Below are 57,671 nucleotides of genomic sequence, written 5' to 3' on the forward strand. Positions count from 1 at the left end.
TCCTGACAGATGGGAAAAGGCTAATGACTAAAAAGGGATCATTAGCCTTTTTATTTTAATACACTATATAGAATCGCGGAGACGCTTACGGATCTATATGCCCAACAAATAGGGTGTATAGACCCTTAATCTATACGATATAAGCGTCTTTTAGTCTGGTTATTTGAAAGAAAGAGAAACAATCTTGTTAATATCTGCTAAGGAGCTATATCGATAAAAAGCTATCTAAACTTGGGGGCTTACTAGTTCTTCGTTAACAATCTTAAAGCTTATAAGAAGTCTCTCTTTCGAGTGCAAAACTAAAAGACGCTTACTTTTATTTTGTGAAGGAGGTGAAGGATGATTCTTTATTATTTTATGTACCTCTTTCACCATAAACATCTGATTTATACTCATTCAACTAAAGGTGAAACCGGTGAACCTCCTAAATGAATTTTATAGTTACAAGTAGCTTTAGAAGATTTTGTCTTTTGCTGATCGCTGTAAACTTCAATTTATATTGATTTTCTTTTCTCTTTTCTGATTTTATATTCTATCTTTGCAATGCTCTTTATCAAAATCCACAGCAGGGGAACCTGCTGTATCAATGTGGCAGGCTTTTTTATGCTTGTCCTATCATTCTATATGGCGGTTTCGTACCCCCATGTAGGATGTTAATGCACCTACTGCCTGTTGTGGATGGTGAAGAGCAATGGGACAGGCGGAACCGCTTCTTTTATTTCTTAAAACTACCCTTCTGTATCGCCCCATTGAACTTAATTTATTCACCATTTAATTAAAATTCTTATGGAAGAAGTTTTAAGCAACCAGCAGGCTCGTCCGGGGGACGCGACGCAACTCATGCACGTTATCTTTTCATCCGATGATGAAATGATGTCTTTTTATCTGACTCTCAATCGTTTTATGAATCCTGAAAGCTATCTAGTGGAACGAACAGATCGAAAGAGACTGGAGGATTTAGCTAGTACGCTTTGTAGTAATGTGGCAGCCTTTGAAGCCATCCGTAATTATAAGTCGATAAGTGTGAAAGAGGTGATTAGAGGATTCGGGGCGCACATGATGAATACGCTAATCTCCAATACCAATCGTTTCCAAAGTGCCGATGCCGTGGGAACGTTAATGAATTGCATACTGAATACCACTAAAAACAGTTGGCAGTTTAAGAAAATGGATCGGAATAATGATATACATCTTCAAAATGTACGCTATTTGTTGAGTCGGCTGGATGCGGCAGAATCTAATGAAGAGAAGAACTGTGAAGAAGTAGCGATATAAACAGTTTTCTCTAAAAATTACTTAGGAAACGCAAATAGAGGGTATAAGAATCGGAGATAATGTATAGATAAAGGCAAATGTAACGTAACATAAAGCATCTGTAACCTGCCCGATAGAAAAGGAACACAAGACGTTGTGCTCCTTTTTTATATTGTTGTAACTTTGCTTTCAGATAATATGATAAAGCTGATTGTTATGAGAAACACACTTTTTGGGATTCTATTCCTTTTTATTTTGCCTCTTCAGGCACATCAGAAACTTCCGTATTTGCAGAAACAGGGAAGTACCACACAACTTATGGTAGATGGAAAGCCATTCTTGGTGATTGGCGGTGAATTGGGAAATTCTTCAGCTTCCTCTATTGAAGATATTGAACGTATATTCCCGAAATTGCAACGTATGGGGCTGAATACGGTACTGGTTCCTGCATATTGGGATTTAACAGAACCACAGGAAGGTAAATTTGATTTTACTCTGACGGATAAAGTGATTCAACAGGCTCGCGCGAATGATTTGAAGGTGGTTTTCCTTTGGTTCGGTGCGTGGAAAAACTCAATGAGTTGCTACGCTCCGATCTGGTTTAAGGAAGATTATAAGAAATACCCGCGTGCCTATACGAAAGCAGGGAAGCCCCTCGAAATAGCCAGTTCCTTTTCGGAGAATGTGTTTCAGGCGGATAGCCGTGCTTTTTCCCAATGGATGAAACACATTGCTTCTGTGGATAAGGAAGAGGGAACGGTTATCATGATTCAGATAGAAAACGAAATCGGAATGTTGGAAGATGCCCGCGATTATTCCAAAGAAGCGGATAAACTGTTTTATGCACCAGTTCCGTCTCTTTTCATCGACTATTTGCAAAAGAACAAGAGATCTCTGCATCCCGAAATGTTGGCAAAATGGGAGAGCCAGGGATTCAAGAAGAAAGGTACGTGGCAGGAAGTGTTTGGTGCAGACGTGTATACGGATGAAATTTTTATGGCCTGGTCGTATGCGCAGTATGTAGAACGAATGGCAAAGTTAGCACGTTCTATCTATAATATTCCGTTGTATGTCAATGCAGCAATGAACAGTAGGGGGCGGAAACCGGGAGAATATCCGTCGGCAGGACCATTGGCTCATTTAATAGATGTATGGCATTATGCAGCACCCAACATTGATTTTCTGGCTCCGGATTTATATGATAAAGGTTTCGTTGATTGGGTGGCAAAGTATAAACTGCACAATAATCCTCTCTTTATACCTGAAATTCGGTTGGAAGACAATGATGGAGTACGTGCTTTCTATGTGTTTGGTGAGCATGATGCGATTGGCTTTTGTCCTTTCTCTATTGAAAGCGGTTCGGATAGAGCAGATGCACCTTTGGTACAGAGCTATATTAAATTGAAAGAACTGATGCCTTTATTGACAAAATATCAGGGTAAAGGAGTGATGAACGGTCTTTTGTTTGATGAAGAGAATAAAGAACGAATACTTTCATACGATGATTTGGAGATTACCTGCCGTCATTACTTCACTCTGCCATGGGACCCACGTGCCCGGGATGGCACTGTATGGCCTGAAGGGGGAGGTGTTTTGCTGCGTCTGGCTCCAGATGAGTATATCGTTGCCGGCAGTGGCTTGGTACTTGAATTTAAGAAACAGGGGGAAAATAAAATGAAAAGTTCACCGGCATTGGGCGAGGATGGTTTTGCCAGTGTGGGCGGAAAGGCATCAAAAACGGAAAATAGCTGGCAAGGTGGTATGAGAGCCGGTATCGGTTCTGTAGATGAAGTTAATGTGAACGAAGATGGTTCACTGAAATATATCCGGCGCCTGAATGGCGATCAGGACCATCAGGGAAGGCATGTACGTATTCCTGTCGGAGAATTCAGTATTTTACACGTCAAACTGTACGAGTATAAATAATGTGACGACATGGTGCACCTTTGTTGGCTACATACGTATAGAAGAGTGGAGTCATTACTTGCCTAGTACCAACAGACTTTCCGGTCCCATATTGAACAACAGGTCTATGATACTCAAATTAGGAAGAAAACCCAGTTTGGGCTCGAAAACCTGATAGTAAGGTTGCGGAATAAACTCTGTATCCACTTCTCGGAAATCCTTTTTGGGATGAATGACTTCCCGAAAATCGAATTCTCCGGGAGCAAACTCCATCTTATATTCGCTAGTACGCTCCATAGTGGGGTGAATATCTATCAATTCACAGACCATCCGGCATAGTTCTTCGTTGAAATCGATTAAAAACTCGTATTTCTTTTCGTAGAAGGGACGGAAGTCGTCCTTGTAATATTCAAAGAAAGGAGTACTGTTGTAGGCTGATTCGATGGCGTTCCAGTGCAGATGTCTCCAGTTGCCGTGGTCGGAGATGCGGATATCTTTCATCGGACACTTCAATGTGTCGGGTTTTACGGTTGGGATAGAAAGAGCTAATTCGCCGGATGGGCCGGCAATGGTGCACCGGTTACGATAGGTTTGTTTGATATAGTGGTCGTGTTGCTCTACAAACACTTTGTCATAAGCCAGAAGTTTGGTATAATATTCGACGGGAGCGAGATAAGCTGAAGATAAATAAGCTATTTTCATTTCTTTCATTTTAATACGTTTAGGGGGCTCTATAATAAGGATATTAATTAAGGATATTATTAAGGAGTTATTTCTTTTATGTTCCGGAAGATTATTTCACCGTTCTGAAGAAACGGTTCCATCGGTATCCGTCAAACAAGCCTGTCTCTTTTTCTTTGGAGAACCAAATGATGGAGGCTTTCCCGATGATATGGTCTTGCGGGACAAACCCGAAGAGCCGTGAGTCGGAAAAGTTGACGGTATTGTTAGATCCCATCCAATAGTAATCTTTAGTGAAATAACAGTGTTGTGTAGGTTTGCCGTCTACGTAGAGAGTGTCGTTCTTTATTTCTGCCTGTTTGCCTTCGTGCATCACGAGGGTATTCCGCAGTAAGGTTATGTTCCAGGGATAGACCCGGATAAATTTCCCTTTTCCGGGAACAATCAGCGGATTCGGTTCGGCATCTTCCCTGTTTGACAAAGGTTGGACAAAACTCTCTTTCCCATTCATTGCCTGTTCCAACAAATAATATTCGTAACGGCTGAAACTACGCACATGAGTACTGTCATTACTTCCCATCAATCCGTCGTTGGTGATGGAAAGAGTATGCATGAGTGAGGTAATCAGATTTTCTTTTGACGCGGGGTACGAATAAAGCCTTTTCTTATCCGGATTGAATTGTGCCTCTGGAGAAATAACGGAGAAAAGAGAATCGACCAATAATGTATCTCCCGGAACTCCGAGGCAACGGCTGATATAGATTTCCCGGCGGTCGATGATAGGTTCCCGGATTCCAGCCGGATTATTGAACACTACAATATCTTGTTGCCGTACAGGACTTTCACACCAACGATGATAAGAAAAGAGCGACATGAAAGGAACTCGCAATCCGTAACTCCATTTGTTCACTAAGATACGTTCACCCTGGAAAATGGAGTTTTCCATACCGGTGGAAGGGATAAGGCAGGACGTAAAAGCAAATCCCCGGAGCAGAAGCACTACGACTACTGCTCCGGCAAATGCTAGTATCCATTTGAATTTACGAATGTTCATCAATATTTATCACCTTATCACTCTATTCTATCCGTACACTTATCAGTCTACCCACTTGAAGAGGCGGTTCCAGCGAATCTTACCGTCAAACCATCCACGGTCTTTGTCAAGCGACAGCCATACGACAATCGGCTTGCCCACTACGTGATCTTCGGGTACAAAACCCCAATAACGGGAGTCGGCAGAGTTGTGACGGTTGTCACCCATCATCCAGTAATAATCCATTTTGAAGGTATATTCATTGGTCTTTTCACCGTTGATGTAGATACCGTCCGGTTTCACTTCCAGCTTGTTGCCTTCGTAGGCTACGATGCAACGCTCATAGATAGGCAGGTTGTCTTCTGTGAGGGTAATGGTAGCTCCTTTGGCAGGAATCCAGATCGGACCGTAATTGTTGCGGTTCCATTTGGTATAAAGGTTCAGCGGATACATCTGTCCGGCGTATTCTTCCGGTTCCATTACTATTTTGCTGATTAGCTTTTTATTGCCAAGGAGAGTGTCATACATCTTTTTAGTCAATGGAAGATGATATACCGGATTCAGTTTGCCTTGCGCATTCCGGTTGTCCAGTCCCATATCCAATAATCCGCCTTCCCAGCCAGAGTCTTCTATCAGCATGGTGTCATCCTTGCTGATGCCTAATTCGCGGAGCATATCTTCCGGAATGTACGGGCCGGTAGTCTGTACGAAGTAGTTGAATTGCAGGTTTTCGGGGTTCTCAATCGCCTTACCGTCAATCATCACCTGTCCGTCTACAATTTGCAATGTATCACCGGGCAAGCCGACACAACGTTTCACATAATTCTCGCGACGGTCTACCGGACGCCACAGTACTTCACCGTAAGTACGCGGATTGTTTAGAATCTGTTTACGTCCGGCGTCATAGTAGAGGTCATAGATTGCACGTTGCTGTGAACGTGTCAGGCTATCCATTTCAATCTGTTTGGAGTAGATGCGTTGTCCTTCACCATAAGCCAGCGTATAGAAGTCCGTTGTCTGTTGGTAGTTCACTGCCACCGTATCTCCTGCCGGGAAGTTGAAAACCACAATGTCATTCAGCTTCACTTTGCCGAAGCCCGGTACCCGTTTGTATTTCCATTGTGGCCACTCGATATACGATTTAGTATTGAAGACAGGCAGCGTATGTTGTGCCAACGGCATAGAAAGGGGAGTGTTCGGTACGCGGGGACCGTAGCTCATCTTGCTTACATACAGGAAATCGCCTACCAGCAATGATTTTTCCAGCGAAGAGGAAGGAATCTGGTAATTCTGGAAGATGTAGATATTGACGAAGTAGACGGCAACCAACGCAAATACGATGGCATCCACCCAACTCATCACACTGCGGACAGCCGGATTCTTCGACTTCTTCCAAAAAGACCAAGGTATTTTCTTTGTGATATAAATATCGAAAATGAAAGGAACAACAATCAATCCCCACCAACTCCGTACCCAGAGGAGGAAGACGAGGTAAAGTAGAATAGCAATGGCACATTTGATCCATTGTGCGCGTGTGGCTTGTCTCATAATGTTATATTTGTTTAGAACTAGCTTCTGAAATCTTAGTCGTTCAAGAATGGGAATAAATCACTCATGCCCAAAAAACCTTCGTGTGTGGCAGTATATTCGGCTGCCAGTACGGCTCCCAATACAAATCCACCACGACTTTTGGCATCATGCGTGATAGTTATGCTGTCTACATCAGATTCATAGCGAATGGTATGAAGGCCGAACACTTCTCCTTCGCGGATAGAGGCGATAGGAAGTTCATTAGGGGCGCAATCGTTGGTTCCGCTAATGGTTCCGTCCGGTGCAAGGAAAGTGCCTTTCACCCATTTGTCCTTACGGTCCAGCTTTTCCAGAATACCTTCCGCCAATGTAATGGCTGTTCCGCTGGGAGCATCCAGTTTGTGGATATGATGTGTCTCGCTCATGGTGACATCATAAGCAGGGAACTGATTCATGATTTTAGCCAGATACTTGTTGACAGCAGAGAAAATGCTGACTCCCAGACTGAAGTTGGACGACCAGAACAGTGTTTTGCCTCCTTCAGTGCAGAGCTTTTTGATTTCTTCGCCATGCTCGGCCATCCATCCGGTACTGCCCGATACCAGTTTCACATCGGCTTTGAATGCTTTCATATAATTGCTGTAAGCTACCATCGGATTGGTAAACTCAATGGCCACATCGGCCGATTTGAATGCTTCCGATTCGAAGTCATCCTGATTATTGATGTCAATGATGCAGACGATTTCATGTCCGCGACTACGGGCAACCTTTTCTATCTCTTTGCCCATCTTTCCGTAACCGATCAGTGCTATTTTCATTGTTTTCTGACTTATATTCAAAATAATAGTCGCAAAGATAAGATTTTTATTACATTTGCAGCGCACATTAACGTCTTGTTAACATGGAACATCTTCTCCACTACGTGTGGAAGCATAAATTATTTCCCCTGAAAGTACTGCAAACCACCAACGGCTTACCGGTAGAAGTGATTGACTCCGGTCTGCAAAATCCCAACGCCGGTCCCGACTTTTTTAACGCGAAACTAAAGATTGATGGTGCCTTATGGGTAGGGAATATAGAAATACATACACATTCTTCCGACTGGTTTCGCCACGGACATCATTCTGACAAAGCATACGACTCTGTGATTCTCCATGTAGTGAGTGAAGCAGATACGGAAATAACCCGTACCAACGGTGAACAGATACCGCAACTATTACTTACCTGTCCGGACAATGTGCAATTACATTACCACGAACTTTGTGTAGCCGATCAGTATCCGGCTTGCCATCCCATCCTTGCCTCTCTTCCCAAACTTACCATTCATTCTTGGCTGACCGCTTTGCAAACGGAACGTTTGGAGCAGAAAGCGCAATTAATCACACAGCGTCTCAAACATTGTAACAGTAATTGGGAAGATGCATTCTTTATCACCCTTGCCCGTAATTTCGGTTTTGGCTTGAACGGAGATGCTTTTGAAACGTGGGCGGGACTGTTGCCGTTTCGTGCGATGGATAAGCACCGGAATGATTTGTTTCAGATAGAGGCTTTTTTCTATGGTTTGGCGGGATTGTTGGAAGAAACGTTTCTGAAAAAGGAACAGGAAGACGAGTATAGTCTCCGTCTTTGTAAGGAGTTCCGTTATTTGCAGCGGAAGTTTGAAATCAGGCAGGGGATGGACGCTACGTTATGGCGTTTTCTACGGCTTCGTCCGGAAAACTTTCCGCATATTCGCTTGGCGCAATTAGCTTATCTCTATCAGAAAGGGGATAAGTTGTTTTCACGTTTGTTGGAAGCGGAAACTCTGGTGGATGTGAGAAACTTACTGGATGCCCGTACGTCTCCCTATTGGGAAAATCATTATTTATTCGGGCGACCATCTTCACAAAAGGAGAAGACGATGGGAGAGCGTTCCAAGGATTTGATTATCATTAATACAGTGGTTCCTTTTCTTTATACATACGGTCTGCATAAGGCAGATGAACGAATGTGTGAACGTGCCGGACGTTTTCTGGAAGAATTGAAGGCGGAGAGTAATCATATTATCCGCTCGTGGAGCGATGCCGGGCTTCCGGTTGTCAGTGCGGCGGATAGTCAGGCATTGATACAGTTGCAAAAAGAGTACTGTGATAAGCGAAAGTGTCTGTACTGTCGCTTCGGTTATGAATATTTGAGGAAAAAGTAGCTTCGAAAAAAAGGCTTTGGTCGATGAAATATGTATAATTTTACCACGTTAGTGTATTTTTCTATGTATACGTTTTTTTATTTTATCACTATCTTTACATTGTGCAATAAACAAAACATCTTATAGAAAGAACAATATTATGAATAAAATTATTAGCCTTTTCATTGCTGTATTTTTTAATGTATATACTTCTGCTCAGATAAATGCAGGAAGTACCAAAGAATCTTTAATGACTCTTGACGAGATGCCATCATGGATTTTAAGTAATATTCAATTTCCTCAAGAAGCGTACAAATATGGAATAGCTGGCATTGAACAAGTTTGTATTAGTGCATCTTGGGATGGAAAAGTTTTCATAACAAGCATACTGAATACATTAAATCCTGCTTTTGAGAAAGAAATTATGGATGTCATAAGTAAAGCTCCTCGATGTCGATATAATGGAAGTCAACCTAAAGATATATATAAATATATGCTAATTGATTTTCATCAATATATTCCTGAAGATAAACGGGAACAAATACAACAAGTAACTATGCATATTCCACCGCGTTTATCGAATATTCCTACGAGTCCTTTTAATAGCAGGGACAAGTTTGTTCAATGGATACACAACAATATTCAAATACCATCAACACTGAAATGTTATTCAGATACATTACTTTTTCAGTATACAATAACTAAAAAAGGAAAGGTAAATAATATATCTATATTACAGTGTAAGAATGATATTGTAAAATGTGCGATAGAGGATTTATTAAAAAAATCTCCTAAATGGGAACCGGCCATTGCTGATAGAACAACTCCAATTGATGTTACTATATGTGATAAGATTATTATAAAAACCGATAATGATGGAATGCTTTTGCCATTAATAGTGTATCGTGATGATGTTTTTTGTAATACAAGAAGCAAACCAACTGATCCGGATATGATCGTTTTTAATCCAGAAATAAAGGCAAAATACAATGAAGAGGGTAATTTCTTGAAAAATATTATGTGTGATGTTATAGTTGATAAAAAAATGGTTCTGAATGGCTCGTTTGTTATAGAAAAGGATGGTACGACTAGTCATATAGAAATTTCAAACAGTCCGGACGCGGAAACTGATAGTATTGTAACAGAAGCTATCGCTCGAACAAAATGGATCGCTGCGATGCAAGGAGAAAGCGCAGTACGAACGATTTATTCATTTGGGGTAAATAAGCAACCGCGAAAACAAAATCAATCCAGTAAGTATTCTTATTATGATATTTTCGGTAAATATTTTATAGCCCTCCAAGCTAATCCGATGCGTACGTCATATAGATTCATTCAGGGGGATGGAACGATACAGAACTATCCATTTAATAATCAAGGACTGTTTGACTATAAGGCTTATTACCAAGGAATGTTATATTACTACAAAAATATGGCCGGAAAGAATAGTAATATTTCAAGAGATTATTTTGATAAACTCTATAAAATGTATGCGGGATATTAAAAGAAAAGATTTGTGCAAAAAGACAATTTCAAGGAAAAAAATTTAGTTCCCAATATTAGATATTGCGGTCTCTATCAAGGAAGCCAAAGTCTGCTTATAGACTTTCTTCAGTAATCTAATGGGTTACAGATGGCAGATGTGTGATAGCTGACTTGTACTGTGGTAGATACTTATTGTGTTTTCTTTATATTCTTTTCTTTATGAAGAAACTCTAAAATTTCAGCTTCCATTCGTAAAGCTTTTGTTCCTTTTTTCTTTATCGGTTGTTTTAAAAGATAATTTCCCATGTCGATGGCTGCATTTATATTTCCTTTGTCTATATAAAGCTGGAATAATTTGTACGAAGGAGTGATATGATGTGGAATCATGGCAGCAGCCGTTTGATAGCATGCTTCAGCTTGAGCGTAATCTCTTTTTTGTTTCCAAAAATCTCCCATCTTGATATATAGTTCACTATTAGGAGCAATTCGGGCAGCTGTTTGTAATATTTGTGGTTTTGTATTTAAAGGATAATCTTCCAAACTACTTTTTGAGTAGATGTACATTAACTGTGGATTATAACAAAATAATGGGTATAATGTGGATAGTTGAGAATGGGCTTCTTCGGATATTTTATTTTTATCCACTATCCTGATAATTGTGGTAAAAGTTTTATGGTAAATATGATAGGACCAGATTGATATACATATAATAGAGATGGAGGCTATACTTCTAACGATGTATTTTGCTAAAATAGATATTGTAAACACTTTTATGGTTTTGCTTTTCATCATTCCTATTATGCTGATGAATAATATTTCTAATGGAAAAACCTGGCCAGGATAAGAAAAAAAAGAGAAGACTAGGAAAGTGGTTAAGGCGGATTTCAGACAATGGTCAGTATTATTCTTTTCTTTATAACTAAATAATGCATAAAACAACCATGAAACAACAACTAATCCAACTATTCCCTGTTCTGCTGTTATATATAAAAATTCGTTGTATGTATAAAAAATGTTGTCAGCTAATAATGTGTATGGAGAATTTGTAGCTTGTAAGAAATATTCAGCTTGGTAAAGCATGTAATTAGCTTGCCATCCTCCGGTCCCAATACCGAATAGAGGATAATCTTCTATCATCTTTATTGTGTTATACCATATTAGCAATCGGCCATCTGCCGAATCTCTTCTTATAAAGTAGATTGATATGATAAAAACGGTGATGATAAGCAGAAAACCTGATTTCAAAAGAGTTGGTTTGACTTTGATTGTATGTTTTCTTTTTAACCATTGCCATAGGAATATCATGCTTCCTACCAATGCAGCTGTCCACCCGGCGCGTGAACCAGATAATAGTAAACCATATAAAATAAAACAGGCTATCATGCAAAATGATAATGTTAATATACGATGCTTGTTTTGTATGTTTTCATAAATGAAAAAAATAGATACTATCCAGCATACTGCTAATAATCCGCCTAATGGTCCTGGATTTCCAAACGTTCCTGTGATTCCGAAATCATGATGATTGCTCTCTAAATAATTCACTTTTTGAAGTGTTGAAATGATTACTTCGGTAATTCCCCAAATACAGACTATGTATAATAGGCAATAGCACTGTCGTTTTGGCATAATGCGTATACACGTATATATAAGGCATAATACAGTCACTCGCCAAATTGATGAGTAGTCAATAGGTACAGCTCTATTTAAGAACAGTAATATGCAAATTGATATAAGTAATATATCTTGTATTCTGATGTTTTCAATAGAATAGCTTTTCATACTGTTTATAAGGTACATTTAATTTAAGTGGAAATATATTTATATATGATTTATCCTAAAGATGAGCAATGTGTAATCTAAATTTTCCAGCACTCTTGGTTTTGTTTTACACAAAGAATGCTGGAAAATAATAATTTTCATAATCGATCGGCACTAATTTTTACAGAACTGTACCGTATAATAATAAAACTTCTTAATCTATATATAAATTCTTCTCATATCTTTTAGAAGTTAGTTTTCCTGTTTTTTCATCATTAGAATATGTTGAAAGAAACAAATGTGCCCTTACTACATTATTGGCTGGGATAGAATCCAAAGGATAGGAGAGTTCTATTCTTCCTTTTGGAGATAAACTCTTGTGTAATATCCATTTCCCGCTTTCAAGAGTAAATAGACAAATCGTCAAATCCGCGCTTTTCCCATTAGAAGATTCTGTTAAAACAATATAGCTTCCACTAAATTCACTTAACCGCCCTTGATTCATAACTAAAATTTCTTTGTCTGTATTATTAGTAAGTATAAGGGTTAAAGAATTATTCGGTTTATCATAAGAAAATTCAATTTTTACTTCTTGGGCGGTACAAAAAATAGAAATGCCCAAAAGTACAATACCTATAAATAAATGTTTACTTGTTATCATTTAATTTGTTTTATGGGTAAATCATTTTTATATCTTTTGCTAACTAATTTTCCTGTCTTCCTATCTCTAAAATATGTGGAGAGGAATAATCTAGCTCTTGTAACATTATTTGCAGGGATAGCTTCAAATGAATAAAAAAGTTCTAGTCTTTCGTTAGGGTTTATTGTTTTAGAACGGATCCACTGTCCATCTTCATAGTCATATAACGAGATGATTAGATCACTCTGTCCATTATCATGTTTTTCAGTTAAAATAATGCAGCTTCCAGATGATTCATTCAATAGGCTTTGATTCAATACTATTATTTCTTTATCCGTATTATTGAAAAGTTTTAGAATCAAAGCATTGTCTTGTCTATTATAAGCAAAAGTAATTTCTAAATCCTGTGTTTGTCCCTTGCTAGGAATTGACATACACAATAATATACTTATAAAAAAAGATTTAATTGTATTCATAATTTTATTTATTTGATGATTGTTCTGTAGCAATTATTAGAAGTTGTTCATAAGTCCATTCTAACCAAGTTCTTTCATTCTCATAATAATGTGATACCTCTGGAAAGTTTTCGCGTTCTGCTTTATGCGTCTCTAATTCATTTTTATAATATTCTATTGTTCCATAGCGATCAATGATTAATTCTTGCTTAAAATCAGCTTCTCTTGTTTCGGGAGTCATTATATATTTGCCATACATTATATCTAATCTTTCATTCAATATCTTTTCAATATATGGTGGAGGATTTAGGACAATTGTTTTTTCGAGAATAGTCATTTCAAGTTTTCCATAATGCTTATGGTCAATATGGTACATCTCATGCCATATTGTGGCTATTCTATCTATTTCTGTTAAATTATCTGAGCTAAAAAATAATTGACATAGTTGAAGAACTCCATCCTTGCTTGTACGTGCAGTTGAACGACAATAGTTTTGTTTTTCAATTGTGTATTTCGTTCGATCAATATTCTTAAGCTTTTCTAGTTGGATTAAAAGGCTATTTACTGCTTTTTTTTCAGCTGTAGATAAAGGAATAGATTTTTCATCAGAATTCTGGTCACCATTATTATTTTCTGTCACAGTATCATCTTCCGTACTCGTCGATTCCGGTTCTGTCGGTTCGGGGTCTATTGTTCCACTATCGGGAGGTGCTATGATTTCCCATTCATCGTTTCCGCCACTTGTTTCATTATTATTTGATTCTGGAGTAATTATGACTTCTTCAAGTGTCTCACCAATATAAGTGTAATCATCTTCATTACCATAATCATAATCGTAGTTATAGTCATCTTCTCCACGCGTTAAGACCATCTTTTTCTTTTGAATATATACAGTAGATGCTAATGCGCGAGCCTGCTCATACTTATCTGATAAATTAGTTTTCCCTGAAGCATTTAATAGAAATACCCCTCTCGTTTTTACTCCGTTCTTAAAAGTACTTATACGAGCTGTAACTTGTGAATATACACAGGAATATAATGCTACTCCTGTAAAACCACCCTTGTCTGCACAATTTATAAAGTTGTTACAAGTTTGTGCACCATTTCTACTATCATATAATTTGGAGGGTATCAAAGTTAAGATGTATTGATCCATTCTATTGCTCTTTACATCTTTTACTATCACTAGTTTCTGATATACATTGACTTTTCCTGCAGAAGGCTTGCCATTTCTTTCATCTACATAAATTGCTTTAAAGTGATAAGTCGGAGTTATAGGAATATCATAGCAAGCGAGTCCGTTGTTGGTAGAACTGACTGCTGCATCCCAGTTAGGTACGAAATCACCGGGGGAAACTGTTTTATTCCTTTTGTTATCCAATGAACGACTTAATGTTAAATTAGCATGAGCTTGAGTTTGAAAAAAGTTTTTAGCTTCTTGCAAACTAAAATCTTTCATGTCAGTCTGTAAACCTGATTCTAGCAAATCTTCATCTTTGCAATTTACTATACTAATGACAATTGCAATTACACATAAAACAGTATAAATATAAGTTGATTTTTTCATAAAATAATCATTTTAATCCTTTTCTTTTCATTTTTCTTTCAAAATCGTATTTCCACCAACCATACCATTTTTTATAATTATCAACCTTGAATAAAGGATTTACTGTCTTACAGAAGGTTTCACCTAATTGGGAGAGTTGGTCGTATTTATCGCTATCAGACAGTTTTTTCTGATTGAGAATCTTATATTCTTCAATTGCATACTTATTATAAGCTGTCTTGAATTTGTTTATTTGCTCCTGATTTAGCCCATATCTTGATTTCAAAGTATGATCTAATGCTGCATTATTTACTTTTTTCCACTTTACAGAAACAGACGGAACAGTCTTTGCTATTTTTTTTGCCATCTCATCATCAATAGCCATCAGTTCCACTTCCCTTTCGGCATTTTTTTTATTGCTATTGAGTATGTTTGCACGTTTTTGTTTATACGTATCTTCTATTTTTGCTATGGTAAAGGCATCTTTGTATGTAACTCCATATTTGTCCATATTGTCAAGTGCTCTGAAGAACAGTCTCTTATATTCGATATACCAAGTCCCATTTTCAGTTCCTAATATTTGTTTTATTTTAATATTTAGCTCGGATACCATAGTATCACTATTTTCATATTTTTCCCATGCTTCTCCAGTATCTTTATGCATTTTATCTCGTTCTTTGACCCATTCCGATTCGGCCTTATACAAAGCACGCATTTTTTCATATGGAATAAATTTGTTTTCACTTAGTATTTGGTAACGTTCCATTTCTTGGGTACAAGAGCTCCATTTTTTATGTTTTCCTCCAGAAAATGCTTGGCTGATTATTGTACCATATTTTTTATAAAGCTTTTTTTGTTCCGCTTTAAATTGAGTAGAGCTAATTTTCCGATTCTTTAGCTGGTCATTCTCTTTCTGTAAGGAGAATAGAATTTGTTCGTATTCATCTGCCTTTTGACTATTGATTTTATACGTTCTCATCATATATTCCTTGCGTTTACCGATGTTTACGCCCGGAATAATTTGTGAAAAGCCCACACTTCCTATTAAAAGTAAGGACAAAAACAAAGTAATTTTTTTCATAATTTTATTATTTAATAGTTAGAAATAATTTTACCACCATATCTGTTTCCCATTTTCATAAGTGAATGGACGTTCTTCACGGCCTTTAGTCAAATTGCGCAACCATAACAGAGCTTTTTGAGGTACGTTATCATAAACGACACTATCACCTATTGGTCGTTTCCGGCCTAAACTTATCCATTGATCCTGCCAATAAAACAGTTCATAAGTGTCTGTTGAAACTATTGCATTATCGTCATTACGTGGAGCAAATCCAATTTTTGAAATCTTCACAGGTTTATATAAATCCACACCAACCCATAAGTCTATGCCACCACTCACTTGATAATAGGTAAGTGGTTGTCCATCGAAAATATTAAGCATAGTACTGTCTTCGTATATAGCATCACAAGCTATAGGGTGGAATGGTAGAAGCTTTTCATCAGATTGATATAAACAAAATTCTGCGATACTAAAGGTCCCTTTTGGTTTTCTATAACGTATGTAACGATAGGCTTTCTCTGCAGATATTTCTATCTTTTGCATTTTGCTTTCCGGAGTTTTTGTTATTTTATAAAGTTCCGTTGCATCAGAAAAGTCTGCTTTATTTGCCCCTTCAAAAACTCCCATAATCATCAATTTTGAGAAATCAACAATTCGCATATTCAAAGGGAATTTGCGTTTACATACTACTCTTTCAAGATGTTTAGTGTCTGGTTTTATTTCCCTTACTGAATCCTCCGATACTATTATTGGGCTGCCTATTGGACTGGCCTCTTCATTTACCCAGTGAGTTGGGAGATAAACTATGCCATCACCTAAATCAATAGCTTCCTTATTACGATCAACATTGTATATATTTCCAGTCCCAATGTGATGGAATGTTTGAGAAGAGGAAAAAGCAACAGGTACCCATCTTTTTGGGGAAAATACAGATAAAAAATTTTCTTTTTCTTTATTTATATTAGTCGAGACTGTAACATCACAAGAGCCGATGTTGTGCAATTTTGTAACATCCAGTAGGTCATTGTGACGAAATAATTCGGGAATATTGTCGATGTGTTTGGCTAAATCTTGTATTGAATACATCTTACGATATATTTTAGGAGTTTTACGTGATAGGTAATAATCTCCGTTTGCTTGTTTGTCTGTGTTTTGTAATGGATATATTTTATTGTCTGGTAATATAATTGAAACAAAAGAATGTCCATTGTTATTGCTTCCCCAATAAGGTACAAATTCAAATGCGGCAGGAATTCCTACTGACCGTAAGGCCATAGTAACTAATGCTGTTCTATCATCACATTTACCATATCCTGTCTTTATTATTGATGAATATGATTTTAATGTATCTTTGTAAAATTCGGGAGATAGCTCTATTTTAATTTGAGCATTTATATTCTGTGCTGTTTGAATAATATCGTTGGTACATTGTTTCTCAAATTTTCTACTACAGTCCCATTTCCAATAATATTGTAATGATTCATCAGCGACTCTGTATGGTAAGATGTATTCGCAGAACTGTTCGAATGTATAATTTTTCAAATAAGGACTCTTTTCTTTTAAAAAGAATGAATGCTCTAGTGATTTTATGAGAGAGTCAGCTTTTACTATATCAATATCATATATTTTCTGTTCTTTGCCATTGATGGAATATTTGTTAGGCATATTTTCTATCAGAAAGCAAGCAGCTTTATATTTATCTTTGTCCTTATTTGTTTTATAATGTTCTAAAAAGCGAGTAAGTTCCTTTTTATTTGTTTGAGAATTGTTTGCTATTTCCCATGCTAGTTTTTCACTGGATGAAGTACAACTGAGTAACAAGAGAAGTAAAAATACGGTGTAAATTGTTTTCATAGTATTATAATGTTAAAGTGTATTCTTTGTTTGTATGTTGTTACAAAGGTGAGGAGAAATAAGTATTTAGGTATGAGTAAATGGTACATTAGTAGGATGAAAACGTACATTATTTGACCGTAGACGAATGGAATCGGATATTTCTTTAAAATCTTTTATTTAGAACGTAATAACGAAGTTTCTTTTGTGCCTTGATTTGAACCAATTTTAATGTATAAAAGTATTGCAAAACCAAACTTGTTACTATCTTTGCGCCGTCAATTAAACTATTAATTTATATAGTGTTATGAGAGCTAAAAAGTTTGTATGCTGCTTGCTGGCTATGATGCTGCTCGCAGGTGTTTCGTTTATCTCCTGCGGTAATAGTTCCAAGGCAAAAGCCGATAGTGAACTGACTACACAAGACGGTGAAGATTTCAAATCCTTTCTGGATAAATTTACTTCCAGTGCAGCCTTCCAGTATACTCGTATCAAGTTCCCATTAAAGACTCCGATCACTTTGTTGGCAGATGACGGAGAAACCGAGAAAACATTCCCTTTCACTCGGGAAAAGTGGCCGTTGCTGGATAGCGAAACCATGAAGGAAGAACGTATCACCCAGGAAGAGGGAGGTATTTATGTTTCCAAGTTTACGTTGAATGAACCGAAGCATAAAATCTTTGAGGCAGGCTATGAAGAATCCGAGGTTGATTTGCGTGTCGAGTTCGAGTTGCAGTCGGACGGGAAATGGTATGTGGTAGATTGCTATACAGGTTGGTATGGATATGACTTGCCGATTGGAGAGTTAAAGCAGACTATTCAGAATGTGAAAGAAGAAAATGCCGCATTCAAAGAAATACATCCTTAGAAAGGAGAAATAAGTATTAAGTATCAAGTGTTGAGTATTAGCCAGTCATTTGATGTTAATACTTAATATTTGATACTTGATACATGATATCGATTACGGTTCTCCGACATAATATCCCAGTTCAGATTCTTTTCCATCCACCATCTCTCTGACAATACCATTTTTGGTGTTGAACTCTTGATAGAGTTCTTCATAATCACGTGTATAGTCTGCATCGGGGACTACGTTAACATCAAATTTAAGTTCGGCTCTCCCGTCGGGGAGCATATTGCCGAAAATCCGGATGCGGTGAACCACTTCGCCTACATTCTTGATGCTGTTGTAGGTTGCTTTGAATTGCCTGATACCGTCTTCGGGAATGATGATATGCGAACTTTTATCCAGAATGATACAGCCACAGGAAGGTTGCATTTCTGAAATGATTAACGGAGCGTCTCCCGTGTTGGTGATGGTAAACATGATATCGAGTTGCTGACCTTGCTTGATAGGGTAATAGTGCCTGACGGAATCTTTTATCGTCATGCTGGTGGGACGTACTTCCTTTCTGCACCCTGTAAAGTAGAGCGGAAGTGCCGTCAGTAGTAAAATATAGAATATAGATTTATTCATTGTTGCCATTTATTTTTGTTATATCACTTTTTCAGCATTTAAGGGATGAATGCAATTTCATCGATACCCATTTGCGTTCCCGGCTTCTTTAAACAACTGATTTTTATGCTTAATTGTTCTGTTCCGTTCAAGTCTGCCGGAACGGTGGCTTTCATCATTTCTCCTTTTTCTGGGGAGTCTTCCGGTTTCAGGTCTATTGTTTTATAGGCTACTCCGTCTTTCAACAGTTGAACTTGCTGTGGAGCATAGATGCGATGGCGGGGAAGATTCAAAAAACTGATATAGAATGTTCCTGATGCATTGAGTCCTTTAACCGGCAGGTTGATGGTACATTCTTCTCCCGGAATGATAACCCAACCGCAATGATAGTCTCCGGGTAAACCGTGAGTGCCATCGGTCAGTTTCTTTGAATCATTTTTATTTAGTTTAGGGGTTGCGGAAGGATGCATTCCCAGAAACAAACTTTTCTTTATGTCGGAAGCAAGTATATATTGTTCCCATTCCTTTATATAATAGTCAATCTCATAAGCTGACTCATTATAATATCCCATTCCGGCAAATGCTTGATGCTCTTTGAGCTGGGTGACCCATTTACGAGCTTGGGGAAGCGGTTGAATATCCTTTCCATTCCGCTTGGCATATCCGTAAGCGTCGAAACTGTGGTCACGTGCTAATTCCATGCGCGTGAAAGACAAGGCGGTCTGGAGCTCGTGCAGCTTTTTGCGCTCTTTCCCTTTTGCTTCGGATACAAAATCTCCCATTTCATCATAGAATTTGATAAACTTCTCCGGATAGAGGAATCCTTTTTCCGATTCTCTGATACCGGCGTAAAGTCCGAGCCGCTTTCCGGATTGGGCGTTGTTTTCTAGCTCTGTGTAGTAATCGTACAGCCATTTTTTGGATACCGGGTATTCCTGATTGAAATAGCTTTTAATTAACTCATCAACCGGAAGCTCCGGGTTGATAAGAAGGGCTGATAATACAAAAGTCCTCATTTCATCGAAGGAAGAATAGCTGTAACCGCTTCCGTTGAAAAATATGCCGCTGGCTCCGTGTTGTTTGAAAAGTTGGAGTCTTTGCTGGGCTATCTTTAATATGGGGAAAGGAGTGAGGTAGTCGTCGAAGTTGTTGATATAGTCCCATATATAGATGTTGTTCGTTACTTTCTTCCAGTTGTCGAGTTGTTCCGCAAATTTCTTGTCTTGCTCGTCCTTGCCGTCTGTCCGGCGGAGCGGGTAGTCGATAGCGCTGACAATTACCCCGACGTTAGGCGGGAGCTGCTTGTCTGTGACTTGTTGCGTAGTCAGGTAGGAAGTCGTAAAGAACGTGTGTTTGGGAAAACGCTGCGACAGGCGGAGGATCAGTTCCGTAACGGCGGGAGTTGCGTTCTTCTCTGTATTTCCCAATGCGGTGCAGGTGGCACACGTACAGGCGTACGGAGTATCATCCGGTGCGATTACAAAACGGAAATTCCCCTTTTCACCGAAGTTATCTACGATGTAACTTTCTATCTGGCGATACATATCCTCGGAAGAGAAACACAGTTGTGAGTCATCTGTCTTCCCGTGAATGGTGGCATATACTTTCTCTGCATCTTTTCCCAAGACTTTTCGCAGGTTGTGTCCCCATATTCCCCAGCTGTCGTCAAAGTTGTCCAGGCCGATAACGCCTGTATGATCGGCGTTCAGGCCGTATGGAGAATAAATACTTTGATAGTCAAATGCAAAAGCTCCGCAAGTATCGTTGAGATTGATAAGGGCGGGAGGAAGATCCGAACCGTCTATACGCGGGTCTTCTTTGCTGATCTTCTTTATCAGTTGGTATTGCAGCCATAACATTTGTTTGTCGTCACTTGCGGTCAGTCTGATATCAGAGCCTTTGCAGGCTACTTTGAATCCTCTCTGCAATGTTGGGTCTATCTGTATGATGATGCGCCACATGTCCATTTCGGAAACGCCAAAAGCTACTATTTCATCGTCGTTTGCACGCTTCTTGAGATGTTCGTACAGGTATTTCGCCCACCGGGTGTCTCTGTCGGTCGGATCCTCACCAATGGTGACGAGATACCCTTCTTTAGATGGGAACATCTCCGTGCGTGCCTGCATACGGCAGCCGGATAAAAGGCAGCAAATACATATCATTCCTGCCAATACAGGGCCAAGCGTATCAGAATGAAATATAAACTTGTGCATAAATGTTATATAAGTTTTTATAGCGTGTCGATATGGATTCTATCTGGTTGGACGGACTTGTCCCTCGCACCGTATTGGTTTGGTTATAATAGGTGTTCCAGGTACCCATCAAGCCTATGGTAATGTTAGGACTGACCATATACTGGCCTCCCAATCCCACCATGGTATTGGTGTGGGAGAAAGAGCCGGGTAGTGCATAGTCCAGTACGGCCGTTTCCGGTGCCGATCCGATGCTTGCCATAGCGTTGATATTCGTCTTTCCGTCATTAGCCGGGAAGTATTTGGCGCCAATCTGAGCATTGTAATAGAAGTTGGAGTTGAAGAAATGCATGTCCAGCTTCGTGTTGAGGCGAACGACTTCGATGGTTTTGGCTAATTCTCCGCCTACAGTGAGCAGATTGGTCTTTGATTCATTCCAACCGGTAAATAGATAACCGTTATCTCCGGTGCCCCCTGCAAAGAATTCATCGTTCCATTCATAACGCTTTGTGTAAGCGGCTACGCGTCTATAACCCACATGTGCGCCTATTTCCCAATCATTCTTGAGATAATGCCGTAAAGCGACATCAGCCGTTATGTCCGGGAAGTATTTGGTCGCAAAGGCTGCATTGGCCGTGAGGCTCCACTTCGGTGAGAAGTGATGCGTCCACTCACCTTGTACCTGAATGCCGACTCCTCCCGGTGTCTGTTCTTCAGCCTCCATGCTGTCGCTTGCCGAGCCGCTTCGTCCTGCATAGTTGAGACGTCCCGTGTAGCTGTTCTTCTGGCCTTTTCGAGTGTATTCAGCGGTGGCAACGGAGGTAATGATGTCTTCTTCTCCGTAGCGTGCACGCAGGTAGGTCAAAGCAATCTCATTCTTGAGCATCATGCTTCTAAGGCCCGATAAGTGTCGTTGGAAAGAGCGATATTCCATGATGGATGGCTCGTAGTACTTTTGGTAATAATAGGCTGAATCCGCTTGACGGTTGGCTTCATATACCACTCCCTTGGTGTACTTCAATGATTTGTTCTGACTGTCGTAAAGCAAAGCTGTATCAAGAACAGCGAGAGCCTTTTCCGGTTCTTTCGCCTTTGTCAGTTGCAGGGCACGATATTCACTGCTTTGTGAGAATGCGCCTATAATCTCTTTGTTACTCGGGTATTTATTGAGTATCGGTTTCAGGAATTCCAAAGAAGCTTCGTATCTCTTGTCACGCTCAAGGACAGTAGCCCTCTTTGCCTGATAGAACGGTTCTTCAGGATAATAATTGATCCCTTGAGCCGTATATTTCTCGAATTCATCGTATTTTCCGAGTAAACCGGACGAATTGATGGCATACCGTAATCCGAGATCGCTCGATGGATTCAGGCTAATTAGCTTAACAGATTCCTCGTATGCTTTCTTCGTAGCTCCGGCTTCCATACATTTCTTGATGTACGGCACTGCTAGTTCCTCGTATCCGATAACATAGAAAATGCGCATATCCTCATCGCTCTGCTCGATGGCAGATAGATACAGTTGCAAAGCCTCTTCGGTTTTATCCATTTTATCGAGAATAAATGCCCTTTTCAACGTGCCGTTTTCGTAATCAGGGAAGTGAAGAGTGATGGTGTCCAATGTGGCAAGTGCTTCATTGTAACGTTTCATATTGATATAGCAACTCAAGGCTTTTTCCCATGCGGCACCGTTCACTTCATTGTCGTCTACATGTTTTTGAGAAACGAACAATACGTGCGGCAATGCTTCTGCGTACAGACCAAGTTCCATCAGTTTTTCAGCTTTCTTCATGTGTTGTGCGCTCATGGCAAGCGTAATATCATAATCATCAGGATACATCTCATACATCTTTTTCAGCGTTGAATAGGCAAGATCATCCTCATTCATCTGGCGATAAAGCATATATTCTTTATAAAGAATTCCTTTATCATTGTTGCCATATTGTTTTTTAGCTTCTCTGATATAGAAGAGTGCGTCATCGGTATATCCCCGGGTGACGGAAGTGTTCAGCAGGTAGTCTAATGCTTCCTTGTTCTTATTACCTCCTTCGTAGGCCATGCCATATAATACATAAGGATCCCGCTGCTTCTCTGCTCGGGCAGCTTCCATCAATAAGTCGTTGTACATACGCCGTATGGCAGGACTGTTGTTTCTTCGCATTTGCTCGCGTATAAACACCAGAGCTTCCGGATAACGTGCCAATTCACTAAGGATACTCGCCCTTTTGACGATAAGCGCACCGCTTCCCGGTATGGCAGCCAAACCGTTGGATGACCAGCCTAGAGCAGCTTCCCGGTTTCCTTCCTGTAAATGCAGGTTAATGATGTCCAGATAATATTCTTCGTTTTGAGGAGATACTTTGATGAGCTCCGTCAGCTTTTCGATAGCCTCTTTTCGGTTACCGCCTTTTTTCATTTGCTGGTAGCCTACCTCCATGCTGTAGATATAATCCTTCCTTAGAATGGTATCGTTCGGGTAAATCTGATTGATTCGTTTCAACAGACGATCTGCTTCCACATCGTTGTTCTGCTTGCGGTACAGTTCAATCTTTCTTCGCCATAAACCTCTCCAATACGGATTCACTTCCAGCAACTCATTAACGTAACAAATAGCACTGGAGTAATTTTCGGTGATATCTTCCACGTCTACCAGCAGGTGTTTGGCATTGACGTTGTTATAATTGTCGTCTATTGCTTTAACAAGATGATAACGCGACTGGTCATAATTCTTTTCGTGAAACCAGTATTTGCCCATGAGCCATTCAAGGTCAGAAACATTCGGGTATTTCTGAAGGCCCTCCTCCAACAGCTCTTTCCCTGCTTCCCATTCCTCGTTCGCAAAATGCTCCTGTACAATCTGGGCATATTGCTCCGGTGTCTGGAATCCGTTGTCGGTCCCGGAGGAAGAGGTTATCAGTAAAAACAGACAACCTAATATGGTGATCTTATGGAGAAATTCTCTGTTCATTCTATCTTGTCTTTAATCTTTCTTTCTTGTTTAAATCGTAGCAGGTTCGGGCTTCATTGCCGTTATATCAGTACCGTCTGCACTTTCTTCTTTCTGCTTGAATCCCTTACGTTCCATGTTTTTCCACTTGAAGTCTCTATTGGTCAGATAACTGAGGTATCCTCTCAATGAACAGAAAGTGATGATGGGATGATAGAAGATAGGCTCTAATATGGATGCAATGATAATCCACAGGTATTCATATCCTCTTTTATATAGCATCCCGACATAGTAGTCGTAGGTAATAACAACGATGGAAAGGAACTGGCAGAACGTATAGATCGTCAGGTAAATCATCCATGCCGTGTTCCAGTTGACTGCTCCTGTAAAGGCCAGATAGATAAATACTATCAAACCGACGAGCTCGATGATCGGCGCTAGAAACTCAAAAACGAACATATAAGGCAGAGTTAACAGTCCCATCTGTTTATACGTCTTTTTGAAAATCATCTTACGATGGATATTAAGTGTCTGGAACAATCCCCGTGCCCAACGGGTACGTTGCCGGTAAAGCATTGCCAGGTTGGGAGGTCCTTCCGTCCAACAACAAGTATCAGGAATCTGTACGATCTTATAAGGACGGGAGAAGTCGCACATATATCCTACCATGCGGGTGATGAGGTCCATGTCTTCGGCAAAAGAGGGAGCATCGTATCCTCCGGCTGCAATCGCTACCGAACGATCGAAAAGACCGAATCCACCGGAAACATTCGGCATACCATTGATAGCGGACCATCCCATCTTACCAATCAGATAAGAGCGCATATATTCCAGATTCTGGAAAAGTGGAATCGGTGTACGGGGAGTTCTAACGTCTATGATTTGTCCGTCTTTCACGACGCATCCGTTAGCCATCAACATCGTTCCGCTGACTGCAATTACTTGTTTTTCTGAAGATATAATGGGCGAGATACAACGATAAAGAGCATACTTTTCCAAAATGCAATCCACATCCGTGCAGATAAAATAAGGATGAGAAGCAACGTTGATACCCGCATTGGATGCATCCGCTTTGGTTCCTCCATTTTCTTTGTCTACAACGATGAGTCGGCTGTATTTCGGGTTGGAGGATTTGAGGAGTCTTCGGAACGGTCTGGTTTTGATTCGCTCGATATAAGCATAGGGCACTTCTACCAGTTCATAATATTCGGTCATCTTTTCCAATGTACTGTCCGTACTTCCATCATTTACAATAACCACCTCGAAAAGCGGATATTCCAATGCAAGCATGGAGTTCACATTATCAATGATTGTCTTTTCTTCATTGAAGGCAGGAGCAATTACCGAAATGCCCGGTGTATAGGGGGATTCCTTGATTGTTTTCCGCATATAGCTTTCCACATAGTAATCCTTTCTCCGTTTTAGAGAAATGAAAGAGAGGAAGGCGAATGTGACGAAGAATATCGCCAGCATGCTCGTATAAAAGAATACGAAATAATTGAAGAATGTAAATATTATATCTCTCATGTTCTCTAGTTTAACTGGTTGATTAACGGATGCTTGGTGTGGGCAAACAATATAGCTGTGTGGGAATCTGCTTTTCTTTCCAATTGATCGAATGTTTTCCTTCCCATTGCACTATACTCATAGAGGGCTTTGAGTATGACTCTCTTGGTTCCCCAGTTATCTGCTTCATCATAAGCATTGTAAAGAAATCCTAAAGCCTTATCGGTCTTTAGATCCGCAATAGCCGAAATGATTTGTCGTTTGACTTCTTCCGGTTGTACATTATACATTTCAATCAGCTTAGGTTCAACCTCTTTGTATTTTAGTTTACCTAAAGTCTTGATCGCTTCACCTCGTATTTCCACAGAACGGGCATTGAGTTGCTTCGCGAGAATTGGGGCACTTTCGGTTTCATTATATAGCCGGATTTCGTTGATAAAGAATATCTTAACGTTTTCTTCAGCTGAAGTATTCACCCATTTAATAAAGGTGGGTGTGTTATATCCCACTTTCTTACGGTGCTCCAAGATAGCGTGTAACTCCATCATGTCCCATTGCCTTAACTTCATGCCGATGTCTTCGTCGAAGAAGCGGAACGGGTCACCCTGGCTTAACCACATATAAGTATAGCGTGCCGAGTTTCTTAGTTCTAGTTCACGATGATAGAGGAAACGCACCAATACCGCTTCAGAGGCATAGCCATTGATGGACTGAATAAGTTTCAGAGCTTGTATCTTTGATCTTTTGGAACCGAATTGAAGTTCGCGTTCAAGGAAACGTGTGATTTGGAATACGGTTTGAATCGTTTGATAGTTTAGTTCATTGATCTCATCTTCATGCACACTCTTGATTTCTGTTAATAGTTGAGTGATAATGCGTAACTCGTTAGGTTTCGGGCGCTTTTTCGTATCATATTCTAATCTGTCAGCTATCTCTTCTTCACTCAATGTGTTGGAATCTAGTGAGATAGATTTCATTTCTTCATAATACTTATCAAATGCTTTATTGTATTTCCGCTTCTCTTTTCGCCTTTTAAATATACCATATATAATATGGAATAGGAGAAATAAGTACGCAATAATACAAAACATTACAGCAATTGAGCATATTCTTATGATTAAAGGATAGCCAATAAACTTGTAATATATCCAATAGAAATAATATTCTATGTAATCTATACCATACAGTACTTGATCCATTTCCCTTGATATATTTATATATAGAACTTGTATATTCGGAATAAAAGCTCTATATTTGTTGTATTGAATGTTCTGTCTAATGCAAATATACGAAATAACTTGTATATATTATCCAGTGTTCATGAACAGGCCTTTTGAGCCCTATTTTAGCTCTTGTGATTATTCTCGATGGAAAGGATTGAAATTACAAATAAAGGCAAGCAAAAAGCTATTAGGAGTTAAATATATTTTTGATAAGTTAACAAATGGAGCCTGAAAATAAGTGTGATAAGCCAGGTTCTCATGCGAAACAAAAACAAACAATAAATTTAAAAATTAAATTAAGATGAAAATTAAAAGTTTGATGTATGTCCTTATGGGGACAATGTTGGTTACTACTTCCTGCTCTGATAATGAGTTGGAAAAAGGTAACGATGGTTCGGGAACTGTTGACCCGGTAAATGCTTCTGCACTTGTGAATGTATATTCCGATAAAAGTGGTTCTGAAGCGAGTCTGCTTGTGGGAGATGTATTAGTGAAAGATTCCCATACTCTTACGTTGAATGTTCCTGCTGCTTGCGAGAAAGTGTATATGAAATACAATACAGTTTCGGGAACAGAAGCTACAAAAGAATTTGCTTTGTCTCCTGTTAGTCGTGGTGTAGATCAGAGTACTGGTTTCAATTTTGAAACAAACCGTCTGGCATCGGTAACTCTTGCGCTTCCTGAAGATGCAGTGCAGCCGACAAATGAAACGGACCAAGGCTATCTTTTCTATCATAACACAGGTGTGGTGATGTTCGAAGATGGTTGGCCTATTCAACTGGATTCATGGTATGATGAAGATTTCAACGATGTTGTATTCGAGTATGACTTGAAGGTGACTGAATGTCATAGTCAACAGATGATGGAGACTGTAGGAGGTAAAGAAGAATTGTTGTTGACTTTGGATGTTCGTGCTGTAGGTGGTATATACCCGACTGTGTTAGGTGTTGTACTGGATGGTTTGAAAAGCGAGTATGTTGATCGGATTACTGCAAGCCTTGTACTAAAAGGTGGTCAGGGAACAATGACAGACTTAGCTAAAGAGGAACTTTCTACAAAAAATATAGTGAAAGTTGAAAATAAAAATTGGAATTGGAGTAATGATACTCGCAAAGAACCGCGTTTCGCAATATTGACAGTGGATAAAGCACAAGCGGAAGGAACTGTTATTACACTGGATGGTTTAACTTCTTTGATGGATAATAATCAGGATATGTTTCAGGTAACACAAGGAAAAGTAAGAGAAGGACTACCTATGTTGCGTGCTGAAGTTAGACTGATTGGTAAAGAAGGATTAACTGGAGCTGAAAGAGATGCTCAGCTTGCAGCATTTAGAGAGTTGATTTTAGATACTAATAGACAGAATTTCTTTATTAAGGTGAACGGTGGTAAAGAAATACACATGAGGGGTTATGCACCGACTTCTGCTTACAAAGCAGAATATGAAGCATTGGTTGCGGGTGACACTACACTGGATGCAAATGTTTATTATTCAAATACCAAAGGTTCCACTTGGGGAGTTAAACTTCCGGTTGGCACACGTCATGCTTATGAACGTGTACCATTTAGAGAAGCATATCCTGATTTTACTAAATGGGTAGATAGTAAGGGTGCTTCAAACCAGAAATGGTATGAGAATTTTGTTGATGAAAAAACTATAAGATATTGGTAATGCAAATTATCAGTCAATACGTTATTTGAGTTATTTTGTACAATTTGAACCCCTCTTTTTTCGAAAAGAGGGGTTTCTTTGTATTCGGAAGAATAATCTTTAAACTAATACCGTAATGACGAAGCGATTTTTTATAGGCTACAGTTTGATTACTTTTTTTCTCTTAAATAGTGTGGTGCTTTTGGCACAGCACAAAGCTTCTTTTGTGCAGCAATGGAAAATAGAAGATGCATCCCATGCTTTGCAAATAATAGAACGTGCAGATACATTAGAATTGATAGTTCCGGACGGACTGACTATGTGGTATCGGCAACGATTGACGGGCGATTATGAAATAAGTTATCGTATTTGTATGGTGATGCAAGGTGGAAAGTATGACCGCTTGAGTGATCTGAACTGCTTCTGGGCTGCCAATGATCCTAAATACCCTGATGATCTTTTTGCCCGTAGTCAGTGGCGTGACGGCATCTTTAAAAACTATAACACATTAAACCTTTTCTACGTTGGATACGGAGGAAATGATAACTCAACGACCCGTTTCCGTCGATACAAAGGAGAATATTATGGAGTGGCAGATGACAAGGTGAAACCTTTATTGAAAGAATATACCGATGCCTCTCATTTACTCGTCCCCAATCAATGGTATGAGATTCGGATTCGAGTGGAAAAGGGAATCACAACTTATTCTGTGAATGATGAAGAGTTGTTTCGCTATACCCTTGCGGGTAGTGAAGGTGACGGACACTTCGGTTTACGTCTTTTGCAGAATCACGTACTCTTTACAGATTTTAGAGCGACTATACTTTGACTTATATACTGAAAACCTAATAAGACTATATTTCCATGATGAAACAACCTTTTACTAAATTTGGAGTGACAACTCTGTTTTCTCTTTTGTGTTCAGCATTCCTTCATGCGCAAGTTGTAACAGATGAACGGATGTTTTCTTTTGAAGAACCGCAAATACCGGATTGTATCACCGCTACCCATTCCCGCCTGTCGGTATCTGATCTGCATTATAAAGATGGAAAACATTCGTTGGAATGGACATTTGAACCGGGTGGTATATTGGAACTCAAGAAAGACCTGAAGTTTGAGAAGAAAGATCCGACCGGCAAGGATTTATATCTTTCGGCTTTTATTGTGTGGGTTTATAATGAAGTTCCCCAAGATGCGACCATTGAGTTTCAGTTTCTGAAAGACGGCAAACGATGCACATCTTTCCCTTTTGGTATTAATTTCAGTGGTTGGCGTGCCGCATGGGTTTGCTATGAACGTGATATGCAAGGCACACCGGAAGAAGGCATGAATGAACTCCGGATTATTGCTCCAAATTCAAAAGGAAGCCTTTTCATCGATCATTTGATTACGGCTACTAAAGTTGATGCACGTCAACAGACGGCCGATCTGCAAGTTCCTTTTGTCAATGCCGGGACCACCAACCATTGGCTGGTTGTCTATCAACACTCGCTTTTGAAACCGGATATTGAATTGACTCCTGTAGACGATAAGCAAAGAGCAGAAATGCAACTGTTGGAAAAGCGTTTTCGTGATATGATCTACACGAAAGGAAAAACGACTGATAAAGAAGTAGAAACCATCCGCAAGAAATATGATTTCTATCAGATAACTTACAAGAACGGCCAAGTATCGGGAGTACCTATTTACATGGTACGTGCTTCAGAAGCTTATGAACGGATCATACCAAACTGGGATAAAGATATGCTGACTAAAATGGGAGTGGAAATGCGTGCTTATTTCGACCTGATGAAAAGAATTGCCGTTGCATATAATAATGCGGCAAATCCGGTGATTCGGGAAGAAATGAAGAAGAAGTTCTTAGCAATGTACGATCATATAACCGATCAGGGAGTAGCTTATGGTAGTTGTTGGGGAAACATCCATCATTATGGCTATAGTGTTCGCGGTCTGTACCTGGCATATTTTCTGATGAAAGATGTGCTTAGGGAAACCGGGAAACTTCAGGAAGCCGAACGGACATTACGCTGGTATGCGATTACTAACGAAGTATACCCTAAACCGGAAGTCAATGGAATTGATATGGACTCTTTCAATACACAGACCACCGGACGCATTGCCAGCATTTTAATGATGGAAGATACACCGGAAAAACTACAATATCTCCGGTCTTTCTCCCGTTGGATTGATTTTGGTTGCCGTCCTGCATTGGGATTATCCGGTTCGTTTAAAGTAGACGGAGGTGCTTTCCATCATCGAAATAACTATCCGGCTTATGCTGTGGGCGGACTCGATGGAGCAACCAATATGATTTATCTTTTCAGCCGGACGGAATTTGCTGTTTCCGAGTTAGCTCATGAAACAGTGAAAAATGTACTGTTGACCATGCGTTTCTATTGCAATAAGCTGAACTTCCCTCTTTCCATGTCCGGTCGTCATCCGGATGGAAAAGGTAAACTGGTTCCTATGCATTTTGCTATGATGGCTCTAGCTGGTTCTCCCGATGGAAAGGAGGAATATGATAGTGAAATGGCTTCTTCTTACCTCCGTCTGATTTCAGACCCAAGTATTGCAAATGACTCTCCCGAATATATGCCTAAGGTTTCAAATGCTGAAGAACGTAAGGTGGCAAAACTTCTTATAGAGAAAGGTTTCCGTCTGGAACCGGACCCGCAGGGAAATATAGCGATGGGATATGGTTGCGTCTCTGTTCAACGTCGTAGCAATTGGTCGGCTGTGGCACGTGGACATTCCCGTTATCTATGGGCGGCAGAACATTATCTGGGAGCAAATCTATACGGTCGCTACCTGGCACACGGCAGTTTGCAAATATTGACTGCTGCACCGGGACAGACAGTAACTCCCGCCACTAGCGGCTGGCAGCAGGAAGGTTTTGACTGGAACCGTATTCCGGGAGTGACATCTATTCATTTGCCATTGGAGCAATTGCAGGCTAAGGTGCTCAATGTGGATAGTTACTCTGGAATGGAAGAGATGCTTTACTCCGACGAGGCTTTTGCCGGTGGTTTGTCTCAACAGAAGATGAATGGTAATTTCGGAATGAAGTTACATGAGCATGATAAGTATAACGGATCACATCGGGCACGTAAATCTTACCATTTCATCGATGGAATGATTGTCTGTCTTGGTTCGGATATTGAAAATACAAATACGGAGTTCCCGACAGAAACGACTATCTTCCAATTGGCAGTTACTGATAAAGCAGGGCATGATTATTGGAAAAATTATCAAGGAGATAAGAAAGTATGGGTGGACCATTTGGGAACGGGTTATTATGTTCCAACTCCCATCCGGTTTGAGAAGAACTTTCCTCAATACTCGCGAATGCAAAATACAGGAAAGGAAACAAAGGGTGATTGGGTTTCTTTGGTTGTAGATTATGGAAAGGCACCGAAAAACGGAAGTTATGAATACGCTGTTCTGCCTCAGACGAATGAAACTCTGATGAAGAAATTTGCAAAGAAGCCCACTTATAAGGTATTACAGCAAGACCGGAATGCACATATTGTAGAGTCCGTTTCCGAACAGATCATTTCTTATGTGTTGTTTGAAACTCCTGAAACGACATTGCCGGGTGGTTTATTACAACGTGTGGATACTTCCTGTCTGGTTATGATTCATAAAGGATCTGCTGATAAGATTAAGTTGACGGTGGCACAACCGGATTTAGCTTTGTATCGCGGTCCAAGCGATGAAGCGTTTGATAAAGATGGGAAACGCATCGAACGTAGTATCTATTCACGACCATGGATTGAAAATGCCAGTAGTGAAATACCTGTGACTGTAACGATAAAAGGGCAATGGAATGTAGAAGAAACTCCGTTTTGCAAGGTGATTTCTTCTGATAAGAAGCAAACAGTTTTGCAGTTCAGTTGTAAAGATGGTGCTAGCTTTGAAGTGGAGTTAAGGAGATAAAAGTCAGACAATAGGAGATCATTTGCTTTTCCTGATAGGGGAACACTAGTTTCTCTTGGAGAAACCATAGTTTCCATGCCGTTGAAACTATTGTTTCTCGGTGCTGAAACTACAGTTTCCCAATGCTGAAACTTTAGTTTCCCGGTACGAAACCTTTGGTTTCAAGCCTTGAAACTAAAAGTTTCCCCACGAGAAACAAAGGTAATGCATTCATGAAATAAATAGGATTGCCTGGAGCTTCCAGAGTGAATACCTCCGCGTTGTGAAATGTAGTTTATCTGTTTCTGGTGACAGCATTATTGTTGTCACACTGCTGTCACCTATTGCTGTCACGGTGTTAATTGTTAATAATCAAACCGTTAAGCAGCAATCGGTGACAGGTGACAGATATATAATTAAAATAATTGTATAGAGAGGTTAGAACATAAACATGGCAACGGCAACAATACGGTTGTTACATACGGCATGGGTATCTTGAATTTTCCCATTGGACGTATTGAGCGAACCATACCATGCAGAGCTTAATGTATATTCCAACCCGAATTTCCAGTGGGGGACATTGTAGGTCAGTTCTGCTCCTGCCGTAACTAATTGGTTAAGGTCTGTTCCTGTTCCATAAAGTTTTGCATCATTTCCTTTGGGAGCATATAGTGCATCACTTGTTCCCAGATTCTTGGCATAGCCTACGAAGATTCCCGGCTTCCATTTCTGTCCGTAGACAACGTTGAACCAAGAGCTGGAGAAACGTATCGGAGTATATTCTTGTTCTCCCGTTTGTTCGTTGACAGACTTGATCCCGAATCCACCCAAACCGGAAGCTTGTGTCAGATTGGATCCTAATACACTCTTCGCAGCGATGAACCAGTCTTTGTTGGTGTATTTTACATGAGCTTCGTATGAAAGAGTTGTGATGCGTTCGTCTACCTTGTATTTATCTGTATTTACTATAGACTCCGTACGTGGTTTCAATGATAACAACTCAATGCCTACGCCGGCCAGCAAACCGCCATTCTTATAATCAGCTCCGACATAAAATTCGGGAATACAGCTTTGCTTCAGATACTTATGTGTTTTCCCTTCCGGTCCTTGTGAAGTATATTGTGATTGCCACACTGCGGCTCCGGTAAGTTGGACATTCTTGTTTGTATAGCGATAACGAATTTGTGGCGCACGGCTGAAGGGCTGAAACGGTGCTCCTACGGAGAGATTAAGAATCTGCGGAGACACATCTCCGAATAAGGGATGCCAGTTCTGTCCGAGTAATAAAGCTGATTTTCCCCAATCCAGATTCAAATAAGCATGACGAAGGCGAATGACCGAATAAGAAGTGCCTGTGCCGCGGAAGTCGACCTCTACTTTGGCAGAAGTCTTGGCCGTCCCCAGCTTCGGACCGGCAACGTCTACTCCGAGACGTGAATACAAGGTATAGAAATTGCTGTTAGGCGTTGAGTTCAAATCATTCCCATCCGGATCACGTACCTTATCTTTCGGATACATATAAAACAATCCGTCTACGGTCTCTTCATTAGCACGACTATTATAATAAAAGTCAGTACGGATTTGTCCGTAGAATTTGAACTTGAAATCCTGCATTTGTGCAAAACTGCCCGATACGATTATCAGGCAAAGAAATAAGAGAATGTACTTTTTCATAATGTGCATGTTTGTAAACGGGTGCAAAATTACGTAAAATTACTGGTTATTAGTTTATCGTTGATTAAAAAAGGCAAGTATTGCCTGATTGTATTTGTTGAGGCTTGTGCTTTTATGAATTGCTTTCAGTAATTTTCTGTCTGCTTGCGGCATTAAATATTCCCAGAAAGTTTTCATTTTGTTCAGAAGCTGTTCGTCTCCTCCTTCTAACTGTTCTGCATATTGATTGTATATACATTTATGCATAGATTGCAATTTTTCTCTTATTTCATCAAGCTCAAGTGTACGGTTTTGTCTATATTCCAATGCCAATGCCGGGTTGGCAAGTAATCCTCGTCCTATCATTATTCCGGCTAATCCGGGAAACTGTTCCTGAATGTGGTGAATATCTTCCACACTATTGATATCCCCATTATAGATGAGCGGATGTTTGCAGACTCCCTGAAAGGCTTCAAACGCTTTAAGGTCGACTTCTCCTTTATATTGCTGTTTTCCCAAGCGGGGATGCATAACCACTTGTCGTAGGGGGAGCTCATTGATAATCGGAGCCAGTTTCAGACATTCCTCCGGATCTTCCCAACCCAACCTCATTTTGATAGAAAAACTAATTTGCGGATATTCCGTAATCAGCCGGCTAAGTAACGCTTGCACTTCTTCGGGATAAGGAAGAATACCGGAACCATTGTGGCGTTTAGCCAGCATGGGAAAAGGGCACCCCATATTGATATCGACTTCCTTATATCCCTTTTCAATGAATAGGGATAAGATTTTTTCTGCTTTCTCAAAAGAGGGAGCTATCAGTTGTGGAATCAGATGGGGTACTTGATTATTCCCGGGTTCGATTCCTCGGACATCTCTATGGCGAAATCCGCCTTTTTCGAGTCGTACAAATGGGGTATAATAAGTATCTATACCTCCGAAGCAGGCAGCATGAGCATTACGGTAAATCACGTCGGTATAACCTTGTAATGGGGCAAAATGAATAGGAAGAGTCTTTTGCATTGTTTTTATTTTTGTGCAAACTTATATATAAATGTTGATTTATACGCTAGTTGAGTAAAGAAAAATGCTTTTTCGGAGGAGAAGAAAGGGAAGAGGGTGGAAAGATATGGTAAAAGTAAAAGAGAGGAACCTCGCGGTCCCTCTCTTTCTGATGTTAAATTGATTAAAGTCTGATTTTTATAAACGTTTTCTATGATTGAAGGTTAGAAAAATTGGGGGATATGCTTTTATTCTACAACGTTTATAGTCAGTTCACGTATTACTTGACCACCTTGATGGACGTAGTTTGCATTGTTGGCTACGAAGGTAGCGGTGTATGTTCCGGCCTCCTCGTAGGTATGTGAGTATATCTCTAATGTTTGCGAGATATTTTTGATGGCTACACCAGCGTCAGGATCGCAGGAACCATTGAGGAGGATTGGATTGGAAATAAGCCAAGTATCTCCTTTGGTATAATCTTTTTTACCTCCACTCGTTACGAAATCATTCGGTTGGCTAGTTCTCCAAAAATATGGGATATTACCGTCCACTGTGGTATATGCTATCTTGTCTGCATATTCTGCGCTTTTCATTTCTTCAAGTGTCAGATTTTTGTTTCCTAATGCTTCCTTCAGTTTGTTGAAATGTCCTCCGTCTTTTGCAAGATCATCTAAATTATAGGTTACATTCAATGCCGAGAATTCGAAGTTCTTTGCATTAATTGTGGTTGATTTCCCATTGTTGAATTCTAGATTAAGTTGTAATCCTTTAATATGTATAACAGGCATTGTAGCGCTGTTGTCAAGGGGATTCAGGCGGAAAGCAATGCTGATTTCCTTGCCCAAGTAAGAAGTCAAAGGGCAGGAATAGTCTTTAGTAACTTTGGTTGCTTTAGGAAGCTCATCTTGGCTGACAAGTTCTGTCCATTCGCAATTAGTAACTGCTTCTTTGTCTTTTTCCACATTGTTGCCACTAATTCCTTCGAATTGATCGGATATTAATATGTGAGTAGAACCTTCGATGGTTTTCGCACTACCATAGTCATATACTACGGAGAAGTTGATTTCACATTTTTCTACGTCTTCCGGTTGCATTTCAATTCTGTTCCGGTGTTTGTATTCGTGCCCTATCTCACCGCTGAAGAAACTGATAAAATCAGGGTCACCATCGAAGCTGAACGTTACAGGGTTTCCTTTCTTTACAGTCACAGTTTTGCCATCGAAGCTGACATTGCTGTCTGTCACCACACCCACTTCCATTGCTGTTTCTTCTTTTAATTCCTTGTCGCATGAAGCCAGGGATAGTCCGGCAAAAGCGATAGTCATCAAACTTTTATATATTATTTTCATGTCCTTTTCTTTTTAAAGTTATTAAGAGAATTACCAACCCGGATTATTCGTCTTGATAGCACCGTTTGATCCTATTTCATTGGCAGGAATCGGGAAATAATTGTAAGACTTCGGAATATTGAAGTAAGTATATACATTGATTCCGAATTTCCAGGATTCGTCAGCCTGTGCCTTGTCCACTTGTTCCTGCATCAGTTTGTAATAGTCTCCCCAACGGATCAGGTCGAAACGGCGTGTGTACTCGAAACAGAGTTCCATTGCACGTTCGTCTTTGATAGCTTTGCGGAAGCTCTCTTCATCCAGATTTGCTGCAAGTTTTTTGATTCCTGCACGTTCTCTTACTGCATTGATACATTCATACGCCAAATCATTAGGGCCATGGTTGACTTCATTTTCTGCCTCTGCAATCATTAGCAGAATGTCAGAGTAACGGAGAAGAGGGAAGTTGATGGAAGTATCGTTTTTACTCTTCTTGTCTGCTTCATATTCTCTACGATATTTGGCGGCAGCCCTGTTGCGGTTCTTATTGGCATCGTTCTTCGATTCACGATCACCGTAAGTAGACCCCGGCTCTGTTTTACCATAGCTGAAGGATTTATCCCAGTATTGTTGTTCCACTTCATCTCTTTTTCCCTTTACAAATTCACGACCGTCCACCGGAGTACCTTCTCCTGCTGACTGGGTGTAAGTGAATGGAGCAATATTCCAGTTGCAACGGTCAATGTCATCGTTTGCTTCATACAATTCCAGCAGTTTAGGAGTATTCCAGATAAAAGCGTATGCATAGCCCGGATCACCTTTACCAGTAATGGATGCTTTGGAAGAAAGGTCCTTACCCTGAATGCCGATAATATTACCGATTCTACCTTCTGCACGTACATCCGTCGAACGGTTACCTGCAAATTCTACTTCCCAAATACTTTCATTAGCCTTGGCACCATCCTTATTGAGAGCAGTGTTATACTTATCAGAACAAATGTCGATAAAGAAGTCCCAATATTTGGCAGTTAGTGAATGACCCTCATTCTTGACTAACTGTGCATAGTAACTTGCTTTTTTGAAATATTCTGTAATCTCGGCACTAGTCGTGTTGTTAGCCAAACCCACTTCCTTGTCACGTTTAGGTTCACCGGCCCGGAACATATATACACGCGCCAACATTCCCCAAGCAGCCGATTTGGAAACACGTCCCGGTAAATAGTTCAAATCTTGAGCAGATTTGAGATCCTCGGCAGAACCATACATCTCTTTGATGATAAAATCATAAATCGTCTGTTTGTCCGTACGTGGAATGGAGAGGTTATAGGCATCTTCTGTAGAAGTAGTCTTGAAAGGTACATCTCCCCAACATTCTACCAAAGTAAAATAATAGAATGCGCGTAAGAAACGGGCTTCGGCTTTGTACTGCTTGCGGGTATCGTCGTTCATATCGGGCACTGCATCAATATTTTCCAGGAAAATATTGGCTCTGTTGATGCCGGAGTATAATGTGTACCACAATGCTGCAACGGCCGGATCACTTGTGTTGGCATTGTTACAGATCAACCCACTTTTGTTAGGTCCGCGGTTGGCACCACCATAGTGTCCCAGATCGTCACCTCCTACAAGGTATAAGAACTCATTTCCGTAGAAGGAACTTTGTCCCAGAATGGCATAGGTTCCTGTCAGCCAAGAGGTAGCGTCCGCTTCATTTTTGAAGAAGTTTTCAGGAGTGGTGTATGTCGGGTCTTTTTCCAAGAAATCGCAGGAAGTCAGGTTAAGTCCGACAAGAAGTGATATGATGATTATTTTTATTGTTTTCATATACGTAATTGTTTGAAGGATGATTGATTAGAAACCTAAGTTTATACCAAAACTGATAGAGTAGGCTCTCGGATAAGCGGAGAAGTCCAGTCCCGGAGTCAGTGCGCCTTCACGGATAGATACTTCCGGGTCGTAACCGGAATACCCTGTACATGTCCATAGATTCTGACCGGCAACGAATACGCGTGCATTGTCTATCTTCCATTTCTTGGTCAGTTGTTTCGGCAGTGTATATCCTAAAGACACGGTCTTCAGACGAAGGAACGAACCATCTTCGATAATACGTGTAGAGAACACTTTGTTAGAACCGGAGTCGGTAGCTCTCGGAATATTACTTTCCGGATTTTCCGGTGTCCAGCGGTCTGCGTAACTTGCGTATTGGTTCAAGTCACGTGTTTTATTGCTGTTCTCGAAGAACAGGCGGTTGGCATTCAATACATCGTTTCCATACGACCATTGGAAGAAGATGCTCAAGTCAAATCCTTTGTATTCGAAATTGTTGGTAAATCCGCCCGTATGTTTCGGCATACCGTTACCGATCATAGTGCGGTCGTTATCGTCGATGATACCGTCACCATTCAGGTCTGCGTATTTCGGCATACCCGGTTGTGTATTACTTTCGGAAGAGAAATACGGAACATTGCGTTTCAGTGTATATGTATCACCTACTTTGTCGAAATCTTCGTATTTGTATGTACCTTCGTAGATGAATCCGTACATCATTCCCATCGGATAACCCACTTTGGCAATGTAGCTGTATTGAGAGTTATAGTTCTGGTCAAATTTGGCTGCACTCAACAGAGAAGATTGGTTTTCGGCCAATTCTAATACTTTGTTCTTGTTGAATGCGATATTAAAGTTAGTAGTCCATGAGAAATGACGGTTCTTGATATTGGTTGTGTTCAATGTGAGCTCGATACCTTGGTTGCGTACCTTTCCTACATTCTTCATGGCACTGAAATAACCGGAAGAGGTGGGAAGTGCAGTATTCAGCAACAAATCACGAGTCGTTTTACGATACCAGTCTACGGTTAATCCGATGCGTTCGTCCAGGAAGCCTAAGTCCAGGCCTAGGTTCCACTGTTCGGTAGTCTCCCATTTCAGTTTTCTGTTTCTTAAGGAAGTGGGCACTGTACCTACACTTGTCAGGCTGTTTTCGAACGGATATACACCACTCGGTAGGCTACCGATCGAAATAAAATCTCCAACTTTATCTTTTAATATCTGATATAAAGCATACGTATCATACTCGCCTACACGGTTGTTACCGGTCAATCCCCAGCTTGCTCTTAATTTACCGGAAGAAACAACAGACTTCAATGGTTTCATAAAATCTTCCTCCATGAATCCCCATGCCAATGAACCGGAAGGGAAATAGCCGAAACGGTTATCACCACGGAATTTGGAAGAACCGTCGGAACGGAAAGAAACCGTTGCATAATACAATGATTTGTAGTTATAGTTCAAACGTCCCAGGAAAGAGAGCATAGACCAGGAACTCTTTAATGATTTGGTCGTACTGGGAGTTCCTTCACTCATTCCTGCCATCCCGAGTGCTTCGTTTGGAATTTGCACTGTCTTGTATGAATAGTATTCATAGTCAGAATTTTGCAGAGTTACACCTACCATACTATTAAAGAAATGCTTCCGTTTGATATTGGTCTGATAGGTTAGAATATTTTCGTTCAACCACGTTGCACGTTGAGAATGGTAGATTTCTGCATTCACCTTATCGGATGATTTCGGATTACCATAACGAGTTTTCGAGTTGTTGAATGTTTCCCCTTTGCGGGTATCGAATGTGTAACCGCCGGAAACTTTCAACTTCAATCCTTTGATAAATTCATATTCTGCAAATCCGTTGAACTGGATATAGTTCGCGTACGTCTTGCGATATTCATTTTTCAAAGACATGATAGGGTTGAAACGATAGTCGTTGGTATTGTTTATCGCGTCGTCCATGATGTTATCCATCAACGAGTTTAATGGTCTGTCCGGTTCGGTCACAGGGCGATATCCCCATACACTATAGAACAGGTTATTCATACCACTGTATGAGTTCTGGGAAGGAGAACCACCGGTAGTTGTAGTACTGGAATAGTTGGTCGTCAGATAGATTTTCAGTTTCTTCTTTTGGATGGTAGTACCCATACGGCCTTGTACACGTTTGTAGTTTGATTCCAACAAGATACCGTCCTGGTCATAATAAGATAAAGAAGCATTGTAGCGAACTCCTTCCGAACCACCGGTCAGGCTGACATTGTGGCTTTGCATCCATGCGCTGCGGAAGATTTCATCCTGCCAGTTATATTGCGGGATATTTCTATAATCTTCCAGTCCCCATTTCTTACCGTCATAATTCATGAAGTAGGTAGTTTCCATATCTTTGGGACTACGTTCTGCCTGTAGTTTGACGAATTCATAGGCATCCATCATCGGGATCGTTTTGGTGATATGCTGAATACCGAAACTTCCGTCGTATTTAATTTTAGGTTGGCCGATTGTTCCTTTCTTGGTTGTAATCATCACGACACCGTTGGCACCACGGGCACCGTAGATAGCGGTAGCAGAGGCATCCTTCAGGAAGTCGAGTGACTCGATATCGTTCTGATTAATGGCTGCGGCTATGGAGGGGTCTTCCACCGGGAAACCGTCAATGACATAAAGAGGAGAGTTGTCCTGTGTCAAAGAGTTGTTACCACGGATGACGATGTTCATCTGTCCGCCCGGCATACCTTCGCCCGAACTTACGTTGACACCGGCAATACGTCCGCCCAATGTCTCGCCGAAAGAAGCAGTCGGAGTGCTAAGCAGTTCCGCCATACTGGCTTTGGCAACAGAGCCAGTCAGATCCTTCTTGCGTATCTCCTGATAGCCGACTACTACCACTTCGTCCAATGTCTTTGTGTCTTCCTTTAATGTGATAACCATTGGCTTTTGAGTGTCCACCTTCATTTCTACTGTGACATAACCAATGAAAGAAATAACCAATATCGAATTTTTATTGGGCACGTTAAAAGCAAATTTACCGTCAAGGTCAGTGATTGTTCCTTGCGAAGTACCTTTTACCTGGACACTGGCTCCCGGCACTCCTTCTCCTAAGTTATCCTTCACTGTACCTTTAACAAGTACCTGTGCAAGTACAAAAGAAACAGAAAACAGGATCAGTCCGATGGAGGAGAGCATCCTTTTTCTAGTTTGAGTGGATAAATGTTTTTTCATATATTAAAAATTAAGTGATTTTATTGAATCTACGCTTGCAAAGATAGATGGATTGAATATTCTAATATGGATAGAATTATTCAAGATTGGTGCAAAATCATACAATTTTCCTGTTCTCATAAACTATTTTTCTTTTACGGATTCTAGTAATTCAGATAATTCTTTCACTATGTCGGGGTATTGTTTTGATACATTCGTTTTCTCCGATGGATCGGAGGATAAATCGTAAAGTTGAGGCTGTTTGTCGTTGCCTAACTCCATTTTCGTCCAATACTCGATAGCGGGGCCGTCGCTCGGTTCGATGTATTTCCATTGACCTTTTATGATGGCAAGTGTGTTATTGAGATTCTGTTGAACGACATACTCACGGTTTGTATTATTTTTGCCGAGGAGTACGTTCAGATGTTCTTGACTATCGGGAGCAGCTCCTTTACGTAAAGGTTGGTCCAAAAGGGAGGCGAGCGATGCATACACATCTATTTGAGAGAAAAGAGCTTGTTGCTTGTTCGGCTTTACTCGGGCAGGCCAGCGGACGATAAATGGAACGCGTGTCCCCGCTTCGTAAGCACTGTATTTCCCACCACGGTAGATCCCCATCGGAGTATGCCCGTTGAGAAGTTCGTAAGCTTGGTCTTGATAGCCGTCGTCGATAACAGGACCGTTATCGCTGGTAAAGATCAGGATGGTGTTGTCTGCGATGTGGAGGCTGTCCAGTGTGTGCATGATTTCACCGATGGTCCAGTCCAGTTGCAGGATGACGTCGCCACGAGTGCCGAGTCCGCTTTTGCCTGCGAAACGTGGGTGGGGGATGCGCGGTACATGTACGTCTTGCGTACCCATATATAAAAAGAAGGGTTCTTCCTGATGGGATGCAATGAAATTCTTGGCCTTGTTGGTGATGATATCGGCTATGTCTTCATCTTTCCAAAGGGCGGATTTTCCTCCGGTCATCCAGCCGATACGGGGAATGCCGTTGATAATTGTATTGTTGTGTCCCTGGCTGGGTTTTAAAGTGACGAGCTCTGGGTTCTCTTCTCCCGTAGGCCAGTCGCCTACTTTGTGGTCGTAGTTTACGGTGATAGGATCATTGGGGTCAAGTCCTACGACATGTCCGTTTTCTACAAATACACAAGGTACACGGTCTACGGTAGCCGGAATAATAAATTCGTAGTCGAACCCGATGCTTTGTGCGTTAGGGGTAATCCGGTTGTTAAAGTCGGTTCCACCTTTCGGACCGAGTCCCAGATGCCATTTGCCTACTGCACCGGTTGCGTATCCTGCATCTTTCAGCATATCTGCCATGGTGATGCAGGTAGTGTCGATAATGAGTTCAGAGTTGCCGGGAGCGATTCCTGTGTTTTCCTGTCTCCAAGGATACATACCTGTCAGGAGTCCGAAACGGGAAGGGGTGCTGGTGGCAGAAGTTGCATAAGCATTGGTGAATTGTACTCCTTGTCCTGCCAACCGGTCGATGTTGGGAGTGCTCACTTTTGTTGCTCCATAACAACTTAAATCACCAATGCCGAGATCATCTGCAAATATATAAATAATGTTAGGCTTTTGGCTATTCTGCCCATTGTTCTTTTGGGGTGCATGATTGCATCCTGACAGCGTGACGATGCCGGACAATAGGGGAAGTAGACGCGAAACGTTTTTCATAATGCTGAATGTTTTAGGAAATAATGTAATGAACACAAAGATAAGCGAATGGAAGAAAAAGAATGAGTAGGAATGTACAAGTGAAGTACAAAATAGTACACTTAAGAGGTTACCTTCTTTATTCGGGCGAAGATGTCCGGACTAAGAAACCGTTTATATCATAAATTTAGGCACGGATTACACGGATTAACGCTGTTGTTTTCATACTCATCGTTTTTTAATCCGTGAAGTCCGTGTGATCCGTGCCTAATAATATAAGATTATTTTGCAAGAGTGCTTGTATAGTTGCATGCTAATCTGTTTCTTCTCCGTCCCCTTCTTCTTCGCTCTCTTCTCCTTTACGATAAGCCAGCGGACTGACGTGATAAATCTCCTTGAAACATTTACTGAAATAGCGGGAGGAGGAGAACCCAATCCGGTCAGAGATCTCCGTGATATTCAGCTCCGGGTTATTCCTTAACATGACAGCGCCTTTTTTGAGACGTATGCTTAGGATGAAATCATTCGGGGTCTGGCCTGTAACTGCTTTCAGTTTAGTGAATAGGTTCGTACGTGCCATACCCATTTCGCGGGCGAAGATATTAACGTTGAAATCCGTATTGTCCAGATGACGTTCGATAATGGCCATCGCGCGGTCGAGCATCTCCTTATCCATCGGGTTGGTAGCCAACATTTGGGCAAAAGCCTGTGGTTGTTTGCTGAACTTCTCTTGCAATAGCCGGCGGGAATTAACTAGGTTATTGCAGCGGGAAATCAGAAGATTGGTATTAAACGGTTTCGTGATATAATCATCCGCACCAATCTTCAAACCTTCGATATTGTGCTCTATAGCAGTACGTGCGGTTAATAATACCACCGGAATATGGCAAGTGTTAAAGTCCGTCTTGATCTGTTTGCAAAGTTCCGTACCCGACATGCGTGGCATTACGACATCACTTAAAATGATGCTCGGCATATCCTTCTGTATCATCTCTAATGCTTCTACTCCGTCGGAAGCCGTACTGACTTGATAGAATGTTTCGAAAATACCGACTAACATCTGTTTGATAGATTCATTGTCTTCCACTATCAGCATTTTGGCGTCTTCGATGCGCTTGTTATCTTCTTCTTTCCATTCCGAATCAGGGATTATTTCTACTGAAGGAACAATAGTCTCTGTTTGCTGGATGGTTTCCGTATCATCTTTCGCTATTTGCTCTTCTGTGAAGTGTTCCTTGCCTAGTTTGAGGGTGATAATGAAACTGCTTCCTTTGCCCGGTTCGCTTTCTACCCGGATTGTGCCGTGATGAAGTTCCACAATACCTTTCGTCAGTGCCAGTCCGATGCCTGTACCGGCTCCGGTATTCAGCGAGTTGAGATGCTCGGTCTGATAGAAACGGTCGAATATCTTATCAATTTCGGCAGCGGCGATACCTGTACCTGTATCTTTTATTTCAATGATGACATGGTCTTTCTCCTGCGATACATTAATCGAAATTGTATCTTCGGCCTTGGTATGCTTCACTGCATTAGACAGCAGGTTGTTTATCACTTTCTGCATCTGCTTTTGGTCATACCATACTTCAATGTCATCCTTCTGTTTGTTGAACTTGAAGTTGATTTGTTTACTGCTCGCATATTCGAGGAAGAGCAAATAATTCTCATACAGGAAGTTAACCAGATTGTGCTGGCTAACTTTGATCTTCATGTGACCCTGTTCCTGTTTACGGAAATCAAGTAGTTCCGTAATCAGTTCCCGTAATTGGAGACTGTTCTTGTAGATTCCCAATACCTTATTATATATATTAGGCGTAAATGTCTGCACCTGCAACAAAGTTTCCACTTGTCCCACGATCAGCGTTAACGGTGTGCGGAATTCGTGCGAGATGTTAGTGAAGAAACGGAGTTTCGACTGGTTCAATGCTTCGAGGTCTTCAATATGCTTCTTTTCGTACTTCAAAGACTCACGGAGTTTGATGCGCGAATTATAGTTCTGAATAAGATACCATAACAGGCTGATAGTGACAATGGTATAAATCAGGTAAGCCCACCATGTCTCATACCATGAAGGGAGTACGATAATCAGCAGTCTGGCCTCTTTTATTCCTTCCCTCTGTGATTTGATGACAAGGGTATATTTACCCGGATTCAGGTTTGTATAAGTAATCAGCGTTTGCTTCCGGTAAGTATGGTTCCATTCGTCTGAGAAACCCTCCAGGCGATAGAGAATTTCATCTCTGTTGGCAGGGATGAAGTTGGAAGTGGCATATTCGATGCTAAACATCGATTGATTCGCTTTCAGACTGATTTCCGGAGTATGACAGATCGACTGTTCCAGGATGCCGCTTTCATCTCCCGGAACTACTTCTTTTCCGTTGACAAACAGGCGGGAAAGAATGATATTATATGATTTGGGAGTGAAATGTAATTTTTTCTCCCAGAAAGAAATCATTCCCTGAATACCGCCAAGGAATACTTCTCCGTCATGTGTCACAAATAGTGCGTTTTCATTGACGGCAGTCAACGGGAATCCATTCTCCGTACCGTAATTATAGAATTTCTTGCTTGGATAGTTGAACTGTGAGAATCCCTGATTGGTAATCAGCAATAAGTCTCCTTTCTGTATGGACGATTCGCATACTTCGTAGATACAGTCGCTGGATAAACCATCTGTCTGTACATCGAAGTTTTCAAAGTCATCACTTGCCTTACGGTAACGGTCGAGACCGCTTCCGGAGGTGCAGAACCACAGATTACCGTTACTGTCCTGCATGATACTGTTGATATTATTGTTGCTAAGACTGTTCGGATTAGCGGGATTGTGTGGATAATTAGTAAGTTTACCGCTGTCGAACCGGTAAGAATAAACACCCTCCCCGGTAGCCGCAATCCACAATGTACCGTCTTTATCAATGCAAAGACTGGCTACCATGCCAATACCTCTTCCTTCTTTAGTCTCTTTGAAGAGCTGTTGGCAAGCGCCTGTTGCCGGATTGAAAAGACAAACACCGTTTTGTGTGGCGACAACCAGCTTGTCCTTATAAGGTACAATGTCTCGGACGATATCCGAAGGTAGTGAGGTTGGGTCTCCGGCTTTCATTCGGTAGACTGTGAAACGGTTAGTACGCAGGTCGAGTTTGTTCAATCCTCCCAAGTGTGTACCTATCCACATGATTTCATTAGTCCGGTCGTAGTAGATTGCTTTGACATTGTTATGGGAAATGCTATTTTTGCCCTCTTCGTGGCGATACCACCGATAGGTGTTATCCTTCCGGTTATACACATTCACGCCGCCGCCTTCGGTACAAATCCACAGGTTTCCGTCCTTATCTTCAGTCATTCTACCGACGATCGGACTACTTAGACCTTCTTTCTCTGTATCTCCGGTTTTGTAACGGGTATAGATTTCATATTCTGGATTGAAATAGTTGACACCTCCGAAATAAGTACCCAGCCAAATTGTTCCTTGTTCATCTTTGACGATGCACCAGATGGAGGAGTGGGTAAGTCCGTCGGGTTTGTTCGCGTTGGCAGTGTAAAGTTGGAATTTACCTGTGCTCTTTTCATAGCGATTTAACCCGTGAAAGGTTCCTATCCACAGATTTCCTGCATTATCTTCACAGCAACTCCTTACGAAATCGGTGCAAATACTGTTTGGATTTTTAGGATCATGACGGAAGTTCTCAATGGTACTATCTGTTTTTATCCGGTAGAGTCCTTCTTCCCAGGTACAGATCCATAATTCTTTAGACGAATCTTCGTAAATACTCGCGATATTACCTCTTGTGACAGGTTGGGAAATCTTTTTGTCTCCCGATAAACAGTAAAGTCCGTTACTGGTAGTTCCCATCCACAGATTTTTCTTTTCGTCCAGGTGGAGGCAGGAGAGGGTGATATCTTTTCCGGCAAGATGATAGTAGAGATCGAAGTTTCCGGTACTTTCATTATATACAAACACTTCTTCTCTTTTCCCGATATATAATTTCTCGTTGAAATAAATAGCATCCACATTGCCTTGCAGCAACGTTTTGAATCTTTGTGTGGTCAGATCGAACTCTGCTACCCCGTCCGTACAGAGCAGGTATACCTTCCCGTTTTTGTTTCCGGTGATACGCAGCACTGTATTGCTGAACAAACTGTTCGGATCGTTTTTATTAAGTTTGAAACTTTTGATATCGTTACCGTTATACCGGTTCAGTCCTTCACGCGTGCCAATCCATATAATCCCCCGTTCATCAATATAAAGGCTATTGACAGAAAATTGGGAGAGTCCGTCGTCCGTGGTCAAGTGGCTAAAAGTGATGTTTTGACCTTGTGTGCGGACTCCAGCTACGCTTAAAAATAGCAGAAATAAAAGAATTACTTTTCTCACTAATTTATTTTTTAAGGTGTTTACATCTATGCAAATATATTGTTTTTATTCGATTTCAGTGAATCTTATTAGAAGAAAGTAACTATAAAACACCGGAAGAGAATTCTATTTAACAGAATTACTCTTCCGGTTTCTAACCTAACTAACCTCTTGTTATAGTGTTTGTGCCTGTTTCGTTTTTATCAGTTCAGATTATTACCACACTACATACTGATTGAAAAAACGAGTACTTTCAGCAATCCATGAGTCCATGTTCTCATAAGCTGCAAAGTGTCCTGATGTAGGGTAACATATCCAGCGTTTAGGTGTACGGATGTGATTGTATGCTGCAAAATTTGTATGTGGTGGTGTAATGTTGTCCTGAAGTCCGAATCCCATTAATACTGGGCATTTGATCCATCCGGTCAGATTCTTCAAGTCAAAGTAAGTTAGTAATGAGAATATTTTATCTTTGTCAATATTCTGCCGGGCAGCTCCTTCGAATACCAAGTTGGCAGGCCTGTGAACCAAACGGAAATAATCGGGATAGTCTGACAGAAAGGGTACGATAGGCGCAGCTGCGGAAATACGATGGTCGAGTGACGCTGCTGCTAATGTGAGCGCTCCACCTTGCGAAATACCTGTAGCAAAAAGGTTTTGTCCGTCAAAGCATGGCTGAGCAAAAATAAAATCAATACTGCGGACTGTATCAGCAAAAGCACCTCTGTAATAGTAATGTTTGGGTGAATCCAGTCCGAAAGCAATCCACTCACCAAAGCGGTTATAAGGTTTGTTGAGGCCTTGTCCACGGGGTGGAATGACCAAGATACACCAACCGGGATAGTCGTCGGGACTGGGAATCCAGGTGACGGCATCATAACCTTGATAAACCACTACGGCCGGATGACTCTGACCATCTGTAGGGACTGCCCAATACCCCCGTAAGATTTCTCCTTCAAGCGAGCGCATTTCTACTTCGTAAACATCACGCTCTGGCTTCGAAGATTCAGGTAGACGTGTCATTTTATAGGCAGGGTGTACACGTTTAAGTTCGGTGATGGTTTTATTCCAAAATCTTTTTAAGTTAGGGGGACCATCCGGTTTGGATAAAATCTGTTCGGCTTCGTATCCAAAGAAGAAATGTTTCAGAGTATCGGTGCCGGCAATGAAACAAACCTGGTAAAATCCGGGAGTGAGATTCGTGAGAGTGACTGATGCACGACTGCGAAAGCCTCCACCGGGAGCTATCGAATCTGTTCCGAAAGAGTAGGTTATAAAGGTAGACGATACAGCATTGCCGAAATCTGTTGCAATGTCCATGCGTATCCTATCCGAAAAACCTGACTGTGCAGATGTCAATTCCAGCATGAAGCGTACTGGATGTTCGTTATCGAACATCCAGTTTTGCTCAACAGGAATATTGAGATTTATGGTCTTCTGTGTATAACTTCTTATTGAGTATCCGGTCAGGAGTATAATGACGTATATCCACTTTTGCATCCTGTTAATCATTGTAATTACTCTTTGATATAAAACGTAATCAGCACTCCTTTATGATCGCTTGGCCACTGATTGTTTACGGGCGGAATGATTGGATCTTTGGTTTGTTCTTCTATTCTTTGTCCGCGTACAATAGAGCCTGTTGGACCTACTATCTGGGCACTTTTTATTTGTAGATTTTTATTTGGATAATAGTAAACGAAATCAATTCGTTCGCGTTCATCTGCCTCCGGTGCCCATGAGAGATTCTCTGGAATGACTGATTTATTGTCTGCTGGAAAAGTGAATCCCGGACATTTCACCGGATCGGGATGAATTACCCGGTAGGCATCTTTATATCCCCGTTGAACCAACAATTTGGAAGTTCCCCAATTGACGATACATCCGCGATGATCGAATAGATCTTTTGTATCGGCCTGCCAATCCAGATAAGAAGGCTCATTCAGATCTCCGGCAAAAAATACGAGTGCTCCTTGCTCTAGCTCTTTGGCAGCGTTGTTGATAAAAGCTTGGGCGGATTCTATACGGTCTGATTCTTCGCAGACAGCAAGTATCTTGTTTACATCAGTGATAGGAGCCGGAAGTTTATCCCAATTAACGCTACCGTCATTGTATCCCCGGGGATAGTAACAGGTGTAGTAACGATACTCTGAATGTGCCGGGTAAACGGCCACTCGTTTCCCATTGACATCCAGAATCGCTTTGAACATCCATTTGTTGATGCGTTCTGTCTCTTTGATCGGATATTTTGATATGACCGCTCTTCCGTCTATTCGTGCATCGTAATAGATGAGTCCCTTATCTTTAAGCCCTTGCATTAGTTTAGGCATCACGGGATCGTCTTGTGGACCTTTATATAATTCGCAAAATGTAGCAATGTCTGGCTGTAGGGTAGCAATCTGTTCTATCAGATATTCCGGAGCATGCTCCACCTTGGTACACTCCACCCATAAGTTGAGTTGAAGGAACTTAATCTCTGTTTTCTTTCCTGTTTCTTCTTCCGGTACAGATACTTCCGTATCGGTTTTAGAACATGCAGTGATAACAGGAAGTATGGCAATAATAATAGTTAATAACCACTTTTGCATAATCTGTATTTTTTAGATTTGATTACCAGCCCGGATTCTGACAGTTAGTTCCTGAAGCATTCTGTAACCGGATCGCTTCGTCACCCGGTATTGGATATAATAGGAATTTTTCACTATATGCTTTTCGGTTATTATCTACTACAAAACGGGAGTAACTTCCATCTGAGTTTGCCTTCATTCCGGTAATTACTTTATCTGTTTGATCCAGCATCTTCCAACGGCGTACATCAAAGAAACGGTGTTCTTCAAAAGCAAGTTCTACGCGTCTTTCGTTCCTGATTCGCAGACGAAATTGATCACAGGATAATCCGTAAGGAATGCCTGGCATACCTACTCTGGAACGTACTGCATTGACTGCGTCTACGGCATCATTGGGTACAGTTCCGGTAGTAGATGCTTCATTAGCTGCCTCTGCATAATTCAAATATAATTCAGCCAGGCGGAACTCTTTGAAGTAACCATCCAGATTGCCGGAACGTCCGGATTTATAATGTGAGAACTTACGCGTATAATAGCCGGTACAGGTGTAACGTGCGTTACTGGGATCAAGTGCACAGTTTCCTCCTGTCTTGGTTGAGAGTAGTGCACCGGTTTCCAGGTTTAGTTTAGAACCATCGTAATAAATAGAAGCTTTAAGACGCGGATCACGGTTCTCATACGGTTTGGCTCGATTGTAGAGACCTTCAACAGCCGAATTCAAGTTAGGCTGCAGATGATTGGCATCTAGATAAGGGCTCTCTAAATTGAGCAGAGGATAAGATTCTGTCATGTCACCGTTCACAACTTCATAGGCATCAAGTAGCTCTTGCGACGGACACGCACCGGCATCTGTCTGGCCGTCGGTAGTTGGCAGGCCAGCATAATTCCACATATACATTTGTCCAACTTCCATAATGGTTTCTTTGTCATTAACTACCGGCAAGTCAGTGCGCGAATAGAAATACACATCATAAGGAGAATAACCAGCTGTAGCATTCGGCTGTTTCTTATAAAGTTCATAATTGTTCGCCAGACAGTCATCCAGAGACTTTTTAGTAATTTCTGCGGCTTCTGTCCAAGTGATTGTTCCGTCATTGTACAGAGGACTGGCTGCATAGAGTGATATCTGTGAACGGATGGCTGCACAGATGGCTTTTGTCATAACGTGACGGTAGTTCTCCTTATCTAAGGAACGCCATCCCCATTCTTCAACAGTGGGAATATCAATAGCAGCCTGACAATCAGCTAATATTTGGCGGGCACACTCGCCAAATGTACCTCTTTTAACCTTGGTATAATCGTAGTCGGGAGTTGTTATGATGGGAACACCTCCATAACGTTTCACCAATTGAAGATAATAGAAAGCGCGTAATGTAAGTACCTGTGCCTTGAAACTGTTACGTATATCTTCCGAGTAGACACTGGCAGTAGGGATATTGGCAAGAAAGATGTTGCAGGCACGAATCCCTTGATAATAATAATTGTAGTTTTCCGGATTTCCTTCGATGCCCTCCAGCGGATTGCTGAAGGGAGATAATTGTCCTTCATTCCATTTGCGGGTAACTCCGTTCTGTAGTTCCCAGGAATCTTTGGCTTCATCCGTACAACCAGCTAGCATGGTATAGTTATAGTTCATTCCGTAATTCAGAATCCATCCATAACATTGATTCATATAAGTATACGTTTTACGGTTCGTGGTAAACAAATCGCTGTAATCCGTACGGCCGTCCGGATGATCTTCAATTTCAGTACATCCTATGAATGAGGATAATATGAGCAAGGAGAATACTCCTGATATGATTTTATTTATTTTCATAACTTCAGTCTTTAGAAATTCAGGTTAAGTCCTATGTTAAATGTTCTGTAAATGGGGTATACAGAGTAGGAATATTGTTCCGGGTCCAGATTATCGAACTTGAGAGATGAGGTGGTCAACAAATTGGCTCCGCTGATATAGAATCTCATTTTCTCCAGTTTCAGCTTACTGCTCCAACGTTTAGGAAGTGTATAACCTAATACTACATTCTTCAATCTCATATAGTTATTTTTGGAATAGAAGAATTCATTCGATTGGAGACTTGAAGAGCTTCCTGTGGTCAAAGCCGGATAGCTGATTTTTTCATTTGCCGCATAGCGATCTGCTGTCCAGGCATTACGGTGCAGGTCTGTGTACACTCCTTGGTAAGCATTATCGAAGATACCGCATCCACTGTAATAGGCTGCTGTACCTGATACACCTTGTAACTGAACATACAAGTCAAAGTTTTTGTATTCCAGTTGAATAGAACCACCATAAGAAAGTGTAGGTAGTGTCTGGGCTTTGTCCATCGGTGCCTGGTCACGCTCATCTATATTTCCGTCGTTATTTAAGTCTTTGTAAATGAAATCACCTGGGCGCGGAGAAGCACCAGAGAATCGCAGACCGCTTTTATCTATTTCCTCCTGGCTATTATAGTAGCCGTTTCCGTTGGAATAGTCAATCAGATATCCGAACTGTTGTCCTGCAGAATAGCCGGTTTTACGATATGGATAGTAATATCCGCTGGCGGTACGGTTCAACTCTTTTATGTCAGTTACTTCATTTTTATTGTATCCCATATTCCCTCTGATAGTCATTCTTAATCCACATTTCAGATTCTTGATATAAGATAGTTCAAGATCAAATCCTTTGTTGTTCATCTTACCCAGATTTTCAAATGGCAGATTTTCACTGGCGATACCTTGTGCAGAAGATACACTGTTATTTTGGATAGCCATTTGGGTCTGTTTCACGTTCCAATAATCAAATGTGATACCTAGTGAGTTGAATAAGGTAACATCTATTCCGTAATTTTGCTGGAAAGATTCTTCATAATGGATATACGGATTACCTTGCATACCTTCTACAGTATGAAAGCCATAGTAGTTGCTTAGTAAGTAACCTGCATCTTTATAACGTACATCTGTAGCATACAGGAAACGGGTGTCAGATATCTGGTCATTACCCAGCCAGCCGGCAGATGCGCGTATTTTGAGGAAGGACAACCAATCTGTGTCTTTCAGGAAACTTTCGTTGGATACCACCCAAGCGGCAGATACTGTCGGGAAGAATTTAAAACGGTTACCTGGTTTGAACTGTTCTGTGCCATCATAGGTAAAGTCTCCCTGTATATAGTACCGTGAATCATAGCCGTATTTCACATGTCCCATTAATGACAAACGATCGTATGGGAGATCACCGTTTTTCATCATATTCTCATTGAAATAGCTGACAAATGCATCTACTTCATGTTTGCCTCCAAAAATACGATTATAGTTGATGAATCCTTGGAAGTTGATAAAGTAGCGCATATTAGCGGTCTTACTTAAACTTAGAGGAAGAGTGGTGTGAGTACCGAAAAGTCCGCTGCCATTGGCTGCATAACGTGCGTAGTCAGTAGAACCATAGATTGTTCCGTCATAGTTTGCTTCATAACCTACTATTCCTTTTACGCTCAATCCTTTAGTCAGGAATCCCAGATCCAGATTCATTCCATAAGCGACGTTCAGATTGATACCTGTTTGATGGCTATATCCGGAGCGGTTGATAAGTCCGTAAGTAGGATATTCATTGTATTCTGCAGTAATCACTTTTCCGTCTTCGGTGATAGGTCCAGGTACGGTGGGGGCCATCTGATAGATCGAATTCATGATATCTCCTGTCCCGTTGTATCCTTGATTCATCCGGTCGATAGTGACATTTGTGTTAAGGAAACAGTTTAGATAACGATGCAGAGTGACGTCCACATTAGCTAAAATGTTGAAGCGATGCAATTTGAGTGCAGGATTATAATTATCATTCTTCTCTGCATCAATCAGGCTGTTTTGGTGAAGATAACCGGCATTAACAAGGTATTTAACCCGGTTGTTACCTCCGCTGATATTTACGTTGTAACGTTGCATACTGGCTGCATCATTCATAAAAGTGTCATACCAGTCGTGTCCCGGCATAGTTCCATCTGTAAACCCGGCTATTTCATATAAAGAATAGAGTGGAGTGCCACCGTCATTGAGTAAGGCCTGGTTACGCATTTGTGCGTATTCACCGGTACTTACTATTTTAGGACGCTGGGTAGCCTGTTGTATGGAGAAGTCCATGTTCACATTTACTTTAGTACGTCCTATTTCGCCTCTTTTTGTAGTAATAAGAATTACTCCGGAAGAAGCTCGCGGACCATATAATGCTTTAGCTGCGGCATCTTTCAGAATACTGACAGATTCTACAGTGTTGGCATCGAGTGTATTCATATCGAATAATGGAGCCGGAATTCCATCGAGTACAACCAAAGGTGAATTACCGTTTATGGAATTCAGACCACGTATATACATCGTTGTTGCATCATCGGCTGGTGTGCTGGTGGATTGGATAGAAGTCAATCCTGCCAAGCGTCCGGTCAGCGTAGCTGAAAATCCGCTATTAGGTGTTTTAACTAACTCTTCTCCCTGAACGGTAGAGATTGCTCCTGTATAACCTCCTTTTCTCTCTTTCTGCAGCATGGCTACTTCGAGAGATGTATCCTGACCGGCGATGTCTGATATCAGACAAAACTCTACCGGTTTATTCAGAGTGAATTTCATTGTCTGGTTCCGATATCCCGGAATCTTACAAATGACCATACTGGCTCCCGACGGAATCTCCATGATGAATTTTCCGTCTTTATCACTGCTTGTGGTGTATTCGGGATTGTCCGGGACAGAAATGATTGCGCCGTCTAAAGGTTCGTTGCTCTCATTCCGCACCACACCGGATATAACTTCTTGCACTTGTGCCCGGCATACTTCATTGCCTGTGAACAGGCATACGATGCACAAAAGTGTGATTATTCTGTTTTTCATATACATTCTGTTTTATGATTACCATCCTGCATTTTGCCACGTCTGTCCTGTCGTGCCTTCCAATACGGCTGCTTCATTGGCAGGGATAGGATATACGTGCCATTTCTTTTCATAACTCATTTTGCTCGGTTTGCTGCCGTCTGTTCCTAGATTGATTCTTTCATAAGAGAATGAGTTTCCATTTTTGGTGATTCTCATACCTGTGGTAAACTTCTCATTTTCCATATTCTCATTGGCGGGTGTCCAACGGCGGATATCGAAATATCTGTCTTCTTCACAAGCCAGCTCTATCTGGCGTTCGTGGCGTACCAATAAACGAGCTTCGTTCTTGTCGTTTGTCGACAGATCAACCGAAGGATCAAAACCTGCGCGATGACGGATTTCATTGATCCATTCCAGGCCTTCGGTAAGGTGTCCGCTTTCAATAGCGGCTTCGGCGGCATTCAGATAAATTTTGCCTAATCGGTAAAAACGGAAACGGCCATCATATCCAGCCACTCCGGCTGCCTTACAGTTACCGTTTACCATTCTTTTTCTCCAATAATAACCGGTACGTGTATTCGTATTTCCACTTGTACGGATTTCGCTATTTCCTCCCACGTACGTTTCTACTACTGCCGGTTCCTTTCCTAACAGCACAGGACTGTTATTATAAAAAATTGTAGCCTGGAAACGAGGATCACGTCCCTTATAAGGGTTGGCTGGGTCATAACCGCTATTAGGGTTATAATTAGGTGACAGATGCTTCTCATCGTTATAAGGTTTCGATAAATCCAGTACAGGCTTTCCTGTTGCTAGCATATCATAGGCGTCTACTAATTCTTGGGAAGGAACAATAGTTAATTGAGCGTTTCCCAATACCGGAGCTCCGATAACGTCATACAAAGGATTGGTGTATGGGTCGGGCCAATAGCCTTCGGTACTTTGCCAGATTGTTTCTTTATCACTGGGATCTGTTCCGATATAGTTATTGAGCGTAAAGTACTCCATATAAGCATTGTTATAGTACTTTTCAGTATCCGCACATTTAGTATACAATTCATATCCATTGGCTTTCAGCTGTTCCAGACAGTCTTTGTTGATTGTGTAAGCCCATTCCCAAAGATCTTTGCCGCCATTGTTGTAAGTGCTGGCTGCGAATAGACATGCTTCGGAACGGATAGCCATTGCGATACCTTTGGTCATTCTGATCTTCTCGTTGAGTGTTGTCAGTCGCCAAGGGAGGTTGCTGGATTGCAAAGCTATTTCGCAATCATCTACAATGAATCGGGCACAGTCTTCGAAAGTAGGACGTGATAGAGTTGAATAATCATAGTCTAAACCGTATGGCTCTTTCTCAATAGGCACAGGACCATACCATTTCAGTAACTCCATATAGAAATAAGCACGGAGTACATGAGCCTCTGCTACCCAACGGTCACGGTCGCTTTCTCTTGGTATGGCGGCGGTGGCTGCCCGTTGGAGGAATGTGTTGATAATACGGATTTGCCCCCAGTATAACTGCCAGTATCCTCCTTCTGAGTAGGTGTCACCCATATCTCTGCGAACGTCGAGATAGAAGTCGGTGGTGGTACAGTTGCCGGATGCGGCATGTGCAAAGCCGGCACCGGAACCATCCGTGCAATCCCACGCTTCATCACTAAGTGCTACGGGATAGTTGCTCCAGAAATGATATCGTAAACTCTTTTTAGGCAGATAGTCAAAGCAAGTACTGAAATAAGCTTTAGTCAGATCGGGATCTTGGAATACTTCGTCCAGTGATAATCTTCCGTCGGGAGCTACATCCAACGCTTCATTACAAGAACTGAATGTGAGCAAGGAAGCAAACATGCATATATAAATCAATCTTTTTTTCATATCGGTTTTGTTTTAGCCGTTAAAATGTAATATTTAAACCTACATTGTACGTACGCATTGTTGGATAGGCTGCCGGACTGTTTTGTTCGGGATCGAAGCTGTCAGTCTTCAGGTGAGTCCATGTATACAAGTTGTTACCACTTAAATAGAAACGTACATTGGAAGCACCGATTTTCTTGCTGATGCTTTCCGGTAATGTATATCCTACTTCTGCATTTTTCAGACGTATATATGAGGCATCCATGATAAAGAAGTCGTTGGGCTGCAAGCTCGGGCCGCCACTGCTGGACAGACGAGGATACGTAATCTTTTCGTGATTATTATAGCGTTCTTCGCTCCAACGTTCCATGTGCATCTTGTAAAAGTTGCCGCTGCTTTCATAAATACCGGCTCCTGAATAAGTCTTGCTGTATTGGCCTACTCCCTGCAACATGATAGAAACATCGAATCCTTTCCAGTTGGCAGATAAAGAGAAACCGTAGTTGATGCGAGGCAATAGGGAGGAATAGCCAATGGGAGCCTTGTCACGGTCATTGATGACACCGTCTCCGTTGAGATCTTTATAAATAAAGTCTCCGGGTTCCGGTGTTCCTACACCTTCATAAGTCAGTCCGCTCTTGGCAATACTCTCGTCGCTATAGAAGAATCCTGTGCCGTCACGCCCTTTTTCAGGATCATAGCTGTGGTCGATGATATATCCCCAGTTTTGTCCTAATGAGAAGCCGGTGGTGCGGGTGCGATAAGCATAATCCTTACCTAATAGTGGCTCGTCATATTCCAATACTTTGTTTTTGGCATAACTGAAGTTTGCATTAGCAGAAACAGATAGCCCGTTTTTGAATTGTTTCTGATATCCGAGGACCATTTCGAATCCCTGATTCTTTACTTCACCATCGTTCATCAGTGGAAGAGCGGATGAGGGAAGACCTTGAATCATAGGAGTAGTCTGCGGGATAATCAGAATATTTTTTCTTTTTTCAACAAAGTAGTCAAATGAGAAGGAAAGATCATGATACAAGGATATGTCTATACCATAATTCTGTTTTTCAGCTGTTTCCCATGTGATGCTTTTGTTTCCTATGTAGTTTTCGGCTATCTTGTAACCTTGTCCCCAACCGGAACCATTGGAAGCATATCC

Annotated in this window: 36 protein-coding genes (1 of these 36 running past the window's edge); 8 read left to right on the forward strand and 28 right to left on the reverse strand. The window is 41.0% G+C overall.

Annotated elements, in window-relative coordinates; genetic code table 11:
* The first annotated feature begins 786 nt into the window (after positions 1–786).
* Together KQP79_RS11825 and KQP79_RS11830 are read left to right on the forward strand one after the other, a co-directional pair.
* On the forward strand, positions 787–1,275 hold the full coding sequence (locus KQP79_RS11825; protein WP_061447857.1) for a hypothetical protein: 489 nt from the start codon (positions 787–789) through the stop codon (positions 1,273–1,275).
* Positions 1,276–1,470: 195 nt separating this feature from the next.
* The gene (locus KQP79_RS11830) at positions 1,471–3,180 is read left to right on the forward strand and encodes a DUF5597 domain-containing protein (protein ID WP_004324264.1); all 1,710 of its coding nucleotides are present in this window, start codon (positions 1,471–1,473) and stop codon (positions 3,178–3,180) included.
* 54 nt (positions 3,181–3,234) lie between these two features.
* On the opposite strand, the gene KQP79_RS11835 is transcribed toward KQP79_RS11830, so the two are convergent.
* The 4 genes from KQP79_RS11835 to dapB form a co-directional block, all read right to left on the reverse strand.
* Positions 3,235–3,870, reverse strand: coding sequence for a WbqC family protein (locus tag KQP79_RS11835; RefSeq protein ID WP_004310330.1), 636 nt, complete (start codon positions 3,868–3,870; stop codon positions 3,235–3,237).
* Positions 3,871–3,952: 82 nt separating this feature from the next.
* A complete protein-coding gene (gene lepB, locus KQP79_RS11840; RefSeq protein ID WP_004313835.1) occupies positions 3,953–4,894 on the reverse strand; it encodes a signal peptidase I in 942 nt (313 codons plus the stop codon).
* 42 nt (positions 4,895–4,936) lie between these two features.
* Entirely contained in the window at positions 4,937–6,421 is a 1,485-nt protein-coding gene (gene lepB / locus KQP79_RS11845) for a signal peptidase I (protein ID WP_004307501.1), read from the reverse strand.
* Between the two features lie 35 nt (positions 6,422–6,456).
* A complete protein-coding gene (gene dapB, locus KQP79_RS11850; protein WP_004313836.1) occupies positions 6,457–7,221 on the reverse strand; it encodes a 4-hydroxy-tetrahydrodipicolinate reductase in 765 nt (254 codons plus the stop codon).
* Between the two features lie 83 nt (positions 7,222–7,304).
* On the opposite strand from dapB, the gene KQP79_RS11855 reads away from it, so the two are divergent.
* Together KQP79_RS11855 and KQP79_RS11860 are read left to right on the forward strand one after the other, a co-directional pair.
* Positions 7,305–8,588 (forward strand): DUF2851 family protein, encoded by a 1,284-nt coding sequence (locus tag KQP79_RS11855; RefSeq protein ID WP_004310333.1) that lies wholly within the window; start codon positions 7,305–7,307, stop codon positions 8,586–8,588.
* Positions 8,589–8,727: 139 nt separating this feature from the next.
* Positions 8,728–10,071 (forward strand): energy transducer TonB, encoded by a 1,344-nt coding sequence (locus tag KQP79_RS11860; protein ID WP_004310334.1) that lies wholly within the window; start codon positions 8,728–8,730, stop codon positions 10,069–10,071.
* Between the two features lie 170 nt (positions 10,072–10,241).
* On the opposite strand, the gene KQP79_RS11865 is transcribed toward KQP79_RS11860, so the two are convergent.
* From KQP79_RS11865 to KQP79_RS11890, 6 genes are all read right to left on the reverse strand, one after another.
* On the reverse strand, positions 10,242–11,597 hold the full coding sequence (locus KQP79_RS11865) for an O-antigen ligase family protein (protein WP_225483861.1): 1,356 nt from the start codon (positions 11,595–11,597) through the stop codon (positions 10,242–10,244).
* Positions 11,598–12,027: 430 nt separating this feature from the next.
* Positions 12,028–12,474, reverse strand: coding sequence for a hypothetical protein (locus KQP79_RS11870; protein WP_008641713.1), 447 nt, complete (start codon positions 12,472–12,474; stop codon positions 12,028–12,030).
* On the reverse strand, positions 12,471–12,929 hold the full coding sequence (locus tag KQP79_RS11875) for a hypothetical protein (protein WP_008776122.1): 459 nt from the start codon (positions 12,927–12,929) through the stop codon (positions 12,471–12,473). The genes KQP79_RS11870 and KQP79_RS11875 overlap by 4 nt, the downstream gene beginning before the upstream one ends.
* 4 nt (positions 12,930–12,933) lie before the next feature.
* Complete coding sequence (locus tag KQP79_RS11880; RefSeq protein WP_008641715.1) at positions 12,934–14,475, reverse strand: hypothetical protein; 1,542 nt, start codon at positions 14,473–14,475, stop codon at positions 12,934–12,936.
* Between the two features lie 7 nt (positions 14,476–14,482).
* Entirely contained in the window at positions 14,483–15,535 is a 1,053-nt protein-coding gene (locus KQP79_RS11885; protein ID WP_004313841.1) for a hypothetical protein, read from the reverse strand.
* Between the two features lie 30 nt (positions 15,536–15,565).
* Positions 15,566–17,371 carry a transglutaminase domain-containing protein gene (locus KQP79_RS11890; RefSeq protein ID WP_138343090.1) on the reverse strand — a complete coding sequence of 602 codons (1,806 nt, stop codon included), beginning with the start codon at positions 17,369–17,371 and terminating at the stop codon, positions 15,566–15,568.
* A 286-nt stretch (positions 17,372–17,657) separates the two neighbouring features.
* Here KQP79_RS11890 and KQP79_RS11895 point away from each other — a divergent pair, with 286 nt between their 5' ends.
* Positions 17,658–18,218: a hypothetical protein gene (locus KQP79_RS11895; protein WP_004313843.1), complete on the forward strand. Its 561-nt coding sequence runs from the start codon at positions 17,658–17,660 to the stop codon at positions 18,216–18,218.
* A gap of 93 nt (positions 18,219–18,311) precedes the next feature.
* Here the strand turns inward: KQP79_RS11895 and KQP79_RS11900 are convergent, their stop codons facing one another.
* The 5 genes from KQP79_RS11900 to KQP79_RS11920 are packed head-to-tail and all read right to left on the reverse strand — an operon-like array spanning position 18,312 to position 26,647.
* The gene (locus KQP79_RS11900; protein ID WP_008641720.1) at positions 18,312–18,827 is read right to left on the reverse strand and encodes a DUF1573 domain-containing protein; all 516 of its coding nucleotides are present in this window, start codon (positions 18,825–18,827) and stop codon (positions 18,312–18,314) included.
* A 38-nt stretch (positions 18,828–18,865) separates the two neighbouring features.
* The gene (locus tag KQP79_RS11905) at positions 18,866–21,019 is read right to left on the reverse strand and encodes a DUF4838 domain-containing protein (RefSeq protein WP_138343091.1); all 2,154 of its coding nucleotides are present in this window, start codon (positions 21,017–21,019) and stop codon (positions 18,866–18,868) included.
* Complete coding sequence (locus KQP79_RS11910) at positions 20,994–23,963, reverse strand: hypothetical protein (RefSeq protein WP_138343092.1); 2,970 nt, start codon at positions 23,961–23,963, stop codon at positions 20,994–20,996. The genes KQP79_RS11905 and KQP79_RS11910 overlap by 26 nt, the downstream gene beginning before the upstream one ends.
* Positions 23,964–23,993: 30 nt before the next feature.
* Positions 23,994–25,469 carry a glycosyltransferase family 2 protein gene (locus tag KQP79_RS11915; RefSeq protein ID WP_004298138.1) on the reverse strand — a complete coding sequence of 492 codons (1,476 nt, stop codon included), beginning with the start codon at positions 25,467–25,469 and terminating at the stop codon, positions 23,994–23,996.
* A gap of 5 nt (positions 25,470–25,474) precedes the next feature.
* The gene (locus tag KQP79_RS11920; RefSeq protein WP_004298140.1) at positions 25,475–26,647 is read right to left on the reverse strand and encodes a HEAT repeat domain-containing protein; all 1,173 of its coding nucleotides are present in this window, start codon (positions 26,645–26,647) and stop codon (positions 25,475–25,477) included.
* A gap of 325 nt (positions 26,648–26,972) precedes the next feature.
* Between KQP79_RS11920 and KQP79_RS11925 the strand changes: the two genes are divergently transcribed.
* The 3 genes from KQP79_RS11925 to KQP79_RS11935 all read left to right on the forward strand — a co-directional run bounded on the left by KQP79_RS11925 (position 26,973) and on the right by KQP79_RS11935 (position 32,258).
* Positions 26,973–28,343: an LruC domain-containing protein gene (locus KQP79_RS11925; RefSeq protein ID WP_138343093.1), complete on the forward strand. Its 1,371-nt coding sequence runs from the start codon at positions 26,973–26,975 to the stop codon at positions 28,341–28,343.
* Between the two features lie 115 nt (positions 28,344–28,458).
* Positions 28,459–29,151 (forward strand): DUF6250 domain-containing protein, encoded by a 693-nt coding sequence (locus tag KQP79_RS11930; RefSeq protein WP_118161190.1) that lies wholly within the window; start codon positions 28,459–28,461, stop codon positions 29,149–29,151.
* A gap of 35 nt (positions 29,152–29,186) precedes the next feature.
* Positions 29,187–32,258: a chondroitinase family polysaccharide lyase gene (locus KQP79_RS11935; RefSeq protein ID WP_138343094.1), complete on the forward strand. Its 3,072-nt coding sequence runs from the start codon at positions 29,187–29,189 to the stop codon at positions 32,256–32,258.
* 417 nt (positions 32,259–32,675) lie between these two features.
* Here KQP79_RS11935 and KQP79_RS11940 read toward each other — a convergent pair whose 3' ends face one another.
* The 13 genes from KQP79_RS11940 to KQP79_RS12000 all read right to left on the reverse strand — a co-directional run.
* Complete coding sequence (locus tag KQP79_RS11940; RefSeq protein WP_138343095.1) at positions 32,676–33,911, reverse strand: DcaP family trimeric outer membrane transporter; 1,236 nt, start codon at positions 33,909–33,911, stop codon at positions 32,676–32,678.
* Between the two features lie 54 nt (positions 33,912–33,965).
* Complete coding sequence (locus tag KQP79_RS11945) at positions 33,966–34,913, reverse strand: tRNA-dihydrouridine synthase family protein (protein ID WP_055235799.1); 948 nt, start codon at positions 34,911–34,913, stop codon at positions 33,966–33,968.
* 227 nt (positions 34,914–35,140) lie between these two features.
* Positions 35,141–36,241 (reverse strand): DUF5017 domain-containing protein, encoded by a 1,101-nt coding sequence (locus KQP79_RS11950; protein WP_055235798.1) that lies wholly within the window; start codon positions 36,239–36,241, stop codon positions 35,141–35,143.
* A gap of 30 nt (positions 36,242–36,271) precedes the next feature.
* Positions 36,272–38,044 (reverse strand): RagB/SusD family nutrient uptake outer membrane protein, encoded by a 1,773-nt coding sequence (locus tag KQP79_RS11955; protein ID WP_004324280.1) that lies wholly within the window; start codon positions 38,042–38,044, stop codon positions 36,272–36,274.
* A 27-nt stretch (positions 38,045–38,071) separates the two neighbouring features.
* Entirely contained in the window at positions 38,072–41,230 is a 3,159-nt protein-coding gene (locus KQP79_RS11960) for a SusC/RagA family TonB-linked outer membrane protein (RefSeq protein WP_008023920.1), read from the reverse strand.
* A gap of 159 nt (positions 41,231–41,389) precedes the next feature.
* Entirely contained in the window at positions 41,390–42,925 is a 1,536-nt protein-coding gene (locus tag KQP79_RS11965) for a sulfatase-like hydrolase/transferase (RefSeq protein ID WP_008776115.1), read from the reverse strand.
* Between the two features lie 292 nt (positions 42,926–43,217).
* A complete protein-coding gene (locus KQP79_RS11970) occupies positions 43,218–47,276 on the reverse strand; it encodes a two-component regulator propeller domain-containing protein (protein WP_004310358.1) in 4,059 nt (1,352 codons plus the stop codon).
* Positions 47,277–47,471: 195 nt separating this feature from the next.
* Entirely contained in the window at positions 47,472–48,767 is a 1,296-nt protein-coding gene (locus tag KQP79_RS11975; protein ID WP_138343097.1) for an acetylxylan esterase, read from the reverse strand.
* A gap of 5 nt (positions 48,768–48,772) precedes the next feature.
* Positions 48,773–49,843, reverse strand: a complete 1,071-nt coding sequence (locus KQP79_RS11980; RefSeq protein ID WP_004310360.1) for an endonuclease/exonuclease/phosphatase family protein — start codon at positions 49,841–49,843, stop codon at positions 48,773–48,775.
* Positions 49,844–49,865: 22 nt separating this feature from the next.
* On the reverse strand, positions 49,866–51,638 hold the full coding sequence (locus KQP79_RS11985; RefSeq protein WP_004310361.1) for a RagB/SusD family nutrient uptake outer membrane protein: 1,773 nt from the start codon (positions 51,636–51,638) through the stop codon (positions 49,866–49,868).
* Between the two features lie 11 nt (positions 51,639–51,649).
* Positions 51,650–54,682: a SusC/RagA family TonB-linked outer membrane protein gene (locus KQP79_RS11990; RefSeq protein WP_015532086.1), complete on the reverse strand. Its 3,033-nt coding sequence runs from the start codon at positions 54,680–54,682 to the stop codon at positions 51,650–51,652.
* Positions 54,683–54,694: 12 nt separating this feature from the next.
* Positions 54,695–56,533, reverse strand: a complete 1,839-nt coding sequence (locus KQP79_RS11995) for a RagB/SusD family nutrient uptake outer membrane protein (RefSeq protein WP_004310363.1) — start codon at positions 56,531–56,533, stop codon at positions 54,695–54,697.
* A 19-nt stretch (positions 56,534–56,552) separates the two neighbouring features.
* Positions 56,553–57,671 carry the end of a SusC/RagA family TonB-linked outer membrane protein gene (locus tag KQP79_RS12000; RefSeq protein WP_008776109.1) on the reverse strand. It continues 2,121 nt past the right edge of the window, so only the last 1,119 of its 3,240 coding nucleotides appear in the window; the start codon falls outside the window, past its right edge; the stop codon is at positions 56,553–56,555.

Source organism: Bacteroides sp. DH3716P (genome assembly GCF_025914115.1).
GTDB lineage: Bacteria > Bacteroidota > Bacteroidia > Bacteroidales > Bacteroidaceae > Bacteroides > Bacteroides ovatus.

What these genes read in the sequence shown, in the direction of transcription:
- KQP79_RS11895 (WP_004313843.1), top strand. Translation starts at nt 17,658, where the DNA reads ATGAGAGCTAAAAAGTTTGTATGCTGCTTGCTGGCTATGATGCTGCTC.
- KQP79_RS11900 (WP_008641720.1), bottom strand. Translation starts at nt 18,827, where the DNA reads ATGAATAAATCTATATTCTATATTTTACTACTGACGGCACTTCCGCTC.
- KQP79_RS11885 (WP_004313841.1), bottom strand. Translation starts at nt 15,535, where the DNA reads ATGAAAAAAATTACTTTGTTTTTGTCCTTACTTTTAATAGGAAGTGTG.
- KQP79_RS11890 (WP_138343090.1), bottom strand. Translation starts at nt 17,371, where the DNA reads ATGAAAACAATTTACACCGTATTTTTACTTCTCTTGTTACTCAGTTGT.
- KQP79_RS11930 (WP_118161190.1), top strand. Translation starts at nt 28,459, where the DNA reads ATGACGAAGCGATTTTTTATAGGCTACAGTTTGATTACTTTTTTTCTC.
- KQP79_RS11935 (WP_138343094.1), top strand. Translation starts at nt 29,187, where the DNA reads ATGATGAAACAACCTTTTACTAAATTTGGAGTGACAACTCTGTTTTCT.
- KQP79_RS11875 (WP_008776122.1), bottom strand. Translation starts at nt 12,929, where the DNA reads ATGAATACAATTAAATCTTTTTTTATAAGTATATTATTGTGTATGTCA.
- KQP79_RS11855 (WP_004310333.1), top strand. Translation starts at nt 7,305, where the DNA reads ATGGAACATCTTCTCCACTACGTGTGGAAGCATAAATTATTTCCCCTG.
- KQP79_RS11965 (WP_008776115.1), bottom strand. Translation starts at nt 42,925, where the DNA reads ATGAAAAACGTTTCGCGTCTACTTCCCCTATTGTCCGGCATCGTCACG.
- lepB (WP_004313835.1), bottom strand. Translation starts at nt 4,894, where the DNA reads ATGAACATTCGTAAATTCAAATGGATACTAGCATTTGCCGGAGCAGTA.
- KQP79_RS11910 (WP_138343092.1), bottom strand. Translation starts at nt 23,963, where the DNA reads ATGAACAGAGAATTTCTCCATAAGATCACCATATTAGGTTGTCTGTTT.
- KQP79_RS11990 (WP_015532086.1), bottom strand. Translation starts at nt 54,682, where the DNA reads ATGTATATGAAAAACAGAATAATCACACTTTTGTGCATCGTATGCCTG.
- KQP79_RS11925 (WP_138343093.1), top strand. Translation starts at nt 26,973, where the DNA reads ATGAAAATTAAAAGTTTGATGTATGTCCTTATGGGGACAATGTTGGTT.
- KQP79_RS11830 (WP_004324264.1), top strand. Translation starts at nt 1,471, where the DNA reads ATGAGAAACACACTTTTTGGGATTCTATTCCTTTTTATTTTGCCTCTT.
- KQP79_RS11835 (WP_004310330.1), bottom strand. Translation starts at nt 3,870, where the DNA reads ATGAAAGAAATGAAAATAGCTTATTTATCTTCAGCTTATCTCGCTCCC.
- KQP79_RS11880 (WP_008641715.1), bottom strand. Translation starts at nt 14,475, where the DNA reads ATGAAAAAATCAACTTATATTTATACTGTTTTATGTGTAATTGCAATT.
- KQP79_RS11870 (WP_008641713.1), bottom strand. Translation starts at nt 12,474, where the DNA reads ATGATAACAAGTAAACATTTATTTATAGGTATTGTACTTTTGGGCATT.
- KQP79_RS11915 (WP_004298138.1), bottom strand. Translation starts at nt 25,469, where the DNA reads ATGAGAGATATAATATTTACATTCTTCAATTATTTCGTATTCTTTTAT.
- KQP79_RS11920 (WP_004298140.1), bottom strand. Translation starts at nt 26,647, where the DNA reads ATGGATCAAGTACTGTATGGTATAGATTACATAGAATATTATTTCTAT.
- KQP79_RS11825 (WP_061447857.1), top strand. Translation starts at nt 787, where the DNA reads ATGGAAGAAGTTTTAAGCAACCAGCAGGCTCGTCCGGGGGACGCGACG.
- KQP79_RS11945 (WP_055235799.1), bottom strand. Translation starts at nt 34,913, where the DNA reads ATGCAAAAGACTCTTCCTATTCATTTTGCCCCATTACAAGGTTATACC.
- KQP79_RS11940 (WP_138343095.1), bottom strand. Translation starts at nt 33,911, where the DNA reads ATGAAAAAGTACATTCTCTTATTTCTTTGCCTGATAATCGTATCGGGC.
- KQP79_RS11995 (WP_004310363.1), bottom strand. Translation starts at nt 56,533, where the DNA reads ATGAAAAAAAGATTGATTTATATATGCATGTTTGCTTCCTTGCTCACA.
- KQP79_RS11985 (WP_004310361.1), bottom strand. Translation starts at nt 51,638, where the DNA reads ATGAAAATAAATAAAATCATATCAGGAGTATTCTCCTTGCTCATATTA.
- KQP79_RS11905 (WP_138343091.1), bottom strand. Translation starts at nt 21,019, where the DNA reads ATGCACAAGTTTATATTTCATTCTGATACGCTTGGCCCTGTATTGGCA.
- KQP79_RS11955 (WP_004324280.1), bottom strand. Translation starts at nt 38,044, where the DNA reads ATGAAAACAATAAAAATAATCATCATATCACTTCTTGTCGGACTTAAC.
- KQP79_RS11975 (WP_138343097.1), bottom strand. Translation starts at nt 48,767, where the DNA reads ATGATTAACAGGATGCAAAAGTGGATATACGTCATTATACTCCTGACC.
- lepB (WP_004307501.1), bottom strand. Translation starts at nt 6,421, where the DNA reads ATGAGACAAGCCACACGCGCACAATGGATCAAATGTGCCATTGCTATT.
- dapB (WP_004313836.1), bottom strand. Translation starts at nt 7,221, where the DNA reads ATGAAAATAGCACTGATCGGTTACGGAAAGATGGGCAAAGAGATAGAA.
- KQP79_RS11950 (WP_055235798.1), bottom strand. Translation starts at nt 36,241, where the DNA reads ATGAAAATAATATATAAAAGTTTGATGACTATCGCTTTTGCCGGACTA.
- KQP79_RS11980 (WP_004310360.1), bottom strand. Translation starts at nt 49,843, where the DNA reads ATGCAAAAGTGGTTATTAACTATTATTATTGCCATACTTCCTGTTATC.
- KQP79_RS11960 (WP_008023920.1), bottom strand. Translation starts at nt 41,230, where the DNA reads ATGCTCTCCTCCATCGGACTGATCCTGTTTTCTGTTTCTTTTGTACTT.
- KQP79_RS11860 (WP_004310334.1), top strand. Translation starts at nt 8,728, where the DNA reads ATGAATAAAATTATTAGCCTTTTCATTGCTGTATTTTTTAATGTATAT.